We start from the raw sequence: 56,856 nt of genomic DNA, 5'->3' as shown, positions 1-56,856 counted from the left end.
CAAGATCTTCCAGCAGCTCTCCGGATTGGGGCCGGTAATCAACTTGAAGCGCCTGCTGCACTCGCCCTTCACGCTGTACAAGAGCGTGGTGGAAAAGATCGAGCGCGAAACCGCGCACGCCCGCGACGGCAAGCCGGCGCGCATCGTCGCCAAGCTCAACGCGATGAACGAATCGCACGTGATCGAAGCGCTGTACGCCGCGGCGCAGGCGGGCGTTGAAATCGACCTGATCGTGCGCGGCGCCTGCACCTTGCGGCCGGGATTGCCAGGCGTTTCCGAACGCATCCGCGTGCGCTCGATCGTAGGGCGCTTTCTCGAACACAGCCGCGTGTACTGGTTCGCCAACGACGGCACGCCGGAAATCTACTGCGCCAGCGCGGACTGGATGGAGCGCAACCTGATGCGCCGCATCGAGGTGGCCTTTCCCATTCTCGACCCGCAACTGGCCGCACGCGTGTACGAGGAAACACTGGCCAATTATCTTGCCGACAACACCCAGGCCTGGCTGCTGGAAAGCGACGGTCATTACACTCGCGCCACGCCCGGCGAGGACCCGCCGCATTCGGCGCAGGACACGCTGCTGGCGAAGCTGTGCAATGCGGCGGTGACGGCATCGGCGCGTTCGCCGCTGCCCACCAAGCTGCGCGAAGAAGGGTAGATTTGGCAATGCGACGCTGGGGTTCGCACCCCAGCCTACGACGCGCAGATCGTAGGTTGGGGTGCAAACCCCAACATCCAGATGTGGCATGACGATGTTGGGTTTCGGCTGCGCCTCGGCCCAACCCACGGTGTTTCGCATGATTCGAACATGCGAGAATTGGCCGCGATACGAACCAGGAGTCCCGCGTGAGCCTCGGTGACCAGATGCAGATCAAGGACGGCGAGCTGATGGCCGCCGTCGACATTGGCTCAAACAGTTTTCACATGGTCGTCGCACGCATGGAGCATGGCGAGCCGCGCGTGATCGATCGCCTGCGCGAAACCGTGCGCATGGCGGCCGGCCTCCGTGCCGACGGTACGCTGGATGCCGAGCATCGCGCGCGTGCGCTGAATTGCCTGGCCCGCTTCGGCCAGCGCATCGCCGGCATTCCCTCCGCCCGCGTGCGCGCCGTGGCTACCAATACCGTGCGCCGCCTTGCTTCGCCGCAGGCATTCCTCACTGCGGCGGAAGCGGCACTCGGCAATCCTGTGGAAGTGGTGTCCGGCCGCGAGGAAGGTCGCCTGATCTTCCTTGGTGTCTCACATGATCTGCCGACGTCGCGCGAGCCGCGGCTGGTGATCGACATCGGCGGCGGCAGCACCGAATTCATCATCGGTCGCGGGCTGGCGCCGCTGCATACCGAAAGCGTGCAAGTCGGCTGCATCGCCACCACGCAGCGCTTCTTTCCCGCCGGCAAGCTCACGCGCAAGCGCTGGCAGCGGGCGCGCGGCGAAATCGGCGTGCTGCTGCAGCAGTTCTCCGAGGAATACCTCGAAGCCGGCTGGACCGAAGCCTTCGGCTCCTCCGGCAGCGCCAAGGCGATCGGTGCGGTGGTGCAGGCCATGAAGCTGTCCGATCACGGCGTGACGCCCGCCTCGCTGGCCACGCTACGCGATACCGTGCTCGACCAGGGCCAGATCGGTGCGCTGAAGCTGCCCGGCCTGGGCGAAGAACGCGCGCCGGTGTTCGCCGGCGCGGTGGTGATCTTCGAAGCGGCCTTCGCCGCGCTCGGCATCGAGCGCCTGCAAGTGTGCGAAAGCTCGATGCGCGAAGGCTTGCTGTGGGACCTGATCGGCCGCGCCGGCGGCACCGATCCGCGCACCGCCAGCATCGACGCCCTGGCCAACCGCTACGGCGTGGATCGCGCGCAGGCGCGCCGCGTGGAATCCACCGCGCTGATGCTGTTCGACCAGGTGGCGCCAGCCTGGAAACTGGATGCCGAGGCGCGCGAATGGCTGTCATGGTCCGCGCGAGTGCACGAGATCGGGCTGGCCATCGCGCACAGCCAACATCACCAGCATGGCGCGTACATCCTGCGCAATGCGGACCTCGCCGGCTTCTCCAAGCAGGAGCAGCACCTGCTCGCCGCGGTGGTGCAGGCGCATCGGCGCAAGCCGGACAAGGCCGCGTTCTCCTCGTTGCCGCAGCGCTACCGCCAACTCGCCAAATACATCACCGCCCTGCTGCGCCTGGCCGTGCTGTTCCGCCGCGCGCGCCGTCCCGAATCGCTACCGCCCATGCGCCTGGCCGCCAGCGCGCAACGCCTCGGCTTGCGTCTGCCCGCAGCGTGGGTGGAACAGCATCCGCTGACCCAGGCGGACCTGGAGCAGGAAATCACGCCGATGGCGGAATTGGGTTTGACGTTGTCGATCGGGACGGAATAAAGCGAATCGGCCTCGCAATTGCCGCCTATTGCTCCCTCCCCTACGTGTAGTAGGGAGGGTCGGGGTGGGGGGAAGCAACCTCGCGATGAATTCAAACACTACGGCAAGCTCGTACAACCCCACCCCAGCCCTCCCCTGCCAGCAGGGGAGGGAGCGCGTGCCGCACAGCTGAAACGTAGCGCCAATCGGACGCTCTACAGATGCACGGCCAAGCACGACATCGCCAATCAGCCATAAGCAGGCTTCACCCGCGTATCATGCGCGGATATTTCAGCCGTACGTTTCCCAACATGCCCAAGTACCTGCTGACCGCCCTCTTCCTCATCGCTCCGCTTGCCGTGGCGCAGACCAGCAAGCCGGCCGCTGCGCCCGCCGCGCCGGCGGTGGCCAATCCCACAGTGACCGTGCATACCTCGCAAGGGGACATCACGATGGAGCTGTACGCGGACAAATCGCCCAAGAGCGTCGCCAACTTCCTGCGCTACGTGCACGAAGGCTTCTACGCCGGCACGGTGTTTCATCGGGTGATTCCCGGCTATCTCATCCAGGGCGGCCTCTACACCGCCGAGCTGCAGCCACGCCGCACGCATTCGCCGGTGGCCAGCGAGGCCGACAACGGGCTTTCCAATCTGCGCGGCACGGTGGCCGTTGCGCGCGGCGCGGATCCGAACTCCGGCACCTCGCAATTCTTCATCAACCTGGTGGACGATCGCCGCCTGGACTACGTCGGCAACCAGAACGGCCTTACCTGGGGCTATACCGTGTTCGCCAAGGTGACCAAGGGCATGGACGTGGTGGACAAGATCGCCGCGCTGCCCACGCGTGCGCAAGGTCCTTTCGCCGCCGACGTGCCCAACCCGCTGGTGGTGATCCAGAGCGTGAGCGTCGAAGGCGAAGCCGCGCCCGCGCCCGCGCCGGCATCTGCTGCGGCCGCCAAGCCGCCAGTTACCCCTGCGCCGCGCAAATCCAAATGAGCACGCTGTTCATTTCGGACCTGCACCTGGACGACAGCCGCCCGCAGATCACTACGCTGTTTGAGCATTACCTGTCCGGCGACGAAGTGCGCAAGGCCGATGCCTTGTACATCCTCGGCGACCTGGTCGAGGCCTGGGTCGGCGATGATGACGATGCGCAGCTGCCGCAACGTATCGCCAATGCCACACGGGCGGTGTGCGATGCTGGCGTGCCGGTGTATTTCATCGCTGGCAACCGCGATTTTCTGATGGGCCAAGCCTTCGCCGAGCGCGCCGGTTTTACCTTGCTCGAAGACGGCACCGTGCACGATCTTTACGGCACCCCGACCCTGCTGATGCACGGCGATGTTCTGTGCACCGACGACCTGGCCTACCAGGCCTTCCGCCGCCAGGTGCGCACGCCGGAATGGAAGGCCCAGGTACTGGCCATGCCGCTGGACGCGCGCCGCGCGCTGGCGGCGAAGGCGCGCGCGGAAAGCCGCGCACAGAACAGCATCAAGCACGAAGACATCATGGACGTGAACGCCAAAGCGGTGGCGCAAGCGATGCGCCACGCGGGCGTGACGCACCTGATCCACGGCCACACCCATCGCCCCGCCATCCACCATTTCGATTTGGACGGCCATACGGCCGAACGCATCGTGCTGGGCGACTGGTACGAGCAGGGCTCGGTACTGCGCGTCACCGCGAAAAACCGCCAATTGCGCGCTGTGCGGGAATAAAACGTGCCAGCCGCGGCCGCCGACATCTACCCGTTTTCGGCCAACCCTACCCGTTTTCGGAAACTGTGACGAATAGCCGCACATCGTGCACAGCGTCTTCACTTATGTCCACGCAACATCAAATTGCCCGATCCCCGTTCATGTAGGCCATCAGGTACTCGCATCAGGGGTTTCAAGTCGCAAATGTCACCGGCATGCATGGGCCGGTCGGGAAAATTGATGTCTACCTTCATCGGCGCACCGAAACAGGCGCAACGCCTGCGGTGAGGTGCGCTCGCGCTCAAAGGAGATGGGTCATGCGTAGCATTGCTTCGGGCAACATCATCATCAAGCAAACCCTTCTGGCCAGTCTGATCGCCGCATGCGTGCTCTCCTTGACGGCATGCAGCGGATCGGGCTCGGTCCGCAGTTCATCGGGAGGCGGTCTGTCGGTCAGTCCATCAGGCGGATCGAGCAGCAGTGGCTCAGGCGGCTCCGGCTCGGATGGTTCGGGCACTTCCGGGAGCAGCGGCAACAGCGGTTCTGCTGGCGGCGGCATTGGCGGCACCGGTGGAACGGGTGGCGACGGTGGTGGATCACCGAGCCCGAGCCCAACGCCCAGTCCGACTCCAACACCTACTCCGACTCCAACTCCAACTCCAACACCTACTCCGACCCCAGCGCCCAGCACCCTGCTTGGTAGCGTGGCGACCGGTGCGGGCGGTGTAGTAACCAGCTTAGGCGGTGCGGTGAGCACCATCGGTTCGCAACTCACCGGTACACCGTTGGGGAACAACGGCCTCACGCAAGGGCTTGCCGGCGTGGTGACCAACACCGGCGATGCGGTAACGGCGCTGGGCAACGGCGTGGTCAGCGGACTGGGCCAGCTCGGCAATACGAAGGATCCGGTCGGCACCACCGTGCAGAGCCTGGGCGGTGTCGTCGACGACACGGGCAAGGCGGTGAACGATCTCGGCCAGGCGGTCGCCAGCGTCGGTTCGTTCCAGGGCTCGCCGATCCAGCCGATCACCGCCGCGCTCGGCGGCGTGGTATCCACTGTCGGCAACGATGTATCGGCCGGCAGCACGCCGCTCGATCACACCCTCAGCACCGGGCTGGTGAAGACGATCACGCAGGCGGCCAGCAATACGGTGACGCCACTGTCCACGCTGGGCCAAAGCAGCAGCAATGGCGGCGGCAATCTCGTTGCAACGGTATCGCAGGTCGGCGGCAATGCCACCAGCGGCGTGGGCAGCATCGTTTCGTCGATGGGCGCGCAAGTGGCCAGCACCGGTGCGTCCGTGCCGGGCGCAGCGCCGGTCACACAGCTGGTGGGCAACGTCGTGCAAGGCGCGGGCAATGCCGTCACCACGCTAGGCAATGGCGTTACGGCCGGCCTCGGCCAATCGGGCAGCATCGGCAATCCGGTGGGCGTCACGGCTACCGGCGGCACCAATGCCATCACCGGTATCGGCCAGACCCTGGCAAGCACCGGGCAGGCCATCACCAGTGCGACCGGCTCCGGTCCCACTGCGGGACTCGGCACGGTAACCGGCCTGGTCGGCAACACCGTCACGGCCGCCGGCAACACGGTGGCAGCGGTAGGCGGCACTGGCACGACCGGCGTCGGCGGGGTATTGCAGCCGGTCACGCAAACCGTCAGCAACGTGGTCAACGGCGTGGCCAACCTTACCGGCACCAGCGGTACGGGTGGCATCGTCGGCGCTGTTACCGGCAGCTCGTCCTCATCGACCAGCAGCAACAAGGAGGCGAGCCTGCTCGGATTGCTCGGCAAGCACACTCTGTAAGCGGCGACTTCTTGCGACATATCGCGCCCTCCCCTGCACGCAGGGGAGGGTTGGGATGAACAGGGGCATGGCATGAAGGCATGGATCGGCCCGGCGCTCGGTGCGTCAGTGTTCGGTGTTTCAAGCATGGTTTCGTTGCAGGTGGCGGCGCAGGTGCGCCCGCCGGCCACGGCAAATCCGCTGCAGAATCTGCCGCGCGTGGAAACGCCGGTGGCGCCCAAGGTGAATACGGAAGTGGAGGCGCACGCCGCCAATCCGCGCCTGGCTGCGTTGCTCGCAACATCCATCACACCGCGGCGCTTCGACGTGGTCGGCGTGCATGCGGTGCCGTTCAAGGAAGTCGCCGCGCTGTTCAGCCCGATGACCGGCAAGACCGTGCACGTTTCCGACGTGCTCGATGCTGCCGCGAAAATCGCCGTCATTTATCAAAAGCACGGTTACGCGCTCGCGTTCGGCTATGTACCCACGCAGGATTTCGCCGATAGCGTGGTGCACGTCACCGTCGTGGAAGGCTACGTGGCCGACGTGAACATCAGCGGCGATGCCGGCAACATGGAGCCGAAGATCCGCGCCATCGCCGCGCACATCGCCAAAGAACGCCCGTTGCAGCAAAAAACCTTCGAACGTTATCTGCAAGTACTGGGCATGCTGCCGGGCCTGCATATCGATGCGAACGTACCGGCGCCCACCACTACCGATGGCGCTACACGACTGCTGTTGACGGTGAAGCGCACGCGCTTCAATGCCAGCACCGGTATCGATTTCGATCACCCCGGCGTGCAAGGCCTGACCAGCGTGACGGAAAACGGTCTGCTGTCGTTCGCCGAACAGATCGGTTTCTCCACCCTGCTTCCGCCCGGGCCGGGTCATCAACACCTGTATTCGCTGAGCTTCCTGCAGCCGCTGGCCGCGGACGGCGCGATGCTGCACTTCAACGGCTCGCATTACCAGGGCAGCCCGAATACCGACAACCAGCTGCCTTACTACCTGAAGCAAGCCCTGCATCAGGACCAGTTCGCGCTTTCCGTCAGCTATCCGCTGCTGCTGGACAACCACACCAACCTTACCGCGACGGGCGGCGGCTACGTCACCACGCTGACGCAGACGTACACCAACACCATCACCGGCGCGCGATTGATCCAGCACGATGGCCTGCGCGTGTTCAACGGCAAGCTGGATTACCTCAAGGCCGGCGACACCCGCGTGCAGAAGATCAACCTGGAGATCGCGCGCGGCATCGATGGCCTGGGCGCCAATGCCAGCGTGGTAACGCGGTTCGGCCATCTGGTGTTGGTCTCGCCCGCGGACCCGACCTTTACGCGCTACGACGCAAGCTTTCTGCAAAGCGATGCATGGCCCCATCGCTTCGGCACGGTTTTCAACATCACCGGGCAATACAGCCACAGCACCTTGCCGACCACCGAGCAGATAAGTTTCGGCGGACCGCGCTATGGACTGGCCTACGATCCGGGCGAAACGGCCGGTGACAGCGGCTGGGGCGCGTCATTCGAAGTGAACCAGCACTACGACTTGTCCAATCGCTGGGTGAGGCAAGTCACGCCTTACGTGGTGACACAGTTTGCGCGCGCGTATCTCAACGTCGGCACGCCTGCACCGGCGAAACTGGGCAGCGCCGGGCTCGGCGTGCGATGGACGGACAAGCATTACTACGCGTTCGATCTCACCGTAGCGCAGCCGGTGGGCGACAAGCCGCTGGGCGCTACGCATCGCTCGCCGCGGGTGAATTTCACTTTCAGCTATCAGTTGCGCTGAACGTTGGGGTGCAAACCTCAACGTCGTCATCTTTCCTCACCATCATTCCGGCGAAGGCCGGAATCCAGTTTAAATACGATGTGCGCAGCACACCGCATAAAGATGTCGTGTCCTTCGGACGTGTATTGAGACTGGATTCCGGCCTTCGCCGGAATGACGGCTGGGCAAGAACGCGCTTATCCCGCAAGTGCGGGCATAAAACAAACGGCCGCCCTTGCGGATGGCCGTTTGTTTTCCCGCAGCGAAAGATGTGTCTTACTTCTTCGCAAACAGATGCTCGACGCCCGCGCGCTCTTCGCGCAGTTCCTTGTCGGTCGCATCCATGCGTGCGCGCGAGAAGTCATTGACTTCCAGACCTTGCACGATCTCGTACTTGCCACCCTTCACCGTTACCGGATAGCCGTAGATCACGCCCGGTGCGATGCCGTACGAACCGTCCGACGGAATGCCCATCGACACCCAGTCACCTTCGGCAGTACCCAGCGCCCATGTGCGCATGTGATCGATCGCCGCCGATGCCGCCGAAGCAGCCGACGAAGCACCGCGCGCCTTGATGATGGCCGCGCCGCGCTGCTGCACGGTAGGAATGAAGTCCTTCTCGTACCAGGCCTGGTCGATCAGGCCGAGCGCCGGCTTGCCGCCCACGATGGCGTGGTGCAGGTCCGGATACTGGGTGGAGCTGTGGTTGCCCCAGATGGTGACCTTCTTGATTTCGGTGGTGTGCTTGCCGGTCTTCTCGGCGAGTTGCGACAGCGCGCGGTTGTGATCCAGGCGCACCATTGCAGTGAAGCACTTCGGATCCAGATCAGGCGCATTCTGCTGCGCGATCAGCGCATTGGTGTTGGCCGGGTTGCCCACCACCAGCACGCGCACGTCGCGCTTGGCGTGATCGTTCAGCGCCTTGCCCTGCGGGGCGAAGATGGCGCCGTTGGCTTCGAGCAGATCCTTGCGCTCCATGCCCGGGCCACGCGGACGCGCGCCGACCAGCAGGGCGTAATCGACGTCCTTGAAAGCGACGTTCACGTCGTCGGTGGCAACCACGCCGGCCAGGGTCGGGAAGGCGCAATCGTTGAGTTCCATCACCACGCCCTGCAGCGCAGGCAGCGCAGGCGTGATTTCGAGCAGGTGCAGGATCACCGGCTGATCCGGACCGAGCATGTCGCCGGCGGCGATGCGGAACAGCAGGGCGTAACCGATCTGGCCGGCTGCGCCGGTCACGGCAACACGAACGGGGGCTTTCATCGTGGCAACTCCTTCAGGTGCATAAAACGACAAGGCCCGCATCGCAGCGACGCGGGCCGTAAAGAAATCAAGTCAGCTCGGCAAAGAACTCGGCAATACGTGCAAGGCCGGGTTCCAACTGTGCGCTGGGACAGGTGTAGGAAATGCGCATGGCGCGCGCCTCGCCGAAGGCCGAACCCGGCACGCAGGCCACGCCCTTGGCGCCCAGCAGCGCGGCACAGAAATCCACATCGTTCTCGATGCGCGTACCGTTGTGGCTCCTGCCGAACGCCACCGAGATATCCGGAAACGCGTAGAACGCGCCCTGCGGACGCGGGCACACCACGCCGGGAATCTTCGCCAGCGCGGCCAGCACCACGTCGCGTTTTTGCGCGAACTCCTTGCATTTGGCCTGCGGCACGTCCTGCGGACCGCTGAAGGCGGCAATCGCCGCGGCGGCGATCACTTCCGGCACGCTGGTGATGTGGTTGGAGTTGAGCGTGGTCACCGCCTTGGCGACGTTCTCCGGCCCGGCGATCAGGCCCACGCGCCAGCCCGGCATGCCGTAGGTCTTGGAAATCGAATCGACGAAGATCAGCCGCTCACGCAATTCCGGCCGGGCGAACACGAAGTTGTGATAGCCGATGCCATCGAACACCATCGTGTTGTAGATGTCGTCGGTGATGATCCAGGTATCCGGATATTGCACCAGCACGGCGGCCAGCGCGGCGATTTCCTCGCGCGTATAGACCATGCCGGTGGGATTGGACGGATTGTTGAACAGGAACACCTTCGGCTTGCGCGCCAGCGCCGTTTCCAACTGCTGCGGCGTGAGCTTGTAGTTTTGATCCGGCCCACAGTGCAGCACGTTGGCTTTCGCGCCGACGATGTCGGCGATGTCGCGATAAGTGGTCCAGTACGGCGCGGGGAAGCAGATTTCATCGCCGTCATTGAGCAGCGCCTCGGCCAGGTTGTACAGGATCTGCTTGGCGCCGATGCCCACCGACAGGTTCAAGCGCCCGTAGCCGGTAAAGCCCAATGCTTCGATGTGTTTGAGGAAGGCATCGAGCAGCGCATCCGAACCGCGGTTGCTGCCGTACTGGCCGCTGTCGTGCGACAGCGCTTCGCGCGCAGCGGCGTATACGTGTTCGCCCGGCAGAAAGTTCGGCACGCCGATGGAGAAGCTGATGATGTCGCGGCCGGAGGCCTTGAGTTGCTTGGCCGTTTCGGCGATGACCATGATCGCGCTGGGCTTGGCGCGGCCGATACGCTGGGCGAGCTGGGGCATGGCTTCCTCGTTGGGGGCGGGACAGCAAACCGGGCGATTTTAGCATGCGGCGCTGCGTCAACCGGAGCGATTGCGGACCAGACCCAGAAAATTCCTATTGCCCTGCCCTACGCCCCTGGCATGATGTCGCCGGCCGCTGCAAAACCGGGCGGAGGGGTGTCTTGTAGTAATCAATCATCACTGCCCAAGACAAGGGGATGTCCATGTTCCATATCATCTGGTCGATCATCGTCGGCTTCATCATTGGCGTCATCGCCCGCTGGATCGTGCCGGGCGCCGAGCATTACGGATTCATCATGACCACGATCGTGGGTATTGTCGGCTCCGTCATCGGCGGCTTCATCGGCAGCTTGTTCAAGAAGCCGGCGCCGGGCCAGAAATTCCACACGGCAGGCTTTTTGATGTCGATCGTCGGTGCGGTGGTCCTGCTGTATCTGTTGCGCTTCATCCAGCATTGATGTGCACGCAGGTTGGGGTGCAAACCCCAACACTAGGGCGCAAAAAAAGCACGGTGGAGCAATCCACCGTGCTTTTTTTATAACGCTGCTCAGGCCGGCTTTGCCGCAAGCAGCTTTTCGGCCAGGCCGCTCAGCATCGACAGATCGAAACCGCCACTGCCGCCTGTGGGCACTTCGCCGTTGGGCGTGGCGTGATCCACCGCATGCGGCAATACCTGCGCAAGCTGGCCGAGCAACTGGCCAGGATCCACACCAAGCTTGCCGGCTGCGTTGTTCACCACCGAATCCAGGCCGGCCTTCTGCAGCACGTTATTGAGCTGGTCGCCGGAAATGGCCTGGTTGGCGCCGGTGCCGATCCACGATTGCACCGCATCGCCCAGCCCGTGCTGCTGCAGCTTTTCGGCCAGGCCCTGCACGCCACCGGCCTGCTGAATCAGCTGGCCTGCAATCGATACCAGCGAATTGCCGCCCTCGCCCTGACTGCCACCCAGCAAACTGCCCAAACTATCGAGTAACGACATGGCTGTACTCCTTTGAGAAAGATCCAAGCCCGGCGATTCTATGTCGACGTCGGCTACACAATCGTAACCGTCGCGTGAAACCGCGCGATCAACCGCGCTGATCGAGCACCTCGTTCCACTCCTTCACACGCTCCGCCTGCGCGGCCAGCAGCGCATCCGCATCGCCTTCCACCGTGACTTTCTCGATGGCGTCGCCCTGCCTGATCGCGTCCACCACTTTCTGGTCTTCCGCACTGATCACTTCGCCGAACACGCTGTGCTTGCCATCCAGCCACGGCGTGGGGCCGTGCGTGATGAAGAACTGGCTGCCGTTGGTGCGCGGGCCGGCGTTGGCCATGGACAGCACGCCCGGCTTGTCGTGCTTCAGCGAGGGATTGAATTCGTCTTCGAAGCGGTAGCCCGGGCCGCCGCGGCCGCTGCCTTCGGGACAACCGCCCTGGATCATGAAATCGTTGATCACGCGATGGAAGGACAGGCCATCGTAATAGCCGCGACGCGCCAGGTTGACGAAGCTCGCCACCGTCACCGGGGTCTTGTCGTCATGCAGGCGCAGGTGGATCGGGCCGCGGTTGGTGGTGATCGTGACTTGGATGGCCATGGCTATTCCTTGTGGTATTGAACAAACACACGCCCGGAAAACGCCAGGCGCCGAACGCGCAAGAATACCCGCAGAAGGCGTAGGTTGGGGTGCGAACCCCAACATCGTCACAACGCGGGGTGGGGAATGTTGGGGTCTGCACCCTGAAATATCCCCACGTTTTTCACCTGATATGTTGAGCGAAATCAGCGGACTAACCATTTCTGTGCGCAATCGCTCATATCGCCTCACCGTCATTCCGGCGAAGGCCGGACGTAGCGCGCAGCGCGGAGAACGTCCGAAGGACGGCCCCGAAGGGGTGAGCGAAGCGAATCATCCATCGCCAGTACGAAGCATGGATTCCGGCCTTCGCCGGAATGACTTTTGGGCTTTTTGGGCGGCCCTCCAGCATGAACGTTTTCGTTTTTGCAGAGACAAGAAGCGCTAAGCAAAAACGTGGGGATATATCAGGGTCCGCACCCCAACCTACATGCCGAGCATGCTCGCTTGCAGGGCTCCGGCGCCGCGGGCGGTTCCCACCGGCGTCGGCAGTTCCTCCGGCCACGGCTGTGCTTGAAACACATGCGCCCACAGCCGATCGAGCGCCACGTAGGCATACGGCAACAACGGCAGATGCTGGTCGCCAAAGCCGGGCAGCGCGAGGAAGGCGTCGAAATGCTGGGCGTGCGGCAGCTTCCAATACAACGGCCGGCGGCCTTCGGCACGCAGCCAGGCGATATACGGTTCGGAAGTGAACGCCGTCGGCAGCAAGCCATCGTCCGCGCCGTGCAGCACCCACAGCGGCAGCTCCTTGCGCGGCAAGCTCGCCGCCAGCGCGTGCACTGATGCCTGCAAGACGCGCGCATCGGCATCCTCCGCCGTCCATAGCTTGCGCAAGCCGCTGATGCCGGGAAGCTGCGGATCGGCGCTGTCGTCCGTACCGCCCAGCAGGCCGATGCCGATATCGGGCGGAATGCCCGAACCATCCGTCCACCATTTTGCGCGCGTGGCGTCGTCGACCACGCCCGGCTTGCCGTTGACCTGCGTGGTATAGCGATAGCCGCACGGCATGGCATTCGCATCGCGACGCAAATAGGCCGATCCATATGCGACGGCAATTACGCGCCACACATCCAGAATCGTCGACGAGGCGGCCGTCGCCAGCGCCTGGTCGGTCCAGCCGCTACCGTGCAGATGTTCGTAAGCCTCGATCGCCTGGTGTTCAAGCTCGGTCGCTTTCAGCAGACCTTGCGCATGCAGGCTTGCACAACGCGCCGCCCATGCAGCATGCGGTGCGCCGTTCGCATCGCGCGCAAACGGCGCGGCGGCGAAGCGTGCATCCGTCAATGCGCACGGCAGCCAGAGCGCCGCTTCCGTCGCGTAGTCGTACAGCGCGCGGCCGTGCTGCGCCACATGCACGTTCGGTTCGAGCGCCACCACGCCGGCCAGCATGTGTTGCTCGTCCAACCCGGCTGCCTGCAGCACCGCACCGCCGCCATTGGACAGGCCGGTTGCGATGATCTTCGTATTCTGCGGCGTGAACGGCGCCTGCTCCGGAAACGCGCGATCCAGCATCGCCAGCCCGAACTGCGCCGCTTGCAAGACATGACGGCCCCAGTCGGCCTCCGGATGGTCACCGGAATGCGCATGCTTGAAGGCGATGCCTTCGCCATTCGCGGCGGGTTCGAATTCCAGCATCGCCGTGCCACGCTTCGCACGTTCGCCGCTCAGCGCCACGCCGCTATCGTCGGCGTAGTCGAAATAACCGGTACCCGCGCCCTTGTCCGTGTACGCCACCGCGCAACCGCGCGGCAACCCCCAGGCGCCCGCCAAGGCTATCGCGCCATAAATGCCGCGCGAACCGGACGACGCCGTCACCACCAGGCAACGATGCGCATGGTCGAAACCATCGGGCACCTGCACCAGCACGCGATGCGGCTGCTGCGCGCCGGCCAGCTTCGCGAACGCCTGATATTCGCGTCCCGGCACGGGGGGAACCGCGCCATACACCGTGCCATATCCACCCAGCGGACCAAGATCGGCGATGCCTTTCCAGCTTGTCTGGATCGCGCGCCGGCGCAGTTCCTGCGCGGCGGGATGCGCGGGATTCACGAACGGCGCCAGCGCTCCCTTCAAACCATCGAGGCCAAGCCCCGCGCTGAGCAGGTCGTCATGCTCGCGATGCGTGGTGATGCGCACCTCGCCCTGCACGAAATCGATCCCTTGCATCGAAGGCTCCTTCGAAAAACGCCTGCGCACGAAAGTACACCATGACCGCGCAACCTTCCGGCATCGCGCGACCTTGCTTATGGTGACTGGCTTGGCGCATCGGCCATCATGTCGGAGATACATGACAAGTTTTTGGTGATCAGCAAATGATCGCGCTTGCGATCGTCGTGCACGCCGGGCAAGCTTGCGCGTTTTCACCACGCGGAACCGCCATGTCCAAGCAAACGAATATCCTGCAGATCCTTCCCGCCAACGGCTGGGTGGCCGTGTACGACGAAAGCGGCGACGAAAGTGCCTCGACCCTGGTGTGCTTCGCCCTGGTGGAAACGCTCGACAACGGTGCGCGGCAACAGCACGTGCGTCCGATGTGCGCCGACGGCAAGCGCATCGTGTTCGCCGATGAGATCGCCAACTTCCTGCGCGTGGAAGAACTGGCCGAATTCTCCGAGGACGAAGAAGACGAGGAAGAAGACGCCGAGGACGAAGGCTGAGCCGCAACCGGCCGTAGCGATCCAGGTTGGGGATCAGCCCCAACCTGGCATCATCGGCCATGACGCAGTGCAACATAATGACTTACAATGGCCGTCTTTGTCCGGCAGTCCTGTAAGAGCCCCATGGCCGATGCCTCCCATTCCGCGACCGTCGAGAGTCGCCCCGCCGGCGTGTTGCTGTCGATCTTGAGCACCGTCGCCTTTACCTTCATCGCCTACCTGACCATCGGGCTATCGCTGGCGGTACTGCCAGGTTTCGTGAACACCAACCTCGGTTTCGGCGCGATGCTGGCGGGGCTGGCGATCAGCATGCAATACGTGGCCACCTTGATCAGCCGCCCGCAAGCCGGACGCATGGCCGACGGCAAAGGCCCCAAGCGCGCCGTGATGACGGGTCTTGCGATGTGCGCGGCCAGCGGCGTGCTGCTGTTGCTCGCCGCGCTGGCCAGCGGCCTGCCCTGGCTCAGCCTGGGCCTGGTCTTCATTGCGCGCCTCGCCCTCGGTTGCGCGGAAAGCTGCGTAGGCACCGGCGCCATCACCTGGGGCATGGGCCAGGTCGGGCATCGCCATACGGCGCGCGTGATTTCCTGGAACGGCGTGGCCACCTATGGCGCGTTGGCCGCAGGCGCGCCGCTGGGCGTGGTGCTCGATCATCGTTTCGGTTTTGCGGCCATCGGACTGACCACCTTGCTGCTGCCGCTGGCCGCGCTGCCTTTGGCGCGATTGAAGCGCGCCACCACCGTGGTGGCCGGCGAGCGCGCGCCCTTGCGCACCGTGGCCGCGCGCGTGGTGCCGTACGGCATCGGACTGGCGCTCGGCTCGATCGGCTTCGGCTGCATCGCCACCTTCATCACCTTGTTCTACGCCGCGCACGGCTGGACGAACGCGGCGCTCGCGCTCACCATTTTCGGCGTGGTCTTCGTCGGCGTGCGCTTCGTGTTCGCGCGCAGCATTCCCCAGCTCGGCGGCTATCGCGTGGCGATGGCCTCGCTATCCGTCGAGGCGATCGGCCTGATCGTCCTGTGCCTGGCCAGCAGCCCCACCATGGCGGGTGTCGGCGCTGCCATCGCCGGCTTCGGCTTTTCGCTGGTGTTCCCCGCGCTCGGCGTGGAGGCCGTGCAACGCGTGCCTGCGCACAGCAGCGGCGCGGCGCTGGGCGTGTATTCGGTCTTCATGGATGTGGCGATGGCGCTCACCGGCCCGCTCGGCGGCTGGGTGGCCGGCGGCATGGGCTATAACGCGATCTATGGTTTTGCCGCACTCGCCGCGATGGCTTCGGTAGTGCTGGCGCTGGTCTTGCAGGCGCAGGCGATGCGGGAGAAAACGCTGGTGCACGCAGGGGCGAAAGGCGGCTGACGGCAGGCCCTGCCATTGCCGCGGCATGGCGTTCGGGTCAACTGCAACATCTCTGTCAAACGGTTGAAATGTAATATTTTTTACGATTTCCTGGGCTCAAGTCGAAGCATTGCCCGCCGAATAGCAAAGTAGTCCCGCCGTCCAAGGTGCACTGTGCTTCCCCCACTGCCGCCCATTCCCGCTTCGAGCCACGCGCGCCCGCTCGGCCAAGGCCAGCCTGACTGCGCATGATCCTGTTTCGCGACCAGGCCCGCTTCACCTCGTTGCTCGATCGCGCGCAAAGCGGACTGACGGCGATGTTCCAGCCGCTGATCCGGCTGGACACCATGGACGTGGTCGCGCATGAGGGCTTGGCTCGCTCCACCGAAACGCTCGGCAATATCAGCACGCCGGAATTGCTCAACCTGGCGCGGGCGGAAGGCCGCCTGGGCGAATTCGAATTGACCGCCGCGCGCACGGTATGCGGCGCCTTCGCTGCGCAGAAAACCGCCGGCCGCCTGCTGGTGAACCTGAGCGCGCAAGCCTTCATGCAGGAATCGATCAAGCCCGACGACCTGCTAGCCGCGCTCGGCGCGGGTGGCATGGATTTGAGCCGCATCACCATCGAGCTGACCGAGCGCGACATCGTCGAGGAACCGGCGCGCCTTGCGCATGCGCTGGGTTATCTGCGCGCACACGGTGTGCGCTTCGCGCTGGACGATTTCGGCAATGGCCATTCCAATTTCGAGATGTGGAACGAGATTCATCCGGAAGTGGTGAAGATCGACCGCTATCTCATTCACGGCCTGTCCAAGAGCGCCGAGCGTCTCGCCATCGTGCGTGCGCTGTGCCAGGTGGCCGAAACGCTGGGCGCCGACCTGGTCGGCGAAGGCGTGGAAGAACTCGACGACCTCAACATGCTGCGTGAACTGGGCATTCCGTTCGCGCAGGGTTTCCTGCTCGGCCGGCCAGTGCCGCACACCATCGAGACCATCGACGACGGCGTGCGCGCCGCCCTGGACGGCACCGTGATCGCCGTGCCGCCGCGTCCGCGCGGACCGGTGACGCAACGGCCGATGCATTTGGGCCACCTGGTGATCGAAGCTCCCGCACTGACTGCGCGCCACACCAACCATGAAGTCAGCGCAATCTTCGCGCTGCAATCGGAACTGCACGCGCTGGCCGTGGTAGATGAAGAAAGCCGCCCGATCGGCTTGATCAATCGCCGCGTATTCAGCGAGCGCATGGCACAACCGTATACGCGCGAGCTTTACGGCCGCAAAAGCTGCACCGCCTTCATGCACGAGGTGCCGCTGCTGTGCGAGGTGCGCCAGTCACTGGAAAGCATGGCCGACATCCTGCGCGGGCAGGACCAGCGCTATCTCAGCGATGGTTTTGTGATCACGCGCGAAGGTCTGTATCTGGGTCTTGGCACCGGCGAATCGCTGGTGCGGCGCGTGACCGAACTGCGCATCGAAGCGGCGCGCTACGCCAATCCGCTGACCTTCTTGCCAGGAAACATTCCAGTCACCGAGCACGTTGCGCGCCTGCTGCGGGCCGAGGTGCCGTTCACCGTAGCATATGTGGACCTGAATCATTTCAAGCCGTTCAACGATCAATACGGCTACTTTCGCGGCGACGAAATGATCCGCCTGCTGGCCAACACGCTGACGACGCAAGTGAATCCGCGCTGCGATTTCGTCGGGCATATCGGCGGCGACGATTTTCTACTGGTATTGCAGAGCGACGACTGGGAAGCGCGCTGCCGCCATATGGTTGCCTTGTTCAACCAGCGCTCGCGCGGCTTGTTCGCCGAAGAAGACATCGCGCGCAAGGGCATCGTCGGCGAAGATCGGCATGGAAATACGCAGTTCTTTCCACTGACCACCGTGGCGATCGGTGCAGTGCGTGTCATGCCGCCATTTCCTGGACATCCTGAAACATTGGCGACCTTGGCGGCACGCGCGAAACGACATGCGAAGCGGGCGCAAGTGGGCTTCTATCTGCTTGCAGGTGAGTCGTAGGTTGGGTTAGCGCAGCGTAACCCAACGGTGCTTCATGAATAAGTTAGGTTACCCCCGGATCAAGTCCGGGGTAACCCAACCTTGGCTATCCGGCATTTTCAGCTCATGTGCAACCAATGCACATACACGCCGTTCTCTTTATCTTCTTCCCGGAATCCTTCACGCCCATCAGCCACCACCGCCCATACGGTGCGCATGCCGTCGCCATAAAGCCGGTCCACGCGTACATGCTCGCCTTGCGGAATCAGGAACTGGGTGGCGAGCACCATGACGCGATCGCTTTCCCATACCAGCGTCGCCTTGCGTGGCGCACCGGCGCCCCAGCCGATATGCACGTGCACCTGCTGCTCGGCAAAGGCGCCGCGGTTGTCGAGCTTCCAGTCCTCGGACTTGCGCAGCAGCGCTTCCAGTCGCGGATCGCTCCAGTCCACCTGGTTGCCGGTTATCTTGGACGTAGGCTTGAAATGGCTCATGCGGCGTGTGGCTCCCATGGGCTGCGCAGCCGCACAGCTGTTTTGCCGCGTTGGCAAAAAAGCATGCGCTGTTGACTGACTGGCGCGCCACAGGCCCTGCATCGGCCGGCGCCGGGGTTTCTTTAGCGGTGCTTGTTCAGTAGCTGCAGCCAATAGATGTGGATGCCGTTTTCGCGATCTTCCTCGCGAACGCCTTCGCGCCCGTCCACCACCACGCCCCACAGCGTGCGGATGCGATCGCCCAGATGCTTGTCCACGCGCACCTGTTCGCCCTGCCCGATCGGAAAGGTGGTTTCCAGCACCACCGCGTTTTCGCGTTCCCATACCAGGGTGGCGGTTTTGCCCACCGAACCGCTCCAACCGAAATAGACTTCCACGCTCTGGGGCGAAAAGCCGCCGCGGTTGTCGATGCTCCATTGCTCGCTTCGCTGCAGCAGGGACACCAGCTTCGGATCGTCCCAGTCGATCTGGGTGTTGCTGGCGAGCGAACCTTCTTTACGGCGCATAAGAGGTTTCTTCTTTGTGCAGGCAGGTGAGAAAGATGGCTCCGGTTTGGCACGTCTATCGTGAAGGAATGGTGGAAATATCATGTTGTTTTCGTTCGTCGGTGTAGGGCGTGCCTGCATCGACATTTGCCCTTTGCCGGGGATGGCAAGGCGAAGATCACCCGACGTGAAGGCCTTCACCCTTTGCTTGTCGTCGAACGCCTCGCTGCATCGCACAAAACCATCCCGCTTTGGCACGTGATACTGCGGCAGAACAGCGCTGCGGCTGAATGCCGCGCTGCACGCTGATCTCCTGAACCGTCCGCGCTAAGGTCGATCAGCGGTTCGGAAGCAGCGTTCACAGCTCGGGGGAGTTGATGGCGAAGCACAGAACACATCGCCTCGAACATCTGGTTCGGGTGCATTGGCCAGCCGGTTTATTGCTCGGCGTGAGCGCGTGCGTGGGCGTTCACTATGCACGCGGCACGCACAGCGCCAATGTCATGGTGCTGGTATGGATGGCCCTGATCGCCTGCGTCGGCTGCGCGTTCTCCACCTGCCTGGGTTATCGCAAGCGCATGCGCCGCCTGCTGGTTCGCGACGAGCTGGCGCAATTGTGCAAGCTGCATTGGCGCACGTTCGAGGAGCGCGTGGCGCAGGCGTTCCGCTTTCGCGGTTACACCGTGGAGCGCGCGGCGCAGGCGGACGCCGACGCCGGCCTGGATCTTCTTCTGCACAAGCACGGCATGACCACGCTGGTGCAGTGCCGGCATTGGCAACATCGCAACGTGGAAGTGAAAGACGTGCGCGAGATGTACAACCTGATGAAGTTCCATCACGCGTCGGCGGTAAAGATCGTCGCGTGCGGCGACTATACGGATGACGCCTGGAAGTTCGTCGCCGGCAAGCCGTTCGAGCTGATCTATGGCGAAACCCTGCTGGCGATGCTGAGCGATTCGCAATTGCCGATCGATCCTGGCGTGGTGCCGTTCCGGGCACCGTCCTCGCCACCGCCGATGCATCATCGGGCGCGTACGGCGGCGCAGACTTGAAGAAAAAACCGCGCGATGCGCGGTTTTTTTTCATGCATGCGCAGGAAAGCCATCCACTCACTGCGCATCGTGAAAGATGATCCCCAGCATATGCCTCCGCCCGCTGCGGATGCGGCTTACCCCATGCCGCATCATCACCCGATAAATACCCCGCGTGCCCTGCACCGGTCGGTGATGGACTGCGAAAACCACCGCATCGCCCTGCTCCAGCGGCACCACTTCCACCCGCGACTGCATGCGCGGGCGCTGCTCGGTCAGCACGAACTCGCCGCCGGTGAAATCCTTGCCAGGCTGCGACAGCAGGATTGCCATCTGCAGTGGAAACACGTGTTCGCCGTAAAGATCCTGGTGCAGGCAGTTGTAATCGCCGGCGGCATATTGCAGCAGCAGGGGCGTGGGACGCGTCTGGCCAGCGGCATGACAGCGCTTGAGGTATTCCGCATGTGACCCCGGATAACGCACGTCGACGGCCATCGCCTGGTTCCAGCGATTGGCGATCTCGGCCAGGTGCGGATAGAAACGGCTGCGTAGCTGTTGAATGACATCGGGCAGCGGATAGGCGAAATACTTGTATTCACCACTGCCGAACCCGTGCCGCGCCATCACTACGCGGCTGCGGAAGCGATGATCGTCCTGGTACAGCGCGGCCAGCGCACGGCATTCGTCGGCGCGCAGCAGACCTGGTACGCGAGCGACGCCGTAGCGATCCAGCGCATCGCCCAGCTTGAACGCGTCGCCGCTCGCATCGAGTGCGCGTTGCGCTGCCGTCTTCATCGTGATCTCCCAAGCTGTCTCAAAAAAAACCACGTTACCCGACGCACGCATTTGCGACACTCCGCTTATTGCGCAAAGCACATGTGTGTACGTCCAGACCAGATCGTTTTCACGCCGCGTTTCCGTTCTCCGTAAGCTTCGCGAAAACGACGTCGTCGCTGTTTCGGCCCTTCATTCGATATTTATTTTGTCGATTGCGCAGGCCCTACAAGTGTTTGCGTGTCAACGCCAGGGCGAGCGGTGGCTACGCGCATTAATTGAACGAAAACAGCCAACGCTGCGCGGTGTGTTTCATCGCACGGCATGCGTTACGGTCCTTGCACGACGTTTGTCAGGCGAGGGAACTCTTCATGAAATGCCACGATTTTTTGCGAAAGGCCGTAACGCGCTGCAGCGCATGGGCGCTTGGCGTAGGCGTGCTGTTCGCTGCGGCGTCCGCATTCACCGCGGTGCCGGCGCAAGCGCAGGTTTCCGTCGGCGTATCCATCACGGTCGGCTCGCCGCCACCACCATTGCCGGTATATGACCAGCCGCCGATTCCCGCGCCCGGCTATATCTGGGTGCCGGGTTATTGGGCATGGGATGGCTCGGAGTATTACTGGGTACCGGGCACCTGGGTGGAAGCGCCCTTCACCGGCGCGCTGTGGACGCCGCCTTATTGGGGTTGGAACGACGGCGTCTACGGATTCCACGAAGGCTACTGGGGTACCGAGGTCGGCTTCTACGGCGGCATCAACTACGGCTACGGCTACACCGGCGAAGGTTACGAAGGCGGTCGGTGGGATCATGGCGGTTTCTATTACAACCGCACAGTGAACAACATCAGCAACGTGCATATCACCAATGTGTACAACAAGACCGTCATCAACAATGTCACCGAGAACCGCGTCAGCTACAACGGCGGCAACGGTGGCTTGCGTGCGCAGCCGACACCGCAGCAGGTGGCTTTCGCGCATGCGCATCACACGCCGCCGGTGGCCGCGCAACAGCAACACCTGGCTATGGCGCGACAGAACCCGGAGTTGCGTGTGACGAACAACCATGGCGCACCGCCGATCGCTGCCACCACACGGCCTGCGGCGTTTACCGGCGCGGCGGTAGTCCACGCCCGTGGCGCACCGGCGGTCGGCGAAGGCCCGCGTCCTGGACCTGGCGGGCATCCGCAACCGGCTGAGCGTCAGCCCGAACATCAGCCTTTGCGTTCATCCGGTTTCGCACCGCATCCGAATGCGAACCCGAACGAGACGCCCGCGCGCGAACCGGCGAACCATCCGTTCAACCGATCCGAAAACGCGCCGGAAAACGTCGCACCGCATAGGCCGCATCCCGAAGCTGCGCCTGTGCCGCGCGAAGAACCGGCACCGCGTCCTCGCGAGGAACCTGCCCCGCGCGAAATGATGCCGCAGCAGGAACATCCTGCCGCGCCGCATGAGCCAGCTTTCCGCAGCGCGCCGCCTCCGCAGGAGGCCCATCCGATGGCGCCGCGCCCTGCGCCGGCCGAGCACCCTGTCGAAAGACCGCATCCGGCACCGCCGCAGGAAAATCGCAGGAAGCCCGAGGAACAGCATCCTCCGGGTGGTGGTTGAGATGCCGCAACAAAAAAGCCCTGGCCATTGCCAGGGCTTTTTTAGGCGACGGCTGGTTGATCACATCGCTTCGCGCGGTTTCGCCAGCAGCGCCAGCAACGTCAACACCGCAGCGGCGGAAAGGTAATAACCCACGTACGCCAATCCATACGTTTTGGCCAGCCACGTCGCCAGGTATGGCGCCAACGACGCACCGAAGATGCCGGCCAGGTTGAACGCCAGCGACGCGCCCGTGTAGCGCACGGCGGTGGGAAAGATCTGCGCCAGCACCGTGCCCAGCGGCCCGTACGTAATACCGACCACGCACATGCCCACCACCATGAACAACATGCCGCTATGCGCGAGCAGCGGCGCATACGCGATACCAAACGCAAAAATCAGCACGGTCGCCAGCAGCATGGTGAAGCGCCCGCCGCGGCGATCGGCCAGCCAGGCCGACGCCGGAATGAACAGGGCGAAGAACAGCACGCCCACCATCTGCACGATCAAGAACGATTCGCGCGAATAACCCAGCCTGGAGGTAGCCCAGCTCAACGCGAACACCGTCATCAGGTAGAAGATGACGAAGGTGGCGAGCGCGGCGAACGTGCCGCAGATCAATGCGCGCGGATGACGCGAGAACACATCGAACATCGGTACCTTCACTCGCTCGTGCTGCGCCATCGCGCGTGCGAACGCAGGGGTCTCGTTGAGCCGCAGTCGCATCCACAAGCCCATCAGCACCAGCGCCGAGCTGGCCAGGAACGGCACGCGCCAGCCCCAGGCATAGAACGCGGCATCGCCCATTTTTTCAGTAAGGAACAGGAACAAGCCGGTCGCGACGAGAAAGCCGAGCGGCGCCCCAAGCTGCGGAAACATGCCGTACCACGCGCGCTTGCCCGGCGGTGCGTTTTCGATCGCCAGCAACACCGCGCCGCCCCATTCGCCGCCAAGCCCAAGCCCCTGACCCAAGCGGCAAAGCGCCAGCAGCGCCGGCGCGACCAGGCCGATCTGCGCGTAGGTGGGAAGCACGCCGATCACCACCGTGGAAATGCCCATGGTGAGCAAGGCCGCCACCAACGTCGCCTTGCGGCCGATGCGGTCACCGAAGTGCCCGAACAGCGCCGAACCGATCGGTCGCGCGATAAACGCCAGCGCGAAGGTGGCGAACGATTGCAGCGTCGCTGTGGCAGGATCGCCCGCCGGAAAGAACAGCTTGGGGAACACCAGCACAGCCGCGGTGGCGTAGATGTAGAAATCGAAGAATTCGATGGTGGTGCCGATCAGGCTGGCGAACAAAACCCGGCCGGGCGAATTGACCGGGGTGGTGACTGCATCACGCATGCACAGGCTTCCGAGGGGTGCGGGAGTCCCGGATTCTGCCAGATGCTGGGGCTTCGCGTGGACTTGATCCGGGGCTAATCCCAACGTCCTCGAAGCGACATTGTTGGGTTACGCTGCGCTAACCCAACCTACGGGAGCTTCTCGCGCCGGTTTCTTCCTGCCGTCGCTGCAAAAACCGGCGCACCGCCGGATCGCGCGCCAGGCCGATCGCCATCTCGTAGGCGTGCATCGCCTCGCGATCATCGCCCACGCGCGCAAACAACGCCGCGCGTGCAGCCCAGTACGGTTGATACTCGGCAAGACGTTTGTCGGCGGCCAATTCGCGGATCACGTTGATCGCCGCCTCGGCGCCCTGCACTTCCGCGATCGCCAGCGCACGGTTGAGCGCAACCACGGGTGAGCGGGTCAACGCATACAAGGCATCATAAAGCTGCATTTCCGGCGTCCAATCGCTGCGATAGGAACGCCGCCGCTCGACATGCGCCGACTGCAGCGCAGCTTCGAGCTGATAGCGGCCTATACGTCCCAAAGCGCCGGCGCGCAGCAGCAGCGCTTCGGCTTCCTCGATCATGCGCGCGTCCCACAGGAGCATGTCCTGTTCGTCGAACGGCACGTATTCGCCCTGCGCATTGCGTCGCGCGCGCCGGCGCGCTTCGGCGTACAGCATGCCGGCGAGCAGGCCGAGGGTTTCCGGCTCTTGCGACAGCAATTCCACCAGCAGGCGGGCAAGAAAAATCGCTTCCTCGACCAGATCGCGGTGCAGCAGGTCGGCGTCGTCCGGATCGCTCCAGCCTTCGGCGTAGGCGGCGTAAACGGCGGCGAGCACGCCATCCAGGCGTTCGCGCCAGGCCTCGCGCTCGGGGATGGCGAAGGGAATGCGCGCTTCGCGGATTTTCTGCTTGGCGCGGCCCAGCCGCTTGCACATCGCCTCGGGCGAAACCAGAAAAGCCGAAGCGATGACCTTCGCGTCCAGGCCCAGCACCGTCTGCAGCATCAGCGGCGCGCGTATGCCCGCGTCGATGGCCGGATGCGCGCAGGCAAACAGCAAGCCGAGGCGCCGATCGGGAAAAGACTCCGCATCATCCGCCTCGACGCATTCGGCCTGCATCTGCGCGATCGTCTCCAGTTGCACCGCGGCAGCCTCGCCGCTGCGGCGCCGACGCACGCCGTCGATGCCTTTGCGGCGCGCGACCGTCATCAGCCACGACTCCGGATTGTCCGGGCATCCATGCGCCGGCCAATCCGCCAGTGCGGCGGCGAAGGCTTCGGCCAGGGCGTCCTCCGCCGCCGACACGTCGTGCATGTCGGCGGCGAGATAGGCCAGCAGCTTGCCGTAGCTGCGGCGCGCCACCGCGCTGGCGATGTCGCGGGCGGAAGCCTGGCGGTTCACGCGGCGGTCGCGGCCGCCGCCGGACTGCCGGATGTCGCACCGTAGGTGGGCCATACCGGACGCACCTCGATGGTGCCGTGGCTGGCGCCAGGACAGCGTGCGGCCCAGCTGAGCGCAGCGTCGAGATCGGCGGCCTCGATCAAGTAATAGCCGGCGAGCTGTTCCTTGGAATCGGCATACGGGCCATCGAGCACCTGCGACTTGCCGTCGGCCACGCGCACAGTGGTGGCCGTGTTGGTGTTCTGCAGCCGGTTGGAGCCCACCCAGGCGCCAGCTTCTTTCAAAGCTTCGGTGTACGCCTGGTAGGCGGCCACGCCGCGTTGCTGTTCGGCACTGGACATGCGGTGCCAGGCGGTTTCGTCGGCAAAGAGCATCAATAGGTATTGCATAGGGAATTCTCCGTAAGGTCGAGGCGGGCAGGATGCGCCGCCCATATCGATGACGCGCGGGCCACCGTCCATCGGACATCTGCCTGCGCGAGCATAGCCTTCCGCGAAAATGCAACCAAACGGTTGCATGACTCCACCAGCGCGACTAATATGCAACCAGGAGGTTGCCCATGAATACATCGACTGACCGTATCGAGCGTCACATCCACATCAAGGCCCCGCGCACGAAAGTGTGGCAAGCGCTGGCAGATGCCGAATCCTTCGGCGAGTGGTTCGGCGTCGCGCTGCAAGGCAAGCGCTTCGTCACCGGCGAACCCTGCGCGGGCAACATCACCTATCCGGGCTACGAACACCTTACGTGGAGCGTGGTGGTGGAGCGCGTCGAGCCCGAACGCCTGCTTTCGTTCCGCTGGCATCCCTACGCGGTGGACCCCAAGGTGGATTATTCCAACGAACCCACCACGCTGGTGACGTTCGAGCTGGAAGAAACCGCCGAGGGCACCTTGCTGCGCCTGGTGGAATCGGGTTTCGACGCGATTCCCGCGCATCGCCGCGCCGAAGCCTTCCGCATGAACAGCGGCGGCTGGGACGAGCAGATGAAGAACATCGACAGTTATGTCGCCACGCACTAGCCCGGCCTGCCACGCCGGCACCCAAGATCCCTTGCTGCGCAAAGCGGTGCCTGTGTTCGCAGCACTGGGCGATGAAACGCGCCTGAGCCTGGTCGCCCTGCTCTGCGCCGGCGGCGCGCTTTCCATCGCGCAGCTTACCGCCGGCACCGACATCACGCGGCAGGCCGTGACCAAGCATCTGCATGTACTGGCCGAGGCGGGATTGGTGCGCGATGTTCGACAGGGGCGCGAACGCCTGTGGGAATTCGAACCGTCGCGACTGGAGGAAGCACGGCGTTCGCTGGATGCGATTGCGCAGCAATGGGATCAGGCATTGTTGCGGCTGAAGGCGCGGCTGGAGCAGTGAGGTTTCGTAGTTTTGTTTGCCATCCTCAGCTGCGATTCGGCGGCCCCCTTTGGTGGGGTGGATGAGGGTACGATCAGGGACGATGAACACACCTTGCGCCAGACGTTGGCATCGTGCTTCGCTCGGACCCTCACCCGCCTCTCGGCACCCTCTCCCGCAGGGAGAGGGACTCACTTGGATAGGTTCTGCAAGCGTCCATATCCGGCACGCTCTGCTCCATCACCTCCACCTGCCGCCGCGGCCGATGCGCCGGCCGCACCTTGGCATGCCGGCCGAAGGTCGCCTCCACCCAGCTCTGAAACACCGGCGAACCCAGCGCACGTTGTTGCTGCACATAGGCGCGGATGTCCCGCAGCATCACAGGATCGATATCCAGCTCGAACAAGCAGCGATACGCCTGCGCGCGCTGCTCCGACGACTGCCCCAGAGCCAGATACTGCGCATGCGGCACCACCACCGGATCGGACGCGCCCAGCGCATTGCTGCCGTAGCTCGACCACGGATACGACAACGGCCTCGGCATCCAACCGCTGCGCACCGGATTGGACTCGATGTAGCGCTGGCAGGTGAGCACGTATTCGGTGCCGATCAGGCAGGATTTGTAGCGCCCTTCCCACAACGTGCCAGAACGCCGGTACATGGTGTTGAAGTAGCTGACGTAATTGCGACCGATCGCTTGCATCATGCCGGCCAGCGCACCCACGCGCGAGGGCGTCACCAGCAGGTGCACGTGATTGCGCATCAACACGTACGCATGCACGCTGCATTCCCAGCGCCGGCTGGCATGCAGCAATTGCGCTAGATAGCAGCGGCAGTCGGCCGGTAGGCGAAAACATTCCTCGCCGTCATGTCCGCGTTGGATGATGTGCTGCGGCACATGGGCAAGGTCGAACCGTGGCGATCGTGGCATCGTGTAGCCTCCCTGCGGCGATGCGTGATGCGGTCGATGTATTGAAGATGCAGCCCGCGTGATTCCAGACCGTGGCACGCCCAACGTCGCGTCATGCAGCGGTTTTGCGTGGATCGAAATCGAATAGCCGCTCGTTCCCTTTGATATCCCTCCGGAACAAGCCTTCCTGGATGTTGCCTCGGCAAGCCTAGCTCCCGCCGCGGTGTAAAAACCGTGATGGAAGAATCGGTGCGGCGGGCTGCAAAAAACGGGGACAGATCGAACTAACGAAAACGTCCGTAGCGGCCATCGTTGGGTAATATCCAGATCGGCACGGAAGATCCGATCGAGGCAACGCATGCATAAAACCCTGACGACAGTGCGCCCATGGGCCGGCTGGCTCACCGTTACACTGTTCCTGCTGTTCGGCGCGCAATGGATCGATGGCTACGCCCATCCCGCACTGATGCTCGTGCTGTTCGCGTGGCTGTTCCTGATGATCGTGTGGGTCGCCTTCGGCGTGGTGCACGAAGCGGAAACGCTGGCGGACATGCTGGGCGAACCGCTGGGTACGCTGGTGCTCACGCTTTCCATCGTGGTGATCGAGGTGGCGCTGATCTCGGCTGCCATGCTCGGTTCGACCGGCAATGCCACACTCGCGCGCGACACCATGTATGCGGTGTTCATGATCGTGCTCAACGGCGTGGTGGGGCTGGGCCTGCTGATGGGCGGCCTCCGGCACTACGAGCAGACGTACAACCTCAAGGGCGCGTCGGCGTATCTGTCGGTAATCATCCCGCTGACCATCATTGCGCTGGTGCTGCCGAACTTCACCACCTCCACGCCTGACGGTTCGCTGGCGCCGCCGCAGGCGATCGCGTTCTCGCTGCTCACCATCGCCTTGTACGGCATTTTCCTGTGGCTGCAGACCGGAAGGCATCGCGGCCATTTCGTCGCGCCCGACGCACAGCCGGCGGAGCCGAAGGAAACGCATCGCGCCGAGGTGGCGATCGACAAGAAGCTGCTACTGCGGCACTTCGCGCTGCTGCTGGTCCATATCCTGCCGATCATCATTCTTTCCAAGAGCCTGGCGAAACTGCTCGACCACGGCATCGAAACCACTGGTGCGCCCAAGGCGCTCGGCGGCGTGGTGATCGCCATGCTGGTGTTCGCGCCGGAAGGCATTTCCGCCCTGAACGCGGCGCGCACCGATCGACTGACGCGCGCCATCAATCTTTGCCTGGGCTCGGTGGCCTCCACGCTGGGTTTGACGGTACCGGCGGTGCTGGCCATCAGCCTTTACACCGGGCGATCCGTGCTACTCGGTCTGCCGCCATCGAGTATGGTGATGCTAGTCGCCACGCTGATCCTCGGCGGCATGACCTTCTCCAGCTCGCGCACCACCATGCTCGATGGCGCGGTGCATCTATCGCTGTTTGCGGTGTTCGTGGTGTTGATCTTCAGCCCTTGAGGCGGTGTTCGCCGGAATGTCCATGTAGGTTGGGTTAGCGCAGCGTAACCCAACGATATCGCTTTGAAGACGTGGGGTTACGCTGCGCTAACCCAACCTACGGGGCATCTCCGCCCAGGCTGTCTATCGGCCAAGGCACAAGGGCTGGCCAAGATCGACGTGCTCGGCATGCAGTAGTCCACTCGCCGGCTGAGCTCCATTCCAGCCGGCGAGCTGTCGAATGGCCGGCGCTATAATGCGCCATGCAAAATCGCATCGCTTCGCCCGTTCCCGCACTGTTCGACGCCCTCACGCGCGACGGCTTCTCCTTCGTCATCGCCGATGTCATGCGGCCATTGCTGCAATCGTCGGGTGAGCTGTCCGACTGGGATGCGTTTGTCGAAAGCTGGAACCACTTGGGTCCCGATCCGTATCTTGCCGCCACCGGGCGCTTGCGCCGGCGCCGCCATGCTAGCTACACCGCTACACCGCATGCCGGCATCGAACTCATGGCGCACCAGCCGCATTACCAGGCGCTGCAATACAACCGGCTGCAAGGCGATATCGAGCGCTGGTTCGAGCCCATCGAGACCCAGGTGGCGAACGGCGCCAGCCTGCGCGCCGTGCTCGGCTTCTGCAACGGCTTCTTCAGCTCGCTGGCGCCCGCTGTCGCGCGCTGGCACGTGGAAGTGCATCAGTTTCGCATCGAAGCGAGTTCCGACGCGGCCGGCGAACCCACGCCCGAAGGCAGTCATCGCGATGGCGTGGATTTCGTGCTGGTGCTCTTGATCGACCGCCAAAACATCGCCAGCGGTACCACCACCATCCACACGCCGGACGGACAACTGCTGGGCGATTTCACCTTGACGCACGCATTCGATGCGGCGCTGATCCATGACCCGCGCGTGTTCCATGGCGTAACGCCGGTGACGCCGCTGGTACCGGGCCAGCCGGCGCACCGGGATGTGCTGGTGGTGACGTTCCGCGCCAAGGCCTGAAGGCATCGGTTTTCAATGCTCGCGGGGCTTTGCTTCCGCCCGCAGCCGCCCCGACACATTAGTTGCTAAAAGCAACTATGTGGATCTAGACTGCACTGCATGGACACCCACAGCATCCAACCGCAGATCGCACAGCAGGTTTCCGCGGTGCGCGAGTTCAACCGCTTTTACACCGCCAGGCTGGGCCTGCTGCGCCGCAAGCATCTCGATGGCGAATTTGCCCTGACCGAGGCGCGCATCCTGTATGAGGTGAGCGCCAACCCGAAGCTCACCGCATCGTCGTTGCAGGAGACGCTGGAGCTCGATGCGGGCTATCTCAGCCGCTTGCTGGCCGGATTGATCAAACGCAAGTTGCTTCGTCGGGTGGCTTCGAAGACCGATGCGCGGGAAAAACCGCTGATGCTTACCGCTACGGGCGAAAAAGCGGTGGCGCGCTTGAACCAGCAATCCTCGGCGCAGATCCAGCAACTGCTTGCGAAACTCAACGCCACCGATCGGACTGCGCTGCTGACCTCGCTGGCGACGATCCGCAACTTGCTCGAAGACCGGCCGAAACCGGTGCGCGTCGTGCGCCTCGACGAGGTCAACGACGATGCGCTTGCCTTGCTGCGCGAATATTACGAAGCGGTGCACGTCGTGCAGCGTGATTCGCCCGGAAGCGTGCAGAAACTTATCGATGCGCCTGCTTCCGGTCTGTGGCTGGCCTACCTCGGCGATGAAGCTGTGGGTTGCGTGGCACTGCGCAAGCTGAAATCCATACCGCGCGCCAGCGAGTGCAAGCGTCTCTATGTAAAGCCGTCCGCACGCGGCAACCGCATCGCCGATCTGCTGCTCGATGCGCAGGAAGCATATGCGGGCAGCCAGGGCGTCGAGTGGATTTATCTCGATAGTTACGACGACCTGAAAGCAGCGATTGCGATTTACGAAAAGCGCGGCTACGAGCGGTGCGCGCGTTACAACGATAATCCGCAGGCGACGTTGTTTATGCGGAAGTATCTGGGTGCATGAAGTTGCGCGTAATTTTTAGAGTGTCCTGATCGTCATTCCGGCGAAGGCCGGAATCCATCGCCAGTACGAAGCATGGATTCCGGCCTTCGCCGGAATGACGACTCGGTTTTCGGTCGCGATCTCTCTGTATGTCACCTGCGTTTACTTCTTCAACCCAGCACGACTCGCCTTCCACGCCGCCACCCGCTCCCTGATATACCGGTCATAGTCGTAATCCGTCTCCAGCCGCGGCGGCAAGCGATGCGTGTCACCATCCGCATCGGGCACCGGCAAGCTCGAGACGAGATCTGCATACACCTCCTGCAAATGCGAAGGCTTGTTGGCGGAAGGATTGGCGCCTTTCGATGCAGGCACTACTACACCCGACAACGGATCATCCGTGCGCGGCGTCGCCAGGCTGAGCACGCTGCCCACATCGGGAGCCGCCGCATCGCGCGCGGTCAGGGCGGAAAGCCCCCACCGCTGCTGCACGGTTTTCAGGATCGAGGTGTGGTCGAACGGCGTATCGCCGCTGGCGCGGAACACGGTGCCGGCCGGAATCAGCGGCGAGACCAGCACAGTCGGTACGCGCGGACCGAAGCGCTTGAAGTCGAAACCGTATTCGCCGGCCGAGTTGTCCGGCGGTACTGCGTTGGTCGGTGGCGGCACGTGGTCATAGCAGCCGCCGTGCTCGTCGTAGGTGATGATCAACAGCGTCTGGCTCCACTGCGGGCTGTTGCGCAGCGCGTAATACAGGTCGTGGATGTATTGCTCGCCCAGCGCGACGTCGTAATTGGGGTGCTGGCTGTTGCCCTTCGAACCCCAGCTCGGTTCCAGGAACGCATACGAAGGCAGCGTGCCGTTCGCGGCCTCCGCCTGGAAATCCTTGAACTGGCCGAAATAGCTGTCGGACAGGTTGGTGATGTCGCTGAAGCTGTGGCGCGTGAGCGGGTCGGCGTCGTAGCCGTAGATTTTCCAGCTGATGTTCTGCTTGCCGAGTGCGCTGTAGATGGTCGGCGCGGTGAAGCTTTTGGTCTTGTCGTCCATGTGTCCTTGCGAGGTGGCTGCATGGACGAAGGCGCGGTTGGGCAGGGTTTCGGTGGGCGCCGAGCCGTACCAGTGGTCGCACACGGCAAAGCCGCGCGCCAGGGCGGACAGCACCGGCAAGGTATCGGCCGTGTGCACGCCCATGATGTCGTTGGCGGTGGTGCCGGGCACGATCGAATAGCTTTTGTTTTTCGATTCCCAGCTCAGGGTGGCAGCAAAGTTGCTGACGAAGCCCTGGTTTTTCGCCACCGGCGGCGTCGGTGCGGTGTTGCTGCCGAACAGTTGCGCATTGGTGGCCGTGTAGCCTTCGCCAGGATCGGCGCCGGGCATGTAATAGGTGGTGGTGCCGGGCTGGATCTTGAACACGGTGACCGCATTGCCGCCGACACCGCCCGGGTTGGATTCCTTGCCGGTCAGGCCTTCGAACGCTTGTCCGGCCGGCGACACATTGCCGGCGTCGGCATAGAGGAATCCAAGCATGTGATCGAATGAACGATTCTCCAGCATCAGCACAACGATGTGGTTGATCGCGGACAGCCCTGTACCGGAAGTCGCCATGCCATGCAGCCTCGTGTGTGAAGGAAACGTCATGACGCATGCCTGCGCGTGACTGCGGCTACCTTAGTCAATTGCGGTGACAGTTTCCCGCGAACTTCCTCCACAATTCAGTGATCGTCCACGTTGCCACAGGAGACACTCATGAATACCCCGATCGCCCTCATCACTGGCGGCAGCCGCGGACTGGGCAAGAGCATGGCGCTGACGCTGGCCGGGCATGGCACCGACGTGGTGCTGACGTATCGTTCCAACCAGGCCGAGGCGCAGGCGGTGGTGGAGGCCATCACGCAACAAGGCCGCCGCGCCGTCGCGCTGCCGCTGGATGTGGGCAAGGTGGGCAGCTTCGCCTCATTCGCAGAGCAACTGCGCGCGACGCTGAGACAACACTGGCAACGCGACCGTTTCGATTATCTGGTCAACAACGCCGGCATCGGCGTGCACGCCAGCTTTGCCGAAACCACCGAGGCGCAGTTCGACGAACTGGTGAACGTGCACCTGAAGGGCGCGTTCTTTCTTACCCAGACCCTGCTGCCGCTGATCGCCGATGGCGGACGCATTCTCAACATCTCCAGCGGCCTGGCCCGTTTCGCCCTGCCCGGCTACTCGGCGTATGCCGTGATGAAAGGCGGCATCGAAGTGCTTACGCGTTATCTCGCCAAGGAATTGGGCGAGCGCCGCATCGCCGTGAACACGCTCGCACCCGGCGCCATCGAGACCGACTTCGGCGGCGGCGTAGTGCGCGACAACAAGGATGTGAATGCCTATATCGCTTCGCAGACCGCACTTGGGCGAGTGGGCCTGCCGGACGATATCGGCGGCGCCGTGGCGATGCTGCTGTCGAAGGAGAGCGGCTGGATCAATGGGCAGCGTGTGGAAGCTTCGGGCGGGATGTTTATTTGAGCACCCGTAGGTTGGGTTAGCGCAGCGTAACCCAACGAGCTTCGCGAAAACTGTTGGGTTACGCTGCGCTAACCCAACCTACGGGAGGGGTCACGGCCATCCAATCGGTGTACCTTTCCATCCTTACATCAAGAGGGAAGCAGCCGTGGTCAGCTACACCCCTACGCATTCGGTTCCCAGTCGCGAGCAGGCCTTGCATGCGTTGTACGAGGCGGCGGAACTCGAACACTGCCTGATGTGCACCTATCTCTACGCAGCGTTTTCATTGAAGACATCGGTGGATGAAGGCGTCACGCCCGCGCAACTGGAAGCGATCACGCGCTGGAAGCGCAGCATGCTGCAGGTAGCGATCGAGGAGATGGGCCACTTGATGTCGGTGTGGAACATCACCGTGGCGCTCGGCGGCGCACCGCGCGTGGGGCGGGTGAATTTTCCGCTCGATCCGGGCTATTTGCCGGCCGGCGTGGTGGTGAAGCTGGCGCCGTTCAACATGGCCACGCTGCAGCATTTCATCTACCTGGAACGCCCGGCCGGTTCCGCCGAGCCGGATGGCGAAGGCTTCGAGCCCGAACGCCATTTCGTGCGCGGCGCGACCGGGCCGCGACTGACGCCGATGGGCATCGATTACGACACGGTGGGCGCGTTCTACCAGACCCTGGCCAATGGCCTGCGCCGCCTGGCCGAGATGCACGGCGAGGCCGGCGCCCTGTGCGGCAATCCTGCGCTGCAGCTGTCCAATGCGGAAGTATCGCTGCCCGGCGCGAACAAGGTGATCTGCCTGAAGACGGCGCTGGCCGCGTTCGAATACATCATCGTGCAGGGCGAAGGCGCGCAGGAAAACACCGAGAACTCGCATTACCAGCGCTTCGCCGCAATCCGCGCGGAATACCAGGCCTTGCTGGCTGCCGATCCGTCGTTCAAGCCGGCGTTCCCGGCGGCCACCAATCCGGTGCTGCGCCGCCCGCCGCGTCCCGAAGGCCGTGTGTGGCTGGAAAACGAGGATGCGATCGCGACCGTCGACCTGGCCAATGCCGCCTACGGTTTGATGCAGCGCCTGCTTGCCTATACCTACGCCGTACCGGCGCCGGATCCGGACAAAGCACTGTCGCTCGATCTGGGCATCGGACTGATGCACGCCTTGGCGCCGCTGGCCGAACGCGCGGCGCGCTTGCCGGCTGGGCCTTCCAATCCCGACTGCCACGCGGGCATCACCTTCATCACCCTGCGCGATACCTCGCCGCTGCCGCCCGGTCCTGCTGCACGCCGCTTTTTCCGCGAGCGTTTTCAACAACTGAGCGAAGCGGCGGAACGCCTGAGCGCCGCGGGCGATCCGCGCACGATCGCCGCGGCCTCCGTGCTCAAGCGTCTTGCGCAGCAGGCCGAGCAGGGTTTCGATCTGTCGCGTCCCGCACCGTCGACCGCAGCGCCTGCGCCTGTCGCGGAGCCTGCGCCAGCTGCGCCGGCGTCCAACGTGCAGGACGGCATCGAAGAGGTCGAAGGCGAAAAGCTTACGCTGCGCTTCGAGGCCAAGCGCTGCATCCACGCGCGCTTCTGTGTGACCGGCGCGCCCAAGGTGTTCCTCGCCAACGTGCAGGGGCCGTGGCTTTATCCCGACGCGATGGATGTCGAACGCCTGGTGGATATCGCGCACGCCTGCCCATCCGGCGCTATCCAGTACCGCCGCCGCGATGGACGCGCGGATGAAACAGCGCCGCCGGTCAACCTGGCCGCGACGCGTGAGGCGGGGCCGTATGCATTCCGCGGCGATCTGCGCCTCAGCGGCCAGTCCGCCGGCTTCCGCGCTACGCTGTGCCGTTGCGGCGCCTCGAAGAACAAGCCGTTCTGTGATGGCTCGCATCACGAGGCGGGTTTCAGCGCCAGCGGCGAACCGCCCACCGGGACGGCGACCGATGCGCTGGACGTACGCGACGGCCCGCTGCAGATCGATCCGCAGTTGAACGGCCCGCTGCGCGTGCGCGGCAACCTGGAAATCGTCAGCGGTACAGGCCGCATGGTGGCGCGCGTCACCAGCACCTATCTATGCCGCTGCGGGCAAAGCCAGAACAAGCCGTTCTGCGATGGCAGTCACGCCAAGGTCGGGTTCAGCGCCGACGGCGCGTGATCACTTCTCGTCCTTGCAGCGCTGGTTGTCTTCGCCGGTATCGTTCAGCGCGTCGCCGGCGTCGTTGGTGTCTTCCAGCCGCTGCGGCGGGCCGCGTTTGGTGTGCGGATCGTAGGGCTGGGTGACGGGCGGGGACTTGGTGTCCTTGGAATCATTGCGTCCGGTAGGCATGGTGCACCTCGCTCGCATGGTAACGGCTCCACTATGCGACGGGCATGACGAAGATCCGGTACCGGTAGCGTTAAAGGAACGTAGGTTGGGGTGCAAATCCCAACATTGGATGTTGATCGACATGGCGATGTTGGGGTTTGCACCCCAACCTACGAGGAGATCGCCCCGGCGATGCGTATCCAGCGTCTCCCTGCGGCAGCGAATGGAGCCCCACCCCGTTTAGAATGGCGTCCTTGTGCTCAAGACGTGAGGGTTCTTCGTGGTCATCCATCCCAAGGTTCGCGGCTTTATCTGCATCACGGCGCATCCGGTCGGTTGCGAGCAGAACGTGCGCGAGCAGATCGGCATCACCAAGGCCAAGGTCGGCGCCGCCGCAGGTCCCAAGCGCGTGCTGGTGATCGGCGCTTCCACGGGATACGGCCTGGCCTCGCGCGTCACCGCCGCCTTCGGTTATGGCGCGGCGACGCTGGGCGTGTTCTTCGAGAAGCCTTCCACCGAAGCCAAGCCGGGCACCGCCGGCTGGTACAACTCCGCCGCATTCGACAAGCTCGCCAAGCAGTCGGGCCTGTATGCGCGCTCCATCAACGGCGATGCGTTCTCGAACGAAACGCGCGCGCGCGCGATCGAGCTGATCAAGCACGAGATGGGCGGTCCGATCGACCTGGTGATCTATTCGCTCGCCTCGCCGGTGCGCAAGCTGCCGGACAGCGGCGAGGTGGTGCGTTCCTCGCTGAAGACGATCGGCCAGCCGTTCACCGCCTCCTCGGTGGATACCAATAAAGACGCCGTCGTGCAGGTCACGGTGGAACCGGCCACCGAGCAGGAAATCAAGGACACCGTCGCCGTGATGGGTGGCGAGGACTGGGCGCTGTGGATCGACGCGCTGAGCAAGGCCGGCGTACTGGCCGACAACGCCACCACCGTGGCCTACAGCTACGTCGGCACCGAGATCACCTGGCCGATCTACTGGCACGGCACCATCGGCCAGGCCAAGCAGCATCTGGACAACACGGCGCACGAACTCAACCAGCGCTTCGCCGCGCAGAAGCTGCACGCCTATGTGGGTGTGATGAAGTCGGTGGTGACGCAGGCCAGCTCGGCCATCCCGGTAATTCCGCTGTACGTCTCCATGGTGTTCCGCATCATGAAGGAGAAAGGCCTGCACGAAGGCACCATCGAACAGGCCAACCGCCTGTTCCACGATTTTCTTTATCGCGCCGACGGCACCGCACCGGCCATCGACGAGGAAGGCCGCCTGCGCCTGGACGATTGGGAACTGCGCGAGGACGTGCAGCAGGCCTGCAAGGCGCTATGGCCGCAGGTCAACACGGAAAACCTGTGGGAGAAGACCGACTACGCCGGCTACAAGCACGAGTTCCTGCGCCTGTTCGGCTTCGATCGCAAGGACGTGGATTACAACGCGGATGTGAATCCGGATGTGAGCTTCGACGTGGTGCAGTTGTAACCGCGCCTGTCTCTTCTCACCGTTGGTCGATAGCGTTGACTCTCGCTTGTGCGAACCGTAGCTCCCTCCCCTGCTTGCAGGGGAGGGTCGGGGGTGGGGTTGTCTGGGCTTGCTGCACTATTGAAATGTATCGCGAGGTTGCTTCACCCCACCCTAGCCCTCCCCTGCAAGCAGGGGAAGGGACGCATCCTGGTGAGCTGAAATTCCGAGCCAAAGCATGAGCAGACACCAACAAAAAAAGGCCGGCAATGCCGGCCTTTTTGCATCACCGCATGATGCCCGTATGCCCCAGCGAGAACCGCCCCGGCTGCGGCCACACCGCCAAACCATGCGGCTCCATGCCGACCTTGATGATCTTCACCTTGCCGGTCGCGGTATCGAACGCATACACCACATCATCGAAGCGGCCCGACAGCCACAGCCACTTGCCGTCAGCCGTGACGTTGCCCATGTCGGGACTGCCGCCCCCCGGAATCGGCCAGTTGGCAACGACCTTGCGCGTGGCGAAATCGATCACCGACACGCTGCCCGGACCGCCGTGCGGGCCATGCACCTTGTTCGAACCTCGATTGGCGACGTACAGCTTGGTGGCGTCGCGGCTGGGATACAGGCCGTGCGTGCCGATGCCGGTCTTGATGAAACCGATCTGCTTGAAACTGTCGCCATCGATCAGGTACACGCCGTCGGCCATCATGTCGGCCACGTAGAACACCTTGCCGTCCGGCGACACGCGGATGTCCTGCGGCATGCCGCGCTTGTTGAGCAACAGGTAGCCGAGCACCTTGCGGTTGACCATGTCGATCTTCACCAGCTTGCCGCCGAATTCGCAGGTAAAGATGGCGTACTTGCCGTCGATCGAGAAATCGGCGTGGTTGATGCCCTTGCATTCGGGCGCCGACAGGCGGGACTTCAACGCCATCGTATGCGGATCGCGGAAATCCAGGCGCGCGAACGCTTCGGCGACGACGATCGCTTCCTTGCCGTCCGGCGTGAAGTACATGTTGTACGGATCATCCACCGGATCGGCTTTGCCGGGCTTGCCGGTCTTCGGATCGATCGGGGTGAGGCTGCCGTCGTTGCGGCCTTCGGCGTTGTTGGTCACCCACAGCGTTTTCAGGTCCCACGCCGGCACCACGTGCTGCGGGCTACGGCCGACCGGGAATTTGTCGACCACCTTGAAGGTGGTCGGATCGATCACGTACACGTCGTTGGAGCGCAGGTTCGGCACGTAGATGCGCGCCGGATCGTTCGCCACGACCGGGCTGAGCATGTCGTAGCCCGCGTTGCTGTACATGTTGCTGGGGTTGGTAACCGGCGGCATGCCCGCCACGGTCTGCACGGTTTGCGCCGCTGCAGCGGCCGTGGCACACAAACTGGCCAGCACGATGCCGGCACGCAAGGCAAGACGCCCAAAACGATCAGATTTCACGGCAAATTCCCGTATTTGGAGAAAACGTTCGATTCACTTCGATGCTTGCGTCAACGCGCCGCGGTGGCTTGGCGGATAGCGTCGACGGTGCGCGAAACTATAGCATCCACGCCTAGTTGGCCGAGCTCTGCGGTGGAACGCCGCGGGTCGCCGCCGTACACGCCGTCGGCCGCGCTCGGCTTGGGCGCACTGCGCAATTGATTTTGCCGCACCATCTGCGGTGCCACGGCCAACTGCAAGGAGGTATCGGCCAAACCGGCATGCGTGCCGATTTCATCGTCGCGGATGCCATGCTGGCGCAGCAGTTGCGCATAGCCATCGGACGAGGTGGCGTAGTACACCGCTGGCAGAATCGCGCGCGCCTTGGTGCCGGCCCAGGTTTTGTTCAAATGCGCTACCACTTGCTGCAAATCCTTCTGGTAGCCGCCGTGATCGCCCAGGAAGACGATGTTGCGAAAACCATGCACGGCGAAACTGTTCGCTGCCGATTCCAGCAATTTTTCGAATACGTCATCGGGCACGGTGATGGTGCCGGGAAAACGCATGTGCGAGGTGGGCGGCGCATAGCTGCCTTCCGGCACGTAGGCCACCACTGGCGCGACCAGCGCATTGCCGAGTTTCTGCGCGATGCGATCGGCAAGGTATTGGGCGCGCACGTTGTGCTTGCCCACAGCGATATACGGACCGCTCTGCTCGGTGCCGCCGATGGGAATGATGACGGTGGTCTTGCCGGCCTGGATCTGCTCGCGCAGCTCGGTCCAGGTAAGATTTTGCAGTTGAACGGTCTGCGGTGCCTGTGCGAACGAAGCCTGCGCGGCCATGGCAAGCGCGACACCTGCGGCGGCGCATCGGAATAAACGCGTGATCATGAGGCGCGATGGGATGTGAAGAACTTGGGCGCCCTATGGTTGCACGCCGGTGCCCTCTTCGCATCCCTTTCACGCGAATTTGCCGCGTTTATTCACTTTCCTGCGGAATGGCCCGGCGAAAAATTTCCTCCCAATAGGCCATGCGTTCCGAATAGGCTTCGCGCACCGATTCGGGCTGGTCGTTCTGCAGGCTGCGCACATGGGTGATCGGCAAGGTAGCCGAGGCCATCTGCCGCCAGGCGTCCGCGGCGGCTCTCAAGTGGGAATGGGACGATAGCAGCGCGGCGATGACCTGCTGATCCACCATCTGCTGCGCGCTCAATGCCATCAGGCCTTCGAGCGCGATATCGGTGCGCTCGGAAAGGAACGCCACAGCTTCGCCCCAGTTATTGAAGCTGACTTCCATGACGGGCTCCTGGGTTCGGGGAGACGTCTACAGCCTAGGGGTGTGCCGATCAATTCTGTGTAGGCACCGATGGGGTCGTTCACCTGGGGTATGCGTTCTTTCCTTACCTGTTCGTCGCCCCGGCGAACGCCGGGGCTCAGCGCCTGTCAGGTTGCAAGTTACTGGGTCTCGGCTTTCGCCGGAACGACGATGTATCGAGCCTTACCGCTATGGTCCGAGGGAACGGTTCTCGCCGAGCACCGATCCTGTCAGACCGTCTCCACCTCCCGCAACGGTTTCCACTCATGCTGCGGGTAATAGCGCGCCATCAATCGCCCCACATAGGCGACCAGATTCACGCGCCCCGCCACGGCATCACGCAAGGGCGTATCGAAGAACGGGGTAAGAATCGACGCCAGTATGGCGAACGCGAACGCGTCTACCGCCGTCATGCGCTCGCCCATCAGGTACGGCTTGTCGCCCAGCAAGGTCGCCACCGCATCGATCGAACGCACGCCCAATGCGGCGATCTCGCCCGCCGAGTGACGGCCGATACCGTGTCCGCGCAGGTCTTCATGCTTGCGCGCCTGCAAGGTGCGACGCAGTTGTTCGCGCTCGGCTTCCGGTGCACTGTCGGCGAAACGCGCCGGACCCTTGGCGAAATTTTCCGGCACGATCCAGCGAAACCACACCATCGCGAAGTAAAGGTGGTCTTCCAGCATCCGCTCGATCGCCCATGCCTGGGCGCGTTGCAATGCATCCAGGCCTTCATCCAGATCCATGCCGTACTTGCGCTCGATGTGCGCACGGATGAAGGTGGAATCGCAAATGACCTCGCCAGCATCTTTCAGGTAAGGCACCTTGCCCTTGGGCGCCTGCGGCGGAATGGTGGATTCGGTTGCATAAGGTAACCCCGCCATTTGCAATTGCACGTTGCTCTTGATCACGAACGGACTGGTTTCCGGCATGCCGAAGCCGGGGCGGGTAACGTACAGGGTGATGTCGGGCGTGGTCATAATCCTCAAGATCCGCACAGTAAGGAATGAATAGCTTGCGTCCGGGCTGCTGACAACATCCTGTCAGCAGTCGTCTTCGAACAGCTTCGCCGCGCGATCGCCCGATCTGCCCGCGTACCAGGTCAGCACCTCCGGCGGCAGCAAATCATCCAGCGCCATGCCGACGGCGCGGCAGGCATCGAGCGTATCGACCAGCACCCTGGCATAACGCGGATCGCGTGCCTCCACGGGCACATTCGCCGCTTGCCATTGCAGCATCTCCAGCAGACGTCGGGACCATTCGTACAACGCATCCGCGCGCTCGGCGAAACGCGCATGCAACCAGCCGCCCAGTGGCGCGTGCAAGGTGTAGCCGTAGCGCTCTGCCACGCGGCGTACGAACGGCCCCACCTCCTCGCCGATGCCGCGGAACCATTCGGTATGTCCGCCGGCGGCGTCCGACACCAGCAAGGGCGCCGTCGCGCGATGCAGCGGCCAGCGCTCGATCAGCAAACGCTCCAGATGCCGCGCATCCCGCAGCCGCCCGGTCTCCACCAGCATCCCCTGCTCCAGGTCGAACAACGCGAAAAAGCGCGGATGGAAACTGCGGAAGCGCTGAACGGGATCTTGCGTGAACCCTACCTTGGTAAGGTCCTCGCCGAGGCTTGGCAGCACGTAGACGAAGGTTCGTCCGCGCTGCCGTGCAGGATTGGGCAAAACCCATTCATCCATTTTTATTCGCCTCGCCAAATGCGCCTTCCCATGAGTGCCCGCATCGATGTCGACCTGCGCGTATTCGCAACACTACGAAAACGAAAGAAACCAAGAGCAAGCTTAGCTTCCGCGCAAGCAACTCGACGTGCATGCGCTCGCACGCAATACTGCCCCGCGCGCAGTAAGGGGGATTTAAAAGGTGAATCAGATGACATCCATAGGCAGCCTCGCCTGCGTGGGTATCGGCATGACGCTGGGATCGCATATCAGCCCGCGAGCCCGCAGCCATATCGAACAGGCCGACGTGGTGTTCGCCGGCATGTCCGACGGCATCGTCGAGCTGTGGTTGAAAGAGATGAACCAGGACGTGCGCAGCCTGCAGCCCTATTACCAGGAGGGCAAGTCGCGGATGAAAACCTACCGCGAGATGGTGGCGGCGATCATGGCCGAGGTGCGCGCAGGCAAGCGCGTCTGCGGCGTGTTCTACGGCCACCCTGGCGTCTTCGCCTGGGTGCCGCACAAAGCCATCGCGACGGCGCGCGCGGAAGCCTACCCCGCCCATATGGAGCCGGGCATTTCCTCCGAAGACTGCCTGTACGCCGACTTGGGGCTCGACCCCGGCGCGCGCGGCTGCCAGCATTACGAGGCCAGCCAGTTCATGCTTTACCGGCGTTGTATCGATCCAAGTGCCTGGCTGATCCTGTGGCAGATCGGCGTGGCCGGCGACAAATCGCTCAAGCGTTTCTCCACCGGCGCCGCCCACCGGCAAGTGCTGGTGGAGGTACTGGCCCGCGACTATCCGCTGGACCACCAAGCCATCATCTACCGCGCCGCCACCCTGCCGTTCCAGAGCCCGCGCATCGAGCGCGTGGCGCTCGCGGCATTGCCCCAGGCCGAGGTGGGCATGGCCGACACCTTGGCCATTCCACCCGCCCGCCCCTTGGAAGCCGACGCGGAGGTTCGTGCAAAACTGGCGGCCTTGACCTGATTAGGGCCGATTCGAAGCCAAATTCGTGGCGAGCGGGAAGCATCGCCCTCAACCGCTGGCCGCTCGCAGCAAGCCCGTTTACAGCACGATATGATGAGCGCGCCCGGTGCTCCAGGAATGATCACTGCGGGCGATACAGGGGTACTACAGCATTACAGGGGCAGTTTTGATGTTGAATGTCATTCGTTTTTTGGAAAAGATAGGTAGCGAAGCTCAATGGAATGACATTGCAATGAATAAAATGGAACTGGCGCTGGCCGAGGCTGATATCGAAGGTCCATTCCGCACGGCCATCTTGAATAAGGATGCTGTGCAGTTGCAGACGCTTATGCAACAAGAACCGCTGGTTTGCTACATAGAACCTGGAGAGGAGGATGAAGGGGAAGACGAACCTGGTGAGAAAGACGATGCTCACCGCCTATCCAACCCCTCGTCTGTTTGTTCATCGTAAGTGCAAACCACCGGCAGCAGACGCCGAAATTTTCTAGCAGGGGCCTTCCTGCTGTTTACCGTGCTCAACGGTAGCGGTGCTGCCGTGGCCGCGCGCGCACCGTTGAGCAATGTGCCACAGCTGCTGGACCAAGCGGAAAGCCTGAGAGCCAGGGACAACGCGCGCTTCGTCGAATTGCTTCAAGAGCTCGAAAGCCATGTAACCGAATTATCGGATAAACAGAAATGGCGTTTGCATTACCTGCAAGGTTGGCAAGCAGCCTATAACGGCCAGGAAGAAAAAGCGCGGACACTGTTGGAGTCAGTGCTCAAGCAAGCATCCGATAGCGATCTTAAAATACGTGCAACTTCCGTACTAATACACGTTCTCGGCGTCGGGCACCACTACGAGGAGGCTTTCGAGTATTTGGACAAAGCCCTGGACGATCTGCCACAAGCTTCCGATAAAGAGGCGCGCGCGCGCATTCTGGGCGAAGCTTCGCAACTGCTTAGCGAAGCAGGCCAATACGACCTCGCTGCAGGCTATGCCGAGCAGATAATCGCAGAGTACCCCACCGGCAGACATAACTGTCTTGGGCACATGTATGAACTGCACGCCAGAATCCGCGCCGGTCAAACCAAAATAGCCAACGAAACATTTCAGCAAAGCATAACGCCCTGCCTCGCCGTGGGCGAAAAGCTCGCGGCCGACATACTACGCAAAGACATGGCTGCCTTGGCCCTGCAACAAGGTAAATCGGATGAGGCCCTTTCACTTCTACAAGCGAACTATGAGGAAGTGAGAACACTCAATTATTCAGAGCTGACCGCGGACTTCAACATTCTCCTGGCCCAGGCGTACTGGAAAAAAGGAGAGACCTCCTTAGCTCAGAAATACGCCACCGTCGCCGTCGACGCCGCCTCCAAGAGCGATCTCATCGAGCCATTGGTCAAAGGTTATCAACTGCTCTATCAGATAGAACGACAGTATGGAAACCTTCGCGAAGCGCTCGCCTATCATGAAAAGTACGTAACAGCCGACAAAGAACATCTCGATGACACGCGTGAAAAGGCACTTGCGTACCAGATCATCAAGCAACAGATCGAAGCCAAGAAAGTCGAACTTGGCGAGCTGAACAAACAAAACCAGATTCTCCAACTGCAACAGGCACTCGATCACAAGGCGGTCGAAACAAGTCGCCTGTACATCGCACTGTTGCTCACGGTATTGGCCTCGATCGCCTTCTGGCTCTATCGCCTCAAGCGCTCGCAACTGCGCTTCATGCGCCTGGCGCGCCGCGACGGCCTCACCGGCATCTTCAATCGCCAGCACTTCGTGGAAGAAGCGGAACAGGCGTTGCGCTATGTGGCCAAGTCACAGCGCGGCGCCAGCCTGATCCTGATCGATTTGGACCACTTCAAGAACATCAACGATACCTATGGCCATATCGCAGGCGACCATGCGCTGCGGCGTGCTGTGCTGATCTGCCAGCAGCACCTGCATTCCAGCGACGTGTTCGGCCGCATCGGCGGCGAGGAATTCGGCATACTGTTGCCGGAGTGCACGCTGATCCAGGCGCTTGAGCGGGCCGAACGCATTCGCATGGCCATGCAAGCGCAGCCGGATGCGGAAACCGAGCACGTACCGCTTACGGCCAGTTTCGGCATCGCCTCGACCGCGCATTACGGCTACGACCTGCGGCGCCTGCTGATTGCGGCGGACAGCGCGCTATACCGCGCCAAGCGTGATGGCCGCAATCGTGTGGTGGTCAGCATGGACAATCAGGCGTCCTCATCGGCTGCCAGCGATACGCGTGCGCAGCGCGACAAGCTCAACGATGCGCCTCCTTACATGGATGCTTCGGAATAGCGGCGGCACCTTCTTTTGGCGCCACCGCAACAGCGCGGGTTATTTGCCGCCTTCCTGTCCCTTGCTCAGATCGATCATCGGAATGGATCCGGCCCCTACTACTTGCGGAAGGATGCCGTTCCAGTGCTGCAAGCCGTAGAAACGCGAGTATTCGGGATTGTTCTTCAGCGCCTGTCCGACCGTTTCGATCGCTTTGGCCTGGGCTTGCGCCTGCAACACGGTGGCCTGGGCTTCACCGTTGGCGCGTTCCACCGCGGCGCTGGCCTCGGCATGCGCGGTCACCGTTTTCTGCTCGCCCTCGTAGCGCTTTTGCGCCACCGTATTTTCCGCCTGTACGGCCAGGTTCTTGGCGCGCACCGCCTCTTCGATCGACTGGTCGAAGATCGGCGAGTAATGAATGCCGATCAGCTGCACGTCGATCACATCCACATTGAACAGGCGCTGCAACGCATCGCTGATGTCCTTGCGCATCTGCGCGGTGATCTGCGCGCGCTGATCGGAGATGGTGAGCGTGTTGTACTGGGCGAAGGCGGCCAATGCGCGATCGCGCACCACCGGCAGAATGGTGGTTTCGACGTCCATCGAACCGGCCCGCCCGATGTGATACAGCAGGTTCATCACCGCCGAGCTGGGTATCTGGTAGATCAGGCTGAGGTCGATGGTGACTTTCTGGTTGTCGTTGGTATAGACGTCCAAACCATTGAGCGTATACACGGAGCGGCTGGTCTGCAGGCGATCCACCGTTTCGAAGAACGGCACCTTGAAATGCACGCCGGTAGTCAACGGCACGCTGGTCATCGGCGTGCCGCCCAGCCACCGTGTTCCGGCCTCTTCGCTGGGCGATATCACGAATACGCTGTTGAGCAACAGCACGACGACAATAAGGGCAACGATCAGTCCACCGCCCACACGAAAACGACCGAGGAACGAACGTGGATCCCTGGGCGGCAAGTTAAGGCAACACTGAATAAGTATCGCCTTCGTCATGATGCCTGGAAGGCTCGCAGGGTGTGTAGCGCGGCGCCGGGAAGACTGGCCGTCTTGCCAAGCCGCGCGGCGCAGCCTGCGGGCCTTCCAGGCATCACCCCATCATTTAATTCAATACGTGGGGGCCAGCCCTGTCTGTCCGCATGCCTTCGGTCCGCCGTCTCGACAGACGGCCAGTCTGCCTTCGCCGACGGCCCTGTGGCCTGCGAACAGACAGGGCTGGTGACGACGGCGATACTTATTCAGTGTTGCCTTAAGCATGGAAAAACCCCTTTCCTGACAGTGGCGGCATCTTGCCGCAATGGTGTCGCGTTGGCGAGTGACTGCAACCTGTCGCGCATGTTCTGTCTACCCGCCAGACTGTGCATATGCTGATCCGATCCGCCGAACCGGAAGACGCCCTGGGCGTGGCGCGCGTGCATGTGCGCGCGTGGCAGGTGGGTTATCGCCATTTGCTGCCCGCCGACTACCTGGCGCAACTTCGGCCGGAACAACGTGCGCAGCGCTATGACTTCGCCACCAAAGATAGCCGCCGTCCCATGACGATCGTCGCCGTGGATGACGGCGCCATCCGTGGATTCGCAACCACCGCTCCGTCACATGACGGCGATACACCCGATCACGGCGAAGTATGTGCGCTCTACGTGGACCCTGATGTGTGGGGTCGCGGAATCGGCGCCGCCTTGATAACGGCTGCCCGGCTCCGTCTGGCTGAATTAGGATGTCGACATGCCGTGCTGTGGTTGCTTGCCGGTAACCAACGCGGCGAACGCTTCTACCGCGCTGACGGGTGGATACCGGACGGACTGGCCCGAACGGAACGCATCTGGGGTATCACGCTCGATGAAGCTCGGTACCGGCGGCCCGTAGCTTGATGCACCCACGCACGCGACAAGCCGTGCCGGTTACCGATTGCGTCAGGTGACGCAGCGAGTCACGTGGGCAAGGTTATCGGGCAGCGCCCTGCTGGCCTCGCCCACCCGAACATCACGCCGGCGTTTCAGACAAAACAAACACTTCCGGGCACTATCGCCACGGCTACTTCGCATAGCCGACCTGCCCGCAAACCCCTCCGCGCAATTTTTCCATTGGCGCAGTTCCTGCTTGCCGATTCTTGAAGACCGCACCTGCGAGTCGAGCACAAAAACAGACGCTCAGGAGGGGGCGGTGGGAAGGCGCAAAGACGGCGGCATCGAGATGGTCTCCAAACTGCCCTGGCAGTCCGGCATTGTGCTTGGCGTTGCAGGCTACGCCGCCATGCGCTACGGACTAGGCTGGTTCATGACCACTTTCGGGGGGCCCGTCGGCCAGACACTGGGAACCTCGCTCGCCGACGGCGCCTATGCTCCTGTCGCGTGGCTGCTGTTGATTGCCTGCTGGCTTGCCGCACTCATCTCCTACCTCGACAGTCGGCGACGACGACGACTGCTGGCCTCGCAAACCGGCTTGCGCAGCCTGAGCGCGATGGACTGGCGTGAATTCGAAATGCTGGTCGGCGAGGCATTCCGCCGCCAGGGCTACAAGGTGCGCGAAATCGGGCTAGGCGGGGCGGACGGCGGTATCGACCTGGTCTTGCAAAAAGATGGCACGACCGTGCTGGTGCAATGCAAGCAATGGCGCACCAAATTGGTCGATGTACGGTTGGTGCGGGAAATGTACGGTCTGCTGATGCACCACCGCGCCGATGCGGTGAAGATCGTCGCCATTGGCCACTACACCGACGATGCGCAGCGCTTCGTGCAAGGCAAGCCGATCGAATTGATTTCCGGCGATGCCCTGATGGCCATGGTGCGGGAGTGCCAGGCAAGCGCGCGACAGCACAAGCAAGCTTGAAACGCACTATGTCCTGAACAATGCAGCCTGCCCGCGCAATACGCCTGCCTGATCGACCAGTTGCCAGACGACCCCATCGTTGATCCAGAACGTACGCGCCGACTTGCTGATACGCAGCCCGCGATAGCCGGTTGCAAAACCCTGCTTGCTGACCTGCTCCAGAAACTCCCTTCTACCCTGCACTTGCTGCGGTGGCGCCGACAGTCGGGAGGGAAGCGGCATCAATTCATCCCAGGCATATTCGAAGCAGCGTTGCGCAAAAACGTTGCCGTAGATAAACACAGGGTCCGCGCACGTGTCATGCGCCAGCAATCCGAAAGGCGCCTCTTCGTAAAGCCAACGCGCCGCCTGCTCATCCGTCAACCCCGGACTGACCAGCGGCTGCTTGAGCCAGTGGGAATAGCTGTCTGCGAGCAAGCGATAGAGCGTGGAAGCTGCGGTGGGGATATTCATGGAGTACGTATATTTGACGATGGGATGGCACGAAGCCGCGCCACTGTTCGCGCTACAGGTTCTTCAAGCGAGGATTGGGGCCCACGATCTGGTGACTGTCAATCGGCACCTCGACCAGCATGGACGGACGATCTTGCCGATAGGCCTCGCGCATGATGTCGGAAAGATTGCTCAAATCTGGGGAAAGCCGCACGCTCAGCCAGCCGCATGCGCGCGCCATGGCTGCAAAATCCATGCGCTCGAGCTCACCGTGATATCGCCGTGCAGGCGTATCTGGCAGCACCTTGGAAAGCCCCTGCTCCACGATCCCGTAGCTGGCATTGTCCAGCACGAACAAGGTAATGCCCAGTTGCCTAGCTTCCATCAGGCATCCGCCATAGAGCCGAAAGCAACCGTCGCCGGAAAACACGAAAACATGCTTGCCGGGCGAAGCGATTTTTGCGCCAAGCCCGAGGCCGTAGGCACCGCCCATGGCAGAGCCGCGATACAAGGAGTACATCTTCGCGTACGGATGCGGACGCTGGGTGACGTATTGACGATCCTTGTACGCCAGGCATACATCGTCAAAGCCCACGCTGTCGGGCTGCCACAAGCCGTCGAGCTTTTCGTAGAAGGCCGCAATGTCCACAGCGTTACCGCGTGCGCGTTCAAAGGCGTGGGTGTTGAGATCCGGATAAACCGGCGACTCCTCGTTGCAGATCTGCGGATGCGCCTGGCACCAGAGAATGGTTTCCCGCAGAATCGCTGCGACATCACCCACCGTTTGCTGGAATTCCCCCGCTACTTGATGGCGAAAACTGCCATGCGCGCTCCCATACAGATATGCGCTGGCCGTGATGTTCCAGACCAGGCCCGCCTTGGCCGGAGAAAAATTGGTGGTGTATTCATCTGCGCAATAACCGATGGTTATGAGCAGGTCGTGCTCGTTCAAATCATCCCAAAGCTCTGCAGCACGGTCGTTTCCGCCAAAACCCAGATAACCGTATCCATAGGGATTGTTTCTGGATACCGCATTGGCGCCATTGATACTCCACAGGATGGGCGCCTTGAGCACCTCGCAAAGCCGTGTGGTCAGATAAGGCAGATCCGGATAACGCGCCGCCTCGTCGCCCGCCATGACGACGATGCGGCCCTTTCGCCTGTGTGAAAGATGGTGCTGGAGAAATGCAGACGGACGTTCGCGCTCAACGGCATCCCGCGGACGCACACGCATATCGGTATCGAATGCCGGGGATGTCATTTCCGACAGGGCATCCGGCGGGAGAACGAGCGCTACGGGCTTGGATTGATTCAATTGCTCCCACACAGCCGCAAGCTGCTCATCCAGCGACTCGATGTCATCCAGCACAAACGTGCCTTGCGGAAGCTCAGCCATGAGCTGGCCGATCATATTGCTGCCCGATTCGGTGGTGTCCTGCAGCGGCGATTGAAACGTCATGCTCGATGGCGTTGCGGCAATGAGATACACGGCCGGAATGTTGTGCAGCTTCGCATCGCTCAGGCCGCATAGCAAAAGCTTGCTTGCGGCGCCCGTCGTGGCGGCAGCAGCGGCGATTTCACCGGTCGCAAGGTAGTGCCCAAGCGGGATAAAGCCTGCCACGTATTCGCCGATCGTAAAGAATTCCAGCTCCCCGCTGCGAGTGCGTTGGGGGATATAAGGATCCATGTGCTTCAGCAGATGAACCAGGCCGCCACCCGTTACGCCGGAGCAAACGCTGACGCCCCATTCCCTCAAGGCATCGAGCAGGCGCTCGTAGCCAATCCGTGGTTCGACGATAACCATGAAAAACCCCCTGCTATTTTCCTGCGTGGCACAAGCAATGACTCGCGGCCCAAGCGTTATGGCGAGCCCGAGAATGATGTCGATGGCTCAAAGCAAACCAACGCAATCGAACTTTGCGCCAGGCCGAAATGCGCATCCGCCCAGCTTTCGCAGCGAATGCACACGCCTGCTTTTCAAACAACCTTGGTGATCGATGCTACGAACGGTTAAGTACGATAAATAAGAACTGCCGCACAAAAGCGCCCGGATTTCCGTTTTTGTGCATAACTTTCCGAAAATGTGTAGCGGCGCGAGCGTTGCGCTCAGCAATGATGAAAGCGTGAATGACCGTTTTGAGACAAAGCCTATCTACGCAAGTTACGCGCTGCGATGCGCGGGTTCGCGCAAGCGACTTTCTATCGTGCCCACATCGCTTTGCCCCCCGCACAAGTTCCATGCCCTTCCGTGCATGCATAATTGCAAATACTCCGTTTCCCAGGTGGAGCCCACCATGTTCCAACCCCAAAACTTATTGCAAGCCTTCGACCGCGTCACCGATTACTGGTCCCCGAAAGTGGTCGGTCGCGTCAACGATCAGTTGCTCAAGGTGGCGAAGCTCAAAGGCCATCTGGTATGGCATGCGCACGATACCGAGGACGAGCTGTTCTATGTGGTGAAAGGCTGCATGCGTATCGAGCTGGAGCAGCAGGTCGTCGAGCTCAAGGAAGGGGATTTCTTTACCGTGCCGCGCGGCGTTCGGCACAATCCGGTCGCCGAAGAGGAATGCTGGATCGTGTTGATCGAGCCGGCATCGACCAAGCATACGGGCGATGAACTGACGCCGCAGACGCGCAGCCTCGACGAACAGTTGGCGTAGCGCGCGCCCGCGGCAAACGCCGGCTCGCAACCGTCAACTCACCTGCACCGCACCGCCACCATTGCGCTTGGCCGTATACATCCGCCCATCGGCCAGAATGCACAAGCTTTCCGGTGTTTGCGCATCATCCGGAAATACGGCCAGGCCGATGCTGGCGCCGATCCGCATGGTCTGCCCCGCCACCGTCAACGGCGTCTCCAGCAGTTGGCGCAGGGCGCTGGCGACGCCGGCGGCTTCATGGCGCGTGATGGGGCCTTCGAGCACTACCGAGAATTCGTCGCCGCCGGTACGCGCCAGCGTGTCGACCCGACGCAGGCGAGCGATGAACAGATGCGCCACTTGCTGCAGCACTTCATCGCCCACGTGATGGCCCATGGTGTCGTTCACCTGCTTGAAGCCATCCAGGTCGATGGCCAGCATGGCCATGCAGGCATTGCGCTGACGTGCGCGTTCTACCGCACGACTGATGCGGTCCTGGAACAGGCGGCGATTGGGCAAGCCGGTCAATGCATCGTGCTGGGCCAGATGCTGGTTGCGTGTCAATTGGCCTTCCAGCAACAGCAGGATCATGCCTACGGCCACCAGGTATTTGGGCAGGTTCCATACTTCGGCGCCCACTTGCACCGTCGGCCAGAACACGTCGAAGGCCATGCCTAATGGAAACACCAGCGACCACGCCAGCAGGCCCAGCAAGGTCACCACGAATCCGCCGGTCTTGCGCTGGTCAGAAAACGCGAACTGCAGGCCGCAGGTGAAGTAGGCCACGAACAGCGGCAACACCACCATCAGGTCCGGGCCATGTTTGGAGAACTGCCAGCCCAGCAAGGCCACGGCGAGCGCCGCGTTGAGTATCACCGCGATCCACCGGCTGGCCGGGCGTTCGGCGCGCGGCGTCACCATCACGATCGTCAAAGGCACCAAAGCGAACAGATTGGCCGCCGCCACCATCAACGGCCGCAGTGGCGGCGCGGGTAGCGAGGCCAGCACGATGTAGAGCGTGTACACCAGGGCCAGCGCGCCATACAGCACGCGGCTGCCCCACTGCGCAGGCCGGGCGTCCAGCGAGCAGCAGAAAAGCGCCGCGCACCACACCAAGGAGGCCGTACCGAGCATGTCGGCCAGCACGCCGCCGACACCGGGAAGGTCGAGAAACGAATAAGCGGCGAAGTGCACTTCGATGCAGATCCAGCCGACCAGCCACAAACGGGTGGTCATGTTGCCGGCTGGCCGCGACACGGTTACGAATGCGTAGATCAGCAATCCAACCGCCAGCAAATCAGGGAGTTCTTTCCAGGACATTCATTAGCCCCACGCTTGCGGGGAACCTCATACGAAATGCATCGCACCACGACGCAGGTTAGGCGACGTCCCTATCCAGCCATGCATGGCCATGTTCATGCGATGAGCGACATCCTCATGCTTGATACCCGTAGCGAGATCGGCATGCATCGCAAAATCTTTAGCGCCGGATGATCATCCAGTCCGTGTGATCGGGCCGGAAGCATGGCGACTTCAGACTATTGAGCGAGCGCAAGATGACCCTGATGCGTCACTTGCGTGAACAGATTCGAACGCGCCCGGCATGCACGAATTTCCCCTGCTCCCATTTACGTATGCATTTTTTCGTTGTTCCTTGCGCATCGCAACAGCTGAAAAAGTCGGATTATTGGATCGTTCCAAGTTTCCGTTTTGCACTGCAATGCAATCAACGGCTGCATGCCTGTCAATTCATACACTTATTCATCACGTAGCTGAATTTAGATCGTGACAAGTTTTGATTGACAGTGCTTTTTTTCTGGCTTATTGCTTACGCCGCTCTTCACCAAAGGCGAGGATGGGACAACCCAGCTCGCCGCTGACGGCGGAGGTTTTTTATAGACGTGGCGGAGGCCAACGCAGCGCCTCCACCCATACCGGCAGTAGCTGCACATTCCTGAAAAACGAAAAGGGATGGCCATGGCGTCCATGGCCTTGGGTGGGTTCGTGCGCCCTAAAAACGGCGCGCGAGCTCCTGACATGCCAGCCAACAGGCAGGGGATAAACTTAAGATGCATTGCAAACGTATGCTTTCGGCAGCCATCGCCGCCACGCTGATGTTGAGCGCCCACGCATGGTCGCAAGACGACGCCAACGCGAACCAGGCGCAGCCAAACGGTTCCACGCAAGACGCCAAGCGCAACACCAACGGCAAGCCGGCCCAGACGCTGACGGCGGTGACCGTTACCGGTTACCGCGCGAGCCTGGAAAAATCGCTGGACATCAAGCGCAACGCCGATTCCATCGTCGATGCCATCACGGCCGAAGACGTCGGCAAATTTCCCGACAACAACGTGGCCGAATCGCTTTCGCACCTGCCCGGCATCACCGTGGACCGCACCTTCGGCGAAGGCGAGCGCGTAAGCATTCTCGGCACCGATCCGGCGTTGAATCGCCTGTTGCTCAACGGACAGACGCTGGCTTCCACCAACTGGGCCGGCGATCCGGATAACCCGGACAGCCGCTCGTTCGACTACACCATGCTGTCGCCGCAGATCATAGGCACCGCGGAGGTCTATAAAACGCCGCAAGCGCGCATCGACGAAGGCAGCATCGGCGGCACCGTGATCGTGAATACGCGCCGGCCGCTGGACCTGAAAGCGAACACGCTTACCGGCACGGTGAGCTACGGCTACAACGGCAACGCCGAACGCGGCAAACCGAATGCATCGGTACTTTACAGTTGGAAGAATGCCAGCGACACCTTCGGCATACTCGGCACGTTGATGCACGACGATCGCATCGTCGATCGCTACGGCACGGAAATTTTTGGCTATCAAGAGTTCAACGATCCCGCCGACGCCAGCGCGCGTCCCGGCGGCAACCATTACTTTCCGCCCAGCCAGGTCTCGCCCGATGCGCACGGCATGTACCCCACGTCGGCGAACACCGCCTGGTTCCAGCAGCAGCGCAAGCGCAATGGCGTGCAGACCGGCATCGAGTGGAAACCGAACAAGAACTTCGACCTGAACTTCACCGGCCTGTATTCGCAGGACAACCTCAACAACTACAACCAGAGCCGCTATGCCTACTGGGGCGACAATGCGCAGGACGCGCTTGCCATCGGCCCCGACAACGGCCTGGCCACCAGCGGCAGCTACGGGCCTGGCGCGCCCACGCATCTGGACGGCTATTACCGCAACACCAAGATCAAGACCGAAAGCTTCCACCTGCGCGCGGACTGGTACGGCGAAGGCTGGGACGCATCCGGACAGATCGGCTACACCCAATCGCGCGGCGGTTCCGATGGCATTTATTTTCTTTCGTTCAAGACGCTCGCGCCATACAACTGGACGCTCAACGGCCATGGTCCGCTAATCAACTACGACTTTCCCGGCACCGATGCCGAGGCCGCCAACCTGGATGCCGATGGTCTCAATTACGCACCTACCTATGATCGCGAACGCTATGCGCAATTCGACTTCAGCCATGACCTCAATCTCGGTCCGTTCACGCAGATCCAGGCCGGCATCAAGGCCACCAATCATGCGAACGGCCAGAACGACTACAACTCCAACCTGCCGTCGATACAGGATCCCAACCCCGCCGACCCATTGACGCTGGCGCCATTCGCCGGTGGCAGTACGCCGGGCAATTTCCTGTCCGGCCTGCCCTCCACGCCGACCATGCGCGACTGGACCACGATCGGTTCCGGCGCCATCCAAAGCTATATAAACAGCTTGCCGGGCGCGAACGATCTGTCCTTCGTGCCCTCCGGCAGCTACAGCATCCAGGAGCACACGCGCGCTGCGTACGTGCAGGGCAATTTCTCCGGTGACAAATATCGCGGCAACGTGGGCGTGCGCTACGTCTACACGCGCGACACGGTGGACGGTTACACCTATCTGGGCAGCGGCAACCAATATGCGCCATTGAGCGTGGCCCACAGCTATCACGATTGGCTGCCATCCTTCAATTTCGCCTACAACATCACGGATGATCTGTTGTGGCGCTTCGCCGCAGCAAAAGTGATTGCGCGCCCGCGTTTCCAGAACATGACGCCCTACGTGGCCACGCAGGATATCTCGTTGACCGCATCCGGCGGCAATCCGGATTTGAAGCCTTACAAGTCGACCAACTTCGACAGCTCGCTGGAGTACTACTTCACGCCCAAGAGCATCCTTTCGGCCGAGCTGTTCTTCCGCAAGATTTCCCAGTACATCCTTTATCAAACCGTGCTGGAGCCGCTCTACAACAACACCCTGCACGAAACCTCGCTCTACCAGACCACCTTGCCGATCAACGCCTCCAACGCCAAGGTGAAGGGCCTTTCGCTGACCTACCAGGGCGATATCTGGGGTGGCTTTGGCGTGTACGCGAACTACACTTTTTCGCAAGCCGATACGGTCAATGGCTACAACTTGCCGTACAACTCGAAGAACGCCTACAACCTGACGCCGTACTACGAGCAAGGCCCCTGGACCATCCGCGTCAATCTCGGCTGGCGGTCGCCTTATTTCACCCAGATCGGCTCGATCGGCGCCAAGCAGATGGCCGATGCCTATACCGAATTGGATGCGTCCGTGGCGTATCAGATCAACGATCATCTGCAGGTGGCGTTCAACGCCACCAATCTGCTCAACGAGACGTACTACGCGTACGACAACACACCCAATACGCCGCTCAATACCTATAAGAACGGGCGCTCGTACATGGTGAGCTTGAACTTCAAACTTTGATGTCTTCATAAAAAAACCGGGAGATTTCTCTCCCGGTTCGTGTGCACTGAAAACGCGTCTATCAGTTCGATTCGGTGAACTGGATATATGGCGAGCTACCACCGACGGCGCTGCAACTCCCCAGATTCAGATTGTTGCTTTCGCCGGTGCTGCCGTCATTGGCAATGCACGATGGCGCGGTGGTGGAGCCGTAGGTGCCGGCTATGCGCACGGTGATCGAGGAGCCGCTGTTGAACTGCGCTTCCGAGCCGCCGGCGTTGCCGACCACGTTGAACTCCGATTGCTTCCAGACCGTTGCAATTTTGAGCACGCTGTCCTTCCCGCTGACGCTATAGGCAGTGCTGCCGCTGGTAAACGTGACCGTATCGTTGCCACCGGAGGTGGCCGTACCCTGCAGCTTCAGGTTGCCGAGCTGCGTAGCGGGAACGTCGGGCGCGGAGACATAACTGCTGTTGCGATAGCAGTCGCCCGAACCGTCACTGCCAAAGCCACTCGGGCAGCTCGTTCCGCCATAACCGATCAGCCAGTACTGCCAGAACACCGCGGCCGAACCAGATAACACGTAATCAGGTGCATATACGGCCTGCTGCCACACGGTGCAGCCCGAATGGCCGTTGCAGGCCGATGTGGTCGAGGTGAACTGCGTATTGATCTGCAGCGAGTATTCGTTCGGACCGAGAATGCCGCCATCGCCATAGGCGGCCACGCCCACGCCCTGCTCGGACGTCACACCGGTCACCGAGGGAAAGCTGCCGATCGTCTTGGAAATAAGGCTCGAGCCGGGCGCCTGCAGCACGTAGTCGTTGCCGTTACCCGCCGTTTCCGGCTGCAGATGGTTTTGTTTCACCTTGGCCGGCAGCGTATGCGTATGCAGCGCCGACAGCTGCTTGCACGCCACCTGCTGCCAGGCATTGCTCGGGTAGACGGCCTGGAAGCAACCTGCCGCCGGTGTCGGAACCTGCACGATGTTTTCGCGCCATACCTGGCGCGCCAACTCTCCGATGGGGCCTACCTGTTCGCCGGCCTGTGCCGCAAATGCAGCGGGCACGCAGACAGCAGCGACAAGACCAGCCAAGAGCGCAAACTTGAACTTCGATTGCATTGAGTTTCTCCCCAGAAACAAAGTGGCAATTAAGGACGACTTCGGACCATCCGAAAGCCGCGATTCAGTACAACCGCTGCATCCATGCACACAACCACCTCGCCCCTTCCCCGAAGAGGCTTTTTCAAGACAACGTAAAAACGAAATTGCGTTGCAGTATTTCCCCGCACTTCATTCAGACGCTCGGCCCGTTGTTTCCCCTACCTGCCGATGCGCAATTGGTACATGTGCATATGCGTGATGCAAAAACCTTCCGATGTCGCGCACCCATCAGCGCAACAAAAAAATGATTTGATTGGCGATGACCCCAAAAGACGCACACATACACAGCGTCCGTCGCGCAGGAGCATGCAGAGAAAAATGTATAGGAAACGTGATACGACTTGCACGCAAAACCTTGCGCTGGCGTGCATGCGCAACCTGCGTTTCTCCGCTTGTTCCTGCGCGAAAAAGTTGGCCTGACGGGACAATTCCTGTCCCCATTTGAATGCCAAAAAAGCGATCACTACAGGAACGATTCCACGCAGCGAGAGACATCGTAGGTTGGGTAGAGGCGCGGCCGAAACCCAACATCGCCGTGTGGATGACGACGTTGGGTTTCGGCTACACCTCTACCAACCTACAGTGCAGCGCCGCGCTGCCGTTAA

The 56,856-nt window shown here is 62.3% G+C and carries 52 protein-coding genes and 1 pseudogene (1 of these 53 only partly in view); 28 read left to right on the top strand and 25 right to left on the bottom strand.

Annotated elements, in window-relative coordinates; translation table 11 throughout:
- The 6 genes from ppk1 to ACTHNE_RS08705 form a co-directional block, all read left to right on the top strand.
- Nucleotides 1-658, top strand: partial view of a polyphosphate kinase 1 gene (gene ppk1 / locus ACTHNE_RS08730; RefSeq protein ID WP_440269036.1) — the 3' portion only. Its footprint begins 1,496 nt before the window's first position; 658 of the gene's 2,154 nt are visible here — the last part of the coding sequence; its start codon lies beyond the left edge, outside the window; it ends in the stop codon at nt 656-658.
- A 206-nt stretch (nt 659-864) separates the two neighbouring features.
- On the top strand, nt 865-2,364 hold the full coding sequence (locus ACTHNE_RS08725; protein WP_440269080.1) for a Ppx/GppA phosphatase family protein: 1,500 nt from the start codon (nt 865-867) through the stop codon (nt 2,362-2,364).
- 290 nt (nt 2,365-2,654) lie between these two features.
- A complete protein-coding gene (locus ACTHNE_RS08720) occupies nt 2,655-3,338 on the top strand; it encodes a peptidylprolyl isomerase (protein WP_440269035.1) in 684 nt (227 codons plus the stop codon).
- Nucleotides 3,335-4,060, top strand: coding sequence for a UDP-2,3-diacylglucosamine diphosphatase (gene lpxH, locus ACTHNE_RS08715; protein ID WP_440269034.1), 726 nt, complete (start codon nt 3,335-3,337; stop codon nt 4,058-4,060). The genes ACTHNE_RS08720 and lpxH overlap by 4 nt, the downstream gene beginning before the upstream one ends.
- Nucleotides 4,061-4,356: 296 nt before the next feature.
- Entirely contained in the window at nt 4,357-5,847 is a 1,491-nt protein-coding gene (locus ACTHNE_RS08710; RefSeq protein ID WP_440269033.1) for a collagen-like triple helix repeat-containing protein, read from the top strand.
- Nucleotides 5,848-5,919: 72 nt separating this feature from the next.
- Nucleotides 5,920-7,620, top strand: a complete 1,701-nt coding sequence (locus ACTHNE_RS08705; RefSeq protein WP_440269032.1) for a ShlB/FhaC/HecB family hemolysin secretion/activation protein — start codon at nt 5,920-5,922, stop codon at nt 7,618-7,620.
- A 255-nt stretch (nt 7,621-7,875) separates the two neighbouring features.
- On the opposite strand, the gene ACTHNE_RS08700 is transcribed toward ACTHNE_RS08705, so the two are convergent.
- Together ACTHNE_RS08700 and ACTHNE_RS08695 are read right to left on the bottom strand one after the other, a co-directional pair.
- A complete protein-coding gene (locus ACTHNE_RS08700) occupies nt 7,876-8,862 on the bottom strand; it encodes a malate dehydrogenase (RefSeq protein WP_440269031.1) in 987 nt (328 codons plus the stop codon).
- Nucleotides 8,863-8,929: 67 nt separating this feature from the next.
- A complete protein-coding gene (locus ACTHNE_RS08695) occupies nt 8,930-10,129 on the bottom strand; it encodes an aminotransferase class I/II-fold pyridoxal phosphate-dependent enzyme (RefSeq protein WP_440269030.1) in 1,200 nt (399 codons plus the stop codon).
- A gap of 203 nt (nt 10,130-10,332) precedes the next feature.
- Here ACTHNE_RS08695 and ACTHNE_RS08690 point away from each other — a divergent pair, with 203 nt between their 5' ends.
- Nucleotides 10,333-10,587: a GlsB/YeaQ/YmgE family stress response membrane protein gene (locus ACTHNE_RS08690; protein ID WP_324947031.1), complete on the top strand. Its 255-nt coding sequence runs from the start codon at nt 10,333-10,335 to the stop codon at nt 10,585-10,587.
- An 89-nt stretch (nt 10,588-10,676) separates the two neighbouring features.
- Here the strand turns inward: ACTHNE_RS08690 and ACTHNE_RS08685 are convergent, their stop codons facing one another.
- The 3 genes from ACTHNE_RS08685 to ACTHNE_RS08675 form a co-directional block, all read right to left on the bottom strand.
- On the bottom strand, nt 10,677-11,108 hold the full coding sequence (locus tag ACTHNE_RS08685) for a YidB family protein (RefSeq protein WP_324947033.1): 432 nt from the start codon (nt 11,106-11,108) through the stop codon (nt 10,677-10,679).
- A gap of 88 nt (nt 11,109-11,196) precedes the next feature.
- Nucleotides 11,197-11,706 carry a peptidylprolyl isomerase gene (locus ACTHNE_RS08680; protein ID WP_440269029.1) on the bottom strand — a complete coding sequence of 170 codons (510 nt, stop codon included), beginning with the start codon at nt 11,704-11,706 and terminating at the stop codon, nt 11,197-11,199.
- A 465-nt stretch (nt 11,707-12,171) separates the two neighbouring features.
- Entirely contained in the window at nt 12,172-13,914 is a 1,743-nt protein-coding gene (locus tag ACTHNE_RS08675) for a 3-hydroxybutyrate oligomer hydrolase family protein (RefSeq protein WP_324938096.1), read from the bottom strand.
- 212 nt (nt 13,915-14,126) lie between these two features.
- Here ACTHNE_RS08675 and ACTHNE_RS08670 point away from each other — a divergent pair, with 212 nt between their 5' ends.
- From ACTHNE_RS08670 to ACTHNE_RS08660, 3 genes are all read left to right on the top strand, one after another.
- A complete protein-coding gene (locus ACTHNE_RS08670) occupies nt 14,127-14,405 on the top strand; it encodes a hypothetical protein (protein WP_324938093.1) in 279 nt (92 codons plus the stop codon).
- A 123-nt stretch (nt 14,406-14,528) separates the two neighbouring features.
- Nucleotides 14,529-15,761: an MFS transporter gene (locus ACTHNE_RS08665; protein WP_324938090.1), complete on the top strand. Its 1,233-nt coding sequence runs from the start codon at nt 14,529-14,531 to the stop codon at nt 15,759-15,761.
- Nucleotides 15,762-15,988: 227 nt separating this feature from the next.
- Nucleotides 15,989-17,764, top strand: a complete 1,776-nt coding sequence (locus ACTHNE_RS08660) for a GGDEF domain-containing protein (RefSeq protein WP_324938738.1) — start codon at nt 15,989-15,991, stop codon at nt 17,762-17,764.
- 98 nt (nt 17,765-17,862) lie between these two features.
- Here the strand turns inward: ACTHNE_RS08660 and ACTHNE_RS08655 are convergent, their stop codons facing one another.
- Both ACTHNE_RS08655 and ACTHNE_RS08650 read right to left on the bottom strand, forming a co-directional pair.
- Nucleotides 17,863-18,237, bottom strand: a complete 375-nt coding sequence (locus ACTHNE_RS08655; protein ID WP_324938741.1) for a hypothetical protein — start codon at nt 18,235-18,237, stop codon at nt 17,863-17,865.
- Between the two features lie 122 nt (nt 18,238-18,359).
- Complete coding sequence (locus ACTHNE_RS08650; protein WP_324938744.1) at nt 18,360-18,743, bottom strand: hypothetical protein; 384 nt, start codon at nt 18,741-18,743, stop codon at nt 18,360-18,362.
- Between the two features lie 356 nt (nt 18,744-19,099).
- Between ACTHNE_RS08650 and ACTHNE_RS08645 the strand changes: the two genes are divergently transcribed.
- Entirely contained in the window at nt 19,100-19,774 is a 675-nt protein-coding gene (locus ACTHNE_RS08645; RefSeq protein WP_324938745.1) for a restriction endonuclease, read from the top strand.
- 57 nt (nt 19,775-19,831) lie between these two features.
- Here the strand turns inward: ACTHNE_RS08645 and ACTHNE_RS08640 are convergent, their stop codons facing one another.
- The gene (locus tag ACTHNE_RS08640; RefSeq protein WP_324938748.1) at nt 19,832-20,548 is read right to left on the bottom strand and encodes a 2OG-Fe(II) oxygenase; all 717 of its coding nucleotides are present in this window, start codon (nt 20,546-20,548) and stop codon (nt 19,832-19,834) included.
- A gap of 350 nt (nt 20,549-20,898) precedes the next feature.
- On the opposite strand from ACTHNE_RS08640, the gene ACTHNE_RS08635 reads away from it, so the two are divergent.
- Nucleotides 20,899-22,134 (top strand): hypothetical protein, encoded by a 1,236-nt coding sequence (locus ACTHNE_RS08635; protein WP_324938751.1) that lies wholly within the window; start codon nt 20,899-20,901, stop codon nt 22,132-22,134.
- 60 nt (nt 22,135-22,194) lie between these two features.
- On the opposite strand, the gene ACTHNE_RS08630 is transcribed toward ACTHNE_RS08635, so the two are convergent.
- From ACTHNE_RS08630 to ACTHNE_RS08620, 3 genes are all read right to left on the bottom strand, one after another.
- Nucleotides 22,195-23,457 carry an MFS transporter gene (locus tag ACTHNE_RS08630; RefSeq protein WP_440269028.1) on the bottom strand — a complete coding sequence of 421 codons (1,263 nt, stop codon included), beginning with the start codon at nt 23,455-23,457 and terminating at the stop codon, nt 22,195-22,197.
- Nucleotides 23,458-23,575: 118 nt separating this feature from the next.
- Complete coding sequence (locus ACTHNE_RS08625; RefSeq protein ID WP_324938757.1) at nt 23,576-24,901, bottom strand: RNA polymerase sigma factor; 1,326 nt, start codon at nt 24,899-24,901, stop codon at nt 23,576-23,578.
- Nucleotides 24,844-25,236, bottom strand: a complete 393-nt coding sequence (locus ACTHNE_RS08620; RefSeq protein ID WP_324938760.1) for a YciI family protein — start codon at nt 25,234-25,236, stop codon at nt 24,844-24,846. Before ACTHNE_RS08620 ends, ACTHNE_RS08625 begins: the two co-directional genes overlap by 58 nt.
- Nucleotides 25,237-25,406: 170 nt before the next feature.
- Here ACTHNE_RS08620 and ACTHNE_RS08615 point away from each other — a divergent pair, with 170 nt between their 5' ends.
- Complete coding sequence (locus ACTHNE_RS08615; protein WP_324938763.1) at nt 25,407-25,868, top strand: SRPBCC family protein; 462 nt, start codon at nt 25,407-25,409, stop codon at nt 25,866-25,868.
- The gene (locus ACTHNE_RS08610; RefSeq protein ID WP_324938767.1) at nt 25,852-26,214 is read left to right on the top strand and encodes an ArsR/SmtB family transcription factor; all 363 of its coding nucleotides are present in this window, start codon (nt 25,852-25,854) and stop codon (nt 26,212-26,214) included. The genes ACTHNE_RS08615 and ACTHNE_RS08610 overlap by 17 nt, the downstream gene beginning before the upstream one ends.
- A 130-nt stretch (nt 26,215-26,344) precedes the next feature.
- On the opposite strand, the gene ACTHNE_RS08605 is transcribed toward ACTHNE_RS08610, so the two are convergent.
- Nucleotides 26,345-27,124, bottom strand: coding sequence for a transposase (locus tag ACTHNE_RS08605; protein ID WP_440269027.1), 780 nt, complete (start codon nt 27,122-27,124; stop codon nt 26,345-26,347).
- Between the two features lie 337 nt (nt 27,125-27,461).
- On the opposite strand from ACTHNE_RS08605, the gene ACTHNE_RS08600 reads away from it, so the two are divergent.
- The 3 genes from ACTHNE_RS08600 (at nt 27,462) to ACTHNE_RS08590 (ending at nt 30,559) form a co-directional block, all read left to right on the top strand.
- On the top strand, nt 27,462-28,574 hold the full coding sequence (locus ACTHNE_RS08600) for a calcium:proton antiporter (protein ID WP_324938774.1): 1,113 nt from the start codon (nt 27,462-27,464) through the stop codon (nt 28,572-28,574).
- Between the two features lie 242 nt (nt 28,575-28,816).
- Entirely contained in the window at nt 28,817-29,551 is a 735-nt protein-coding gene (locus ACTHNE_RS08595; protein WP_324938776.1) for a 2OG-Fe dioxygenase family protein, read from the top strand.
- A 99-nt stretch (nt 29,552-29,650) separates the two neighbouring features.
- Complete coding sequence (locus ACTHNE_RS08590; protein WP_324938778.1) at nt 29,651-30,559, top strand: helix-turn-helix domain-containing GNAT family N-acetyltransferase; 909 nt, start codon at nt 29,651-29,653, stop codon at nt 30,557-30,559.
- 141 nt (nt 30,560-30,700) lie between these two features.
- Here ACTHNE_RS08590 and ACTHNE_RS08585 read toward each other — a convergent pair whose 3' ends face one another.
- Nucleotides 30,701-32,143: an alkaline phosphatase family protein gene (locus tag ACTHNE_RS08585; protein WP_324938782.1), complete on the bottom strand. Its 1,443-nt coding sequence runs from the start codon at nt 32,141-32,143 to the stop codon at nt 30,701-30,703.
- Nucleotides 32,144-32,284: 141 nt separating this feature from the next.
- Here ACTHNE_RS08585 and ACTHNE_RS08580 point away from each other — a divergent pair, with 141 nt between their 5' ends.
- Together ACTHNE_RS08580 and ACTHNE_RS08575 are read left to right on the top strand one after the other, a co-directional pair.
- Nucleotides 32,285-33,043, top strand: a complete 759-nt coding sequence (locus ACTHNE_RS08580) for an SDR family NAD(P)-dependent oxidoreductase (protein ID WP_324938786.1) — start codon at nt 32,285-32,287, stop codon at nt 33,041-33,043.
- 145 nt (nt 33,044-33,188) lie between these two features.
- Nucleotides 33,189-35,165: a ferritin-like domain-containing protein gene (locus ACTHNE_RS08575; RefSeq protein WP_324938789.1), complete on the top strand. Its 1,977-nt coding sequence runs from the start codon at nt 33,189-33,191 to the stop codon at nt 35,163-35,165.
- On the opposite strand, the gene ACTHNE_RS08570 is transcribed toward ACTHNE_RS08575, so the two are convergent.
- On the bottom strand, nt 35,166-35,336 hold the full coding sequence (locus ACTHNE_RS08570; RefSeq protein ID WP_324938792.1) for a hypothetical protein: 171 nt from the start codon (nt 35,334-35,336) through the stop codon (nt 35,166-35,168).
- A 259-nt stretch (nt 35,337-35,595) separates the two neighbouring features.
- Here ACTHNE_RS08570 and fabV point away from each other — a divergent pair, with 259 nt between their 5' ends.
- The gene (gene fabV / locus ACTHNE_RS08565) at nt 35,596-36,801 is read left to right on the top strand and encodes an enoyl-ACP reductase FabV (protein ID WP_324938796.1); all 1,206 of its coding nucleotides are present in this window, start codon (nt 35,596-35,598) and stop codon (nt 36,799-36,801) included.
- A 265-nt stretch (nt 36,802-37,066) separates the two neighbouring features.
- Here the strand turns inward: fabV and ACTHNE_RS08560 are convergent, their stop codons facing one another.
- The 5 genes from ACTHNE_RS08560 to ACTHNE_RS08540 form a co-directional block, all read right to left on the bottom strand.
- Complete coding sequence (locus ACTHNE_RS08560) at nt 37,067-38,230, bottom strand: YncE family protein (RefSeq protein WP_324937566.1); 1,164 nt, start codon at nt 38,228-38,230, stop codon at nt 37,067-37,069.
- A gap of 50 nt (nt 38,231-38,280) precedes the next feature.
- The gene (locus ACTHNE_RS08555) at nt 38,281-39,051 is read right to left on the bottom strand and encodes a creatininase family protein (RefSeq protein ID WP_324937568.1); all 771 of its coding nucleotides are present in this window, start codon (nt 39,049-39,051) and stop codon (nt 38,281-38,283) included.
- A gap of 136 nt (nt 39,052-39,187) precedes the next feature.
- Nucleotides 39,188-39,505, bottom strand: coding sequence for a hypothetical protein (locus tag ACTHNE_RS08550; protein WP_324937570.1), 318 nt, complete (start codon nt 39,503-39,505; stop codon nt 39,188-39,190).
- 248 nt (nt 39,506-39,753) lie between these two features.
- Complete coding sequence (locus ACTHNE_RS08545) at nt 39,754-40,500, bottom strand: glutathione S-transferase family protein (protein WP_440269026.1); 747 nt, start codon at nt 40,498-40,500, stop codon at nt 39,754-39,756.
- A 63-nt stretch (nt 40,501-40,563) separates the two neighbouring features.
- Nucleotides 40,564-41,211 (bottom strand): GIY-YIG nuclease family protein, encoded by a 648-nt coding sequence (locus tag ACTHNE_RS08540; protein ID WP_440269025.1) that lies wholly within the window; start codon nt 41,209-41,211, stop codon nt 40,564-40,566.
- Nucleotides 41,212-41,401: 190 nt separating this feature from the next.
- Here ACTHNE_RS08540 and ACTHNE_RS08535 point away from each other — a divergent pair, with 190 nt between their 5' ends.
- The 3 genes from ACTHNE_RS08535 (at nt 41,402) to ACTHNE_RS08525 (ending at nt 44,480) form a co-directional block, all read left to right on the top strand.
- The gene (locus ACTHNE_RS08535) at nt 41,402-42,181 is read left to right on the top strand and encodes an SAM-dependent methyltransferase (protein WP_440269024.1); all 780 of its coding nucleotides are present in this window, start codon (nt 41,402-41,404) and stop codon (nt 42,179-42,181) included.
- 169 nt (nt 42,182-42,350) lie between these two features.
- The gene (locus ACTHNE_RS08530) at nt 42,351-42,632 is read left to right on the top strand and encodes a hypothetical protein (RefSeq protein ID WP_324937576.1); all 282 of its coding nucleotides are present in this window, start codon (nt 42,351-42,353) and stop codon (nt 42,630-42,632) included.
- Complete coding sequence (locus ACTHNE_RS08525; protein ID WP_440269023.1) at nt 42,633-44,480, top strand: diguanylate cyclase; 1,848 nt, start codon at nt 42,633-42,635, stop codon at nt 44,478-44,480.
- A gap of 39 nt (nt 44,481-44,519) precedes the next feature.
- Here the strand turns inward: ACTHNE_RS08525 and ACTHNE_RS08520 are convergent, their stop codons facing one another.
- On the bottom strand, nt 44,520-45,431 hold the full coding sequence (locus tag ACTHNE_RS08520) for an SPFH domain-containing protein (protein ID WP_324937580.1): 912 nt from the start codon (nt 45,429-45,431) through the stop codon (nt 44,520-44,522).
- 404 nt (nt 45,432-45,835) lie between these two features.
- Here ACTHNE_RS08520 and ACTHNE_RS08515 point away from each other — a divergent pair, with 404 nt between their 5' ends.
- Both ACTHNE_RS08515 and ACTHNE_RS08510 read left to right on the top strand, forming a co-directional pair.
- The gene (locus ACTHNE_RS08515; RefSeq protein WP_324937582.1) at nt 45,836-46,342 is read left to right on the top strand and encodes a GNAT family N-acetyltransferase; all 507 of its coding nucleotides are present in this window, start codon (nt 45,836-45,838) and stop codon (nt 46,340-46,342) included.
- A 229-nt stretch (nt 46,343-46,571) separates the two neighbouring features.
- The gene (locus ACTHNE_RS08510; RefSeq protein ID WP_440269022.1) at nt 46,572-47,300 is read left to right on the top strand and encodes a restriction endonuclease; all 729 of its coding nucleotides are present in this window, start codon (nt 46,572-46,574) and stop codon (nt 47,298-47,300) included.
- A 6-nt stretch (nt 47,301-47,306) separates the two neighbouring features.
- Here ACTHNE_RS08510 and ACTHNE_RS08505 read toward each other — a convergent pair whose 3' ends face one another.
- From ACTHNE_RS08505 to ACTHNE_RS08495, 3 genes and pseudogenes are all read right to left on the bottom strand, one after another.
- Nucleotides 47,307-47,753, bottom strand: a complete 447-nt coding sequence (locus tag ACTHNE_RS08505; protein WP_440269021.1) for an MEKHLA domain-containing protein — start codon at nt 47,751-47,753, stop codon at nt 47,307-47,309.
- A 52-nt stretch (nt 47,754-47,805) separates the two neighbouring features.
- A complete protein-coding gene (locus ACTHNE_RS08500; protein ID WP_440269079.1) occupies nt 47,806-49,101 on the bottom strand; it encodes a thiamine pyrophosphate-dependent enzyme in 1,296 nt (431 codons plus the stop codon).
- Between the two features lie 123 nt (nt 49,102-49,224).
- Nucleotides 49,225-49,536: pseudogene (locus tag ACTHNE_RS08495) on the bottom strand (thiamine pyrophosphate-binding protein); the annotation flags it as partial.
- On the opposite strand from ACTHNE_RS08495, the gene ACTHNE_RS08490 reads away from it, so the two are divergent.
- Both ACTHNE_RS08490 and ACTHNE_RS08485 read left to right on the top strand, forming a co-directional pair.
- Entirely contained in the window at nt 49,432-49,746 is a 315-nt protein-coding gene (locus ACTHNE_RS08490) for a hypothetical protein (protein WP_440269084.1), read from the top strand. The pseudogene ACTHNE_RS08495 and the gene ACTHNE_RS08490 sit on opposite strands and share 105 nt — an antisense overlap.
- A 280-nt stretch (nt 49,747-50,026) precedes the next feature.
- Entirely contained in the window at nt 50,027-50,392 is a 366-nt protein-coding gene (locus ACTHNE_RS08485) for a cupin domain-containing protein (protein ID WP_440269020.1), read from the top strand.
- A gap of 33 nt (nt 50,393-50,425) precedes the next feature.
- On the opposite strand, the gene ACTHNE_RS08480 is transcribed toward ACTHNE_RS08485, so the two are convergent.
- The gene (locus tag ACTHNE_RS08480; RefSeq protein ID WP_324940385.1) at nt 50,426-51,691 is read right to left on the bottom strand and encodes a GGDEF domain-containing protein; all 1,266 of its coding nucleotides are present in this window, start codon (nt 51,689-51,691) and stop codon (nt 50,426-50,428) included.
- 749 nt (nt 51,692-52,440) lie between these two features.
- On the opposite strand from ACTHNE_RS08480, the gene ACTHNE_RS08475 reads away from it, so the two are divergent.
- The gene (locus tag ACTHNE_RS08475; protein WP_440269019.1) at nt 52,441-55,107 is read left to right on the top strand and encodes a TonB-dependent receptor; all 2,667 of its coding nucleotides are present in this window, start codon (nt 52,441-52,443) and stop codon (nt 55,105-55,107) included.
- Nucleotides 55,108-55,168: 61 nt separating this feature from the next.
- Here ACTHNE_RS08475 and ACTHNE_RS08470 read toward each other — a convergent pair whose 3' ends face one another.
- Nucleotides 55,169-56,209, bottom strand: coding sequence for a hypothetical protein (locus tag ACTHNE_RS08470; RefSeq protein ID WP_440269018.1), 1,041 nt, complete (start codon nt 56,207-56,209; stop codon nt 55,169-55,171).
- Between the last annotated feature and the right edge of the window lie 647 nt (nt 56,210-56,856).

It is taken from the genome of Dyella sp., assembly GCF_051954575.1.
Lineage (GTDB): Bacteria > Pseudomonadota > Gammaproteobacteria > Xanthomonadales > Rhodanobacteraceae > Dyella_B.
Note: the sequence above shows the minus strand (reverse complement) of the source record. Positions and strands in the feature narration are given on the sequence as shown.

Bases quoted from the DNA above. Each gene is read 5' to 3' on its own strand.
- ACTHNE_RS08725 (WP_440269080.1), top strand. From the start codon at position 865: ATGCAGATCAAGGACGGCGAGCTGATGGCCGCCGTCGACATTGGCTCA.
- ACTHNE_RS08720 (WP_440269035.1), top strand. From the start codon at position 2,655: ATGCCCAAGTACCTGCTGACCGCCCTCTTCCTCATCGCTCCGCTTGCC.
- lpxH (WP_440269034.1), top strand. From the start codon at position 3,335: ATGAGCACGCTGTTCATTTCGGACCTGCACCTGGACGACAGCCGCCCG.
- ACTHNE_RS08710 (WP_440269033.1), top strand. From the start codon at position 4,357: ATGCGTAGCATTGCTTCGGGCAACATCATCATCAAGCAAACCCTTCTG.
- ACTHNE_RS08705 (WP_440269032.1), top strand. From the start codon at position 5,920: ATGAAGGCATGGATCGGCCCGGCGCTCGGTGCGTCAGTGTTCGGTGTT.
- ACTHNE_RS08700 (WP_440269031.1), bottom strand. From the start codon at position 8,862: ATGAAAGCCCCCGTTCGTGTTGCCGTGACCGGCGCAGCCGGCCAGATC.
- ACTHNE_RS08695 (WP_440269030.1), bottom strand. From the start codon at position 10,129: ATGCCCCAGCTCGCCCAGCGTATCGGCCGCGCCAAGCCCAGCGCGATC.
- ACTHNE_RS08690 (WP_324947031.1), top strand. From the start codon at position 10,333: ATGTTCCATATCATCTGGTCGATCATCGTCGGCTTCATCATTGGCGTC.
- ACTHNE_RS08685 (WP_324947033.1), bottom strand. From the start codon at position 11,108: ATGTCGTTACTCGATAGTTTGGGCAGTTTGCTGGGTGGCAGTCAGGGC.
- ACTHNE_RS08680 (WP_440269029.1), bottom strand. From the start codon at position 11,706: ATGGCCATCCAAGTCACGATCACCACCAACCGCGGCCCGATCCACCTG.
- ACTHNE_RS08675 (WP_324938096.1), bottom strand. From the start codon at position 13,914: ATGCAAGGGATCGATTTCGTGCAGGGCGAGGTGCGCATCACCACGCAT.
- ACTHNE_RS08670 (WP_324938093.1), top strand. From the start codon at position 14,127: ATGTCCAAGCAAACGAATATCCTGCAGATCCTTCCCGCCAACGGCTGG.
- ACTHNE_RS08665 (WP_324938090.1), top strand. From the start codon at position 14,529: ATGGCCGATGCCTCCCATTCCGCGACCGTCGAGAGTCGCCCCGCCGGC.
- ACTHNE_RS08660 (WP_324938738.1), top strand. From the start codon at position 15,989: ATGATCCTGTTTCGCGACCAGGCCCGCTTCACCTCGTTGCTCGATCGC.
- ACTHNE_RS08655 (WP_324938741.1), bottom strand. From the start codon at position 18,237: ATGAGCCATTTCAAGCCTACGTCCAAGATAACCGGCAACCAGGTGGAC.
- ACTHNE_RS08650 (WP_324938744.1), bottom strand. From the start codon at position 18,743: ATGCGCCGTAAAGAAGGTTCGCTCGCCAGCAACACCCAGATCGACTGG.
- ACTHNE_RS08645 (WP_324938745.1), top strand. From the start codon at position 19,100: ATGGCGAAGCACAGAACACATCGCCTCGAACATCTGGTTCGGGTGCAT.
- ACTHNE_RS08640 (WP_324938748.1), bottom strand. From the start codon at position 20,548: ATGAAGACGGCAGCGCAACGCGCACTCGATGCGAGCGGCGACGCGTTC.
- ACTHNE_RS08635 (WP_324938751.1), top strand. From the start codon at position 20,899: ATGAAATGCCACGATTTTTTGCGAAAGGCCGTAACGCGCTGCAGCGCA.
- ACTHNE_RS08630 (WP_440269028.1), bottom strand. From the start codon at position 23,457: ATGCGTGATGCAGTCACCACCCCGGTCAATTCGCCCGGCCGGGTTTTG.
- ACTHNE_RS08625 (WP_324938757.1), bottom strand. From the start codon at position 24,901: ATGGCCCACCTACGGTGCGACATCCGGCAGTCCGGCGGCGGCCGCGAC.
- ACTHNE_RS08620 (WP_324938760.1), bottom strand. From the start codon at position 25,236: ATGCAATACCTATTGATGCTCTTTGCCGACGAAACCGCCTGGCACCGC.
- ACTHNE_RS08615 (WP_324938763.1), top strand. From the start codon at position 25,407: ATGAATACATCGACTGACCGTATCGAGCGTCACATCCACATCAAGGCC.
- ACTHNE_RS08610 (WP_324938767.1), top strand. From the start codon at position 25,852: ATGTCGCCACGCACTAGCCCGGCCTGCCACGCCGGCACCCAAGATCCC.
- ACTHNE_RS08605 (WP_440269027.1), bottom strand. From the start codon at position 27,124: ATGCCACGATCGCCACGGTTCGACCTTGCCCATGTGCCGCAGCACATC.
- ACTHNE_RS08600 (WP_324938774.1), top strand. From the start codon at position 27,462: ATGCATAAAACCCTGACGACAGTGCGCCCATGGGCCGGCTGGCTCACC.
- ACTHNE_RS08595 (WP_324938776.1), top strand. From the start codon at position 28,817: ATGCAAAATCGCATCGCTTCGCCCGTTCCCGCACTGTTCGACGCCCTC.
- ACTHNE_RS08590 (WP_324938778.1), top strand. From the start codon at position 29,651: ATGGACACCCACAGCATCCAACCGCAGATCGCACAGCAGGTTTCCGCG.
- ACTHNE_RS08585 (WP_324938782.1), bottom strand. From the start codon at position 32,143: ATGGCGACTTCCGGTACAGGGCTGTCCGCGATCAACCACATCGTTGTG.
- ACTHNE_RS08580 (WP_324938786.1), top strand. From the start codon at position 32,285: ATGAATACCCCGATCGCCCTCATCACTGGCGGCAGCCGCGGACTGGGC.
- ACTHNE_RS08570 (WP_324938792.1), bottom strand. From the start codon at position 35,336: ATGCCTACCGGACGCAATGATTCCAAGGACACCAAGTCCCCGCCCGTC.
- ACTHNE_RS08555 (WP_324937568.1), bottom strand. From the start codon at position 39,051: ATGGCCGCGCAGGCTTCGTTCGCACAGGCACCGCAGACCGTTCAACTG.
- ACTHNE_RS08550 (WP_324937570.1), bottom strand. From the start codon at position 39,505: ATGGAAGTCAGCTTCAATAACTGGGGCGAAGCTGTGGCGTTCCTTTCC.
- ACTHNE_RS08545 (WP_440269026.1), bottom strand. From the start codon at position 40,500: ATGACCACGCCCGACATCACCCTGTACGTTACCCGCCCCGGCTTCGGC.
- ACTHNE_RS08540 (WP_440269025.1), bottom strand. From the start codon at position 41,211: ATGGATGAATGGGTTTTGCCCAATCCTGCACGGCAGCGCGGACGAACC.
- ACTHNE_RS08535 (WP_440269024.1), top strand. From the start codon at position 41,402: ATGACATCCATAGGCAGCCTCGCCTGCGTGGGTATCGGCATGACGCTG.
- ACTHNE_RS08530 (WP_324937576.1), top strand. From the start codon at position 42,351: ATGTTGAATGTCATTCGTTTTTTGGAAAAGATAGGTAGCGAAGCTCAA.
- ACTHNE_RS08515 (WP_324937582.1), top strand. From the start codon at position 45,836: ATGCTGATCCGATCCGCCGAACCGGAAGACGCCCTGGGCGTGGCGCGC.
- ACTHNE_RS08505 (WP_440269021.1), bottom strand. From the start codon at position 47,753: ATGAATATCCCCACCGCAGCTTCCACGCTCTATCGCTTGCTCGCAGAC.
- ACTHNE_RS08490 (WP_440269084.1), top strand. From the start codon at position 49,432: ATGAACCAGGCCGCCACCCGTTACGCCGGAGCAAACGCTGACGCCCCA.
- ACTHNE_RS08485 (WP_440269020.1), top strand. From the start codon at position 50,027: ATGTTCCAACCCCAAAACTTATTGCAAGCCTTCGACCGCGTCACCGAT.
- ACTHNE_RS08480 (WP_324940385.1), bottom strand. From the start codon at position 51,691: ATGTCCTGGAAAGAACTCCCTGATTTGCTGGCGGTTGGATTGCTGATC.
- ACTHNE_RS08475 (WP_440269019.1), top strand. From the start codon at position 52,441: ATGCATTGCAAACGTATGCTTTCGGCAGCCATCGCCGCCACGCTGATG.
- ACTHNE_RS08470 (WP_440269018.1), bottom strand. From the start codon at position 56,209: ATGCAATCGAAGTTCAAGTTTGCGCTCTTGGCTGGTCTTGTCGCTGCT.